This window comes from Prosthecobacter fluviatilis, from assembly GCF_055388355.1.
Genome location: NZ_AP043782.1, coordinates 3,850,588 through 3,906,782, shown reverse-complemented (window position 1 = coordinate 3,906,782; position 56,195 = coordinate 3,850,588). Strand labels below are relative to the sequence as shown.

Below are 56,195 nucleotides of genomic sequence, written 5' to 3'. Positions count from 1 at the left end.
AGGGCGTCGAATTCGGCCTGAATGTGGACGTGCTGCGCAATCTGGCGATCTCCTCCGACCGCCTGGTGCTGAACCAGAACTTCCTCTGGAACAACTTCAGCTTTGACAAGAGCGCCGCCTACGGCAGCCGCCTGCTGCCGGGCTACTCCCCGGTGTACTACCGTGCGCAGCTGCTCTATGAGCACCCCTGCGGCTTTTACGTGGGGCCCACGCTGGAGTGGTCCCCCTTCAGCTATGCCGCCGACCTGGCACGCACCACCTTTGCCGATCCGTATGCGCTGCTGGGCATGAAATTCGGCTACCGAACCAAGAAGGGCTTCTCCTTCTTCTTTGAGGCGCGCAACCTGACCAACGAGATCTACAGCCCCACCGTGAACGTCGTCACCAACGCCACCACTTCCCCCGCTGTCTTTCTCCCTGGCGACGGCCGCAGCTTCTACGGCGGCATCGAGTGGAAGTGGTAAGCGCCTTTCCGAATCGTAGGACTGGTGTGGCGAAAGCCCGCCCGTCTCTCAGCGCGTGGCAAGCACGCCGGCCTGCGAACACCTCCCAGAGTCGGGCGGTTTGGCGGAGCAGCCTTCCGATGATTAAGAAAGCACCATCCGCCAAACACACCCAACCTACGACCAAGCATCCCAACATCCCTCCCAGTCCTCTCTCCCCCCATGAACTCACGCCTCATCCGCAAACTCCACCGCTGGCTCGGCCTCGTCTTCAGCGTCTCCGTCCTGCTCGCCTCCGGCAGCGGCGTGCTGCACAACGTCATGACCCGTACGCAGGCTCCTCCGCCCCAGGCGAAGCCCTCCGGCGGCGGCATGGATGTGGCCGCCATCCGGCTCAGCGTGGCGGAGGCCGTGGGGAAACTGGGTGGCGACAAGCCCGAAGTGCAGGCCGTGAACCTGCGCGGCATCGGCGGCCAGCCCTGGTACCAGATCTACACCACCACCTCCCGCGCGCCGCAGTACGTCAGCGCCGTGGACGGCCGCGTGGACCCTGCCATGGATGAGGCCTACGCCGCCGAGATCGCGACCAAATTCCTCGCCGGAGCCGCCGTGAAAAAGACGGACTTTCTCACCGCCTTCAACACCGAGTACATCAACATCTTCCGCATCCTCCCGGTGTACCGCTTTGATGCCGGCGACGCGCTGGACACCCGCGTGTACGTCTCCACCACCACCGGCAGCGTCACGCGCCACACCGACAGGCAGCGGCAGTTTGAGGCCACCGTGTTCACCAATTTCCACAAGCTCGGCTTCATCCCGGACAAGGACACGCGCGACCTCGTGCTCACCGTGGTGACCTTTGGCATCTTCCTCGTCGCCTGCCTCGGGGTGGCGCTCTTCTTTGCCACCCGGCCAAAGAAACGGTGAATTATAAAACAAGCCCGTTTTTAGCCTTCACCTTTTTCGGGTGATGGGTTAAAAACGGGACTCATAGCCATGAAAAATATCCTGATCCTCGCCACGTTCGCTCTCTGCCTCAGCACCGCACACGCAGACCTAACCCCCTCCCATCAGGCAGCCATCGAAAAGCTGCTCGTCGTCATGAAGGTGCAGAAGCAGTTTGAAAACAACCTCACCCTTGGCTTTGAGACCGGCATGGGCGCGAACTCGGACCAGATCAAGTCCATGCCCCAGGAGCAGCAGCAGAAATTTGCCAGCGGCATGGAAAAGGTGAAGGCCGCCATGATGGAGCAGATGGGCTGGGAAAAGCTCAAGCCCGAGATCATCGCCATCTACGGCAAAAACTTCACCGAAGCCCAGGCGCAGGACATCGTGAAGCTCATGGACACCCCCACCGGCCAGCTCATCTTTGACAAGCAGCTCGTCATGGCCGGAGACATGTTCAAGCTGGCACAGGACAAGATGAAGGTGCTCATGCCGCAGATCATGCAGATCATGCAGGCAGAGATGACCAAATAGCATAGACCCGCCCGGCCCCGCACGTTTACTGCGCCATGATCCCACGCCAGCTCACCGCCCCAGCCGCCAGCCTGCTCCTCCTCTTTGCCAGCACCAGCCTCCTGCGTGCGCAGGCCCCAGCGGCCGAGCTCGTCTCCGTGGCCAAGATCTGGGACCAGGCCCCGCACAGCAGCGCCACGGACATCACGCGCTATCAGAACCTCTTCTACTGCTGCTTCCGCGAGGCTGAGTCCGCCACCAAAGGAGACGGCACCATCCGCCTCCTCGTCTCCGCCAACGGCAAGACCTGGGTGGAGCAGACCACCGTCAGCGAGCCCGGCACCGACCTGCGCGACCCCAAGATCATCGTCACCCCGGACGAAAAACGCCTCTACCTCCTCTGTGAAGGCGTTTCCCCCACGCAGGGCCGCCAGCCCCGCTACGCCACCACCATGGACGGCAAAGTCTGGACCCCGCTGCAAAAGCTGCTCGCCAAAGGCGACTGGCTCTGGCGCGCCACCATCAACCCCGCAGACAAACGCTTTTACGGCGCCAGCTTCAACATCCACCCCAGCTCCGGCGGCCCCGCCCCGGAAAAGGAATTCTCGCTCAAGACCTACACCAGCGTGGACGGCAGCGTCTGGCAGCTCTCCTCCATCATGCAGGTGCCCGGCCAGCCCGGAGAGACCACCCTGCGCTTTCTCAAAGACGGCAGCGCCCTCGCTCTCGTCTCCCGTCAGGGTGCGGACCGCAAAGGCGTCATCGGCAGAGCCCAACCCCCTTACCGCGAATGGACCTGGGCCGCCACCGGCCTGCCCCTCGGCGGACCGAACTTCATCGAGCTCCCTGACGGCAAGCTCATCGCTGGCTCACGCGGCTTTGGCGCCACCCCCGGCCCGCACATGGTGCTCTTTGCCATGACCGCCACCGGCATGACGCCCCTGCTCGAGCTCCCCAGCGGCGGCGACTGCTCCTATCCCGGCCTCTACTGGCACGACGACCTCCTGCACGTGACCTACTACTCCAGCCACGAAGGCAAGGCCGCGATCTACTACGCGCAGGTTAAGGTGAAGTAGCGGAGAGCGGCATCCCAGCCCTAGGCAGGGCTTGCTGTCCTCAGCCAGCCGCCCTTGGTGCCCACGATCTGCAAAAACAGCCGAGCCTCTCCGGCAGGAGAGGGATCATCCTGAGCCCTTACGCGCCGCTGCGCCGGTGGGAACGCCCCAGCTTTTTCATGCACTCCAGTGCGCTGGTGGGCTTCGTTCCCAGACACCTGGGCAAGGCTTTGACTTGGCCGGTCGGGTTTCTCGTAGAGCCTGCAAAAGCGCGGAGAGGAGGAATTCGATGAAGAGCGTGGGCTGCCCTGCCTGTCAGACGCGGCCAGCTTACAGCCAAGCCAGAGACCCAGGCCGCACCAAAGGTGCGGAGGAGTCGGCCCAGGGTGCCCTCGCGCAGCGACAAGCCCTGGGTCTCCACACACACGCCCCTCTTCTCCAGCGCGCCCTCAAGGGGCGCGGGAGAGGCCGTGCCGGAGGAGCAGGCAGGCCTGCCATGCACCAGTCTTCAGACCATGCGGCTTCCATGGCTTCGGGCAGGAGATCATCGGCTCACATGAGTTTCTGAAGCAGGAGCTGGGAGCTCGCCGTCCTCATGCGCCACCAGTTCCTCAGACCCGAGGAAATCGTAGAACAGCCCCCTCGAACATCCGTGACATGAAAAACCCGATGGAGCACCAGGCTCTATGGAAAAGGCGTCCTTCGCCTTGCATGCCTGGATGAACTGAGAGCAGGACGGGGGCTCAGGCCTTGCCCGCTCCGGCTCTGAGCTTGCGCACCAGCGCCACCAGCCCAAAGCAGATGAGCACCCACGCAAAGGACACCGCTCCCACGGGCAGGTGAGTCACCTCGGTGGCACCGAGCAAAAAGGCGGCCGCCATCCATGCCAGGATGAAGAGCGCGGCGGGGTGTGTCTGGTTTCCCAGCAAGCGCCTGCCATAAACTGCCAGCACGAAGGGCGTGATGCCCACCAGAAGTAAAAACAGCCCTGTCATCATGGCCCGATGCTGAGGCCTGCTGGCGGCGGAGTCCAGCGCCAAATCCGCACGGGCAGGGAATGAAGGCACGGCAGCCCTCAGCGCCTCTCCAGACCCCACACCAGGGCACGTCCCGAGCCCTTGCGCCGCACCAGGCCGATGTCTTCATCCAGCCGCCGTGTCCACTCCGGGCAGGCGCGCTCGTAGGGCAGGCCGAGTTTATCCCGCAGCTCCACCCAGGTGGCGCCAGCACGGCTGCGCCGCAGATGCTGCTGGATGGCGGCTTTGAATTCGGGGTAGGTCATGGCAGGTGGGGGTGGAAGATAAGGGGGCGGCTCAATTTTCGTCGAGGTAAATGTAAGCCCCTGGGTAGAGCGGGTAGTAGCGCTCCGGGTAGTACACTTCCTCATGGCCATCTTTGCCACCGCCATGGAAGCCGTCTCCACGGAACGGAATCTCTTCATCCGAAATGACCAGCCCGTGACGGCCGATGAGCGACCCGCCCCAGACCAGCCGCACGGAGGAAAGCCTGCCCTCCTTGCTGAAGCTGCAGGCTGCATATCCGGGCATTCCCCAAAGGGTGCCACCGACCGCCGGAGGGAGATCCGATTCCGAGAGCTCCACTCCGCCGATCTTGCCCTGTCTCGCGGTCAGTTTTGCCGCTGCGGCGCGCAGCTCCGCAATCACCATGGGAGTGAACGTGGAGCGGATGTGCGCACGGCGGCCCATTTTGAAGTAGTCGTCATCCTCCTCGAGGTACGAGGGCAGGCGCAGGAGCCCCCAGCACGCGGCCATGGCGGCGATGCGCAGCGCCCATCGCTTCCAGAAAGGCCCGCCATCCCGGCAGGGCAGCAGCACCCACACTGCGGCCAGCAAAGTCAGGAAGGCCGGAAAGAGCATCGGCGGTATGAGGAAGAGGATAGCCCAGCGCCCGCTGACATAGTCGGTGAACACCGTGAGCAGCGTGAGACCTGCGAGGATGCTTATGCGTCGCTTCATGGTTCCACGCATAAAACTGACCTGCCATGCGGCGGGATGTCGATGGATGCGAAGTCGTGCATGGCGTGTAGGAGATGCTGCGCCAGCGTGCACGGAGTGCAAGGGGGGAAAGCGGCTCTCGCCAAAGGCGGCTCACTCCACCGCCTCTCCCTGCATCACCGCCGGGATCAGCCGCATGCCGGTGTGCCAGGCTTTGAAGTCGAGCTTCTGTGTGGTGCCGTCTGTTTTCAGGATGAGGTCGGTTTTGCCAAAGTCCGTCTTTTCCCCCAGCTCAAAGAGCTCCTCCGGGGAGATGGCCTTTCCACGGTAGGTCATGGTATCGCGGCCCGTGAGGTGTCGTGCTCAAAGACCACTTTGCTCCGGTGGAGGCAGGAGGTGGTGAGGAGGAGCAGCACACGGTCCATGACTCGGGGACTCAGGGGGCACCGAAGGCGCTGACCGACAGGCAGGAGTGCCTGTCGTACTACACCAGATCCGCGCGCGTGAACGCGGCGACCACGGGGTAGCCTTTTTCCTCGATGGCGGCACGGCCGCCTTCGGAGCGGTCCACCAGGATCAGGGCAAAGGCCACCTTGCCGCCTTCGGCTTCGATGGCTTCGATGGCCTTGAGCGTGGAGCCGCCGGTGGTGATGACGTCATCGACGACGACCACGGGCTGCTCGGTGATGAAATTGCCCTCGATGCGCTTGCCGCGGCCGTGGCCCTTGGCCTCCTTGCGCACCACAAAGGCCTGCACCGGCGGCGTGTCGCCAGCGATGCTGGAGCTCATGGCCACTGCGAGGGTGAGCGGGTCCGCGCCCATGGTGAGGCCGCCGAGGGAGCCGATGCTCAGACCGCGCCTGGCTTCCTCTTTGCGCAGCAGGTCATGCAGCACCCGGCCCACCAGCACGGCACCGCGTGCGTCCAGGGTGGTCACGCGGCAGTCCACGTAGAGATCGCTCTCCTGGCCGGAGGCGAGGGTGAATTTGCCTGTCTTGACGGACTTGGCTTTGAGGATCTGGCGGAGTTCTTCGCGGTCTTGCTCGATGGACATGGGGCGATTTAGAATTGAGGACCGTGGAAGACAAGGGGCGACTGTAAGGCGGCGAATGTTTTTCTGCGGGCAGATTTGGTTGAGGTTGCGTTTTCCAAGAATTTTTCGCACATTGCTTTCAATGAAAACACGTATTTGCGGAGGTATTTATCTGTTCTTTTGCCTCGTGATCTCTTGCAGGGCGCAGTCCACCACGGGTGCTCCAGGCGCTGAGGGGATGGCCTTCAAGTCCCGCATCAACCAGGTGAACGGGCTGCTGATCTCCCAGCTCTCCTCGGGCGGAGAGGCCGGGCAGGTCACGCGCATGAGCCTGACCGCGCTGCCTTCGCTGGGAGAGTCCCCCTCCACGCTCAAGTTCAACCAGGAAGTGGGAGACAGCATGGGCAAGGCGCTCAACGAGGTGAGCAAATTCTCCCAGCTCCGCCATGGTGGCTGGCCGCTGGGGCATTCGCTGGAGATCGGCTTTGAGGACAAATACATCGGCAAGGACGGCCCCTCCGCCGCCGTGGCCTGCGCCCTGCTGCTGGAGGCTGCCATCACCGGCAGGAAATGGGACCCTGCCTTTGCTGTGACGGGAGACATGAACGCGGACGGCAGTGTGCAGCCCATCGGCGGTGTGCAGGCCAAGATCCGCGGCGCCACCAAGGGCGCGTGCAAGATCGTGGGCGTGCCGGTGAAGAATGAAAAGTCGGTGGCGGACATCCTGGTGCTGGAAGGGCCCGCCCCACTGGTGGGCATCACCGTCTTTGGCATCAAGACCTTTGACGACGCCATGCTGCTGGCCGGCACGGAGCGGCCGCAGGCGCTGCAAAATGCGCTGACGGACTTTGACAACATGCGCGCGGTGATGATGCGGGATCCGCGCCAGATCCTGCCGCTGCTGCGCACCCCGCATGCCGCCCAGCGGCTGCAGGCGCTGCTGACGGCCGCACCGAACTGCTACTCCGCCAAGTACCTGCTGCTCTACCTGCAGGGTCGTGCGCCGCGCACGCTCTCCATCGGTGGCTCCATCGAGGCCGCGCAGAGCAGCGCCGACTCGCTCGTCTCCTCCATCGACCATGACGTGGACTCCAATGTCTCCAGCCTCAAGGGAGACGAGCTGGGCAGCAGCCTCAACAAGCTTCGCCAGCTCCGCCCCAGCCTGGATGCACGCGTGTGGCCCTACGTGGACGGCATGGTGGCCTACGGCGAGGTCATCCGCGGAGCGCTGCTCAATCCCGTGCGCTCCGGCGCCCGCTACGTGGACCTCGTCAGCAAGGCCAACAAGGCCGCTGCCGCCACCAAGGCCGCGTATGACAAGCTGATCAATGACGCCCAGGTGCGCGAGGAGCTGGGGCTGTAAGCCCGTGGCTTCAGGGCCGGTCCGCCGCGTTCCGTTTTACGGAGGCCCCCCTGCCCTCTTCGCTCACCGCAGCGTCTCAAACCACGCCAGCAGGTCCAGGATCTGCTCCGCCTTCAGCGCATTGAGCAGTCCCTGCGGCATCGGCGAAATCTCCGACACGCTGCGCTCCTTGATCATGGCCTTCGCGATCTCGCTCTTCTCGGGCGCGAGCGGATTGGGCCTCAGCACCACGCGCTCATCGTCCTCGCTCTCCAGGCTGCCGGTGATCGTTTTGCCATCGCTGGTCTTCACCGTCACGTAGCGGAATTTTTCGTCGATGAACTTGGAAGGGTTCAAGATGTGGTCCAGCAGGTCGCGGCGGTTGAAGCGTGCGGACACCTGCACCAGGTCCGGGCCGAAGACGCCTGCGGGCAGTGCGGGGTCATTGCTCACCTTGTGGCAGAACACGCACTGCGCACGGATGAGCGCATCCTTCGCGCTCTCGCGGCTGCGCGTCTTGGCATCCATCTTCGCCAGCAGCGGCGTCAGGTCCTCCAGCGTCCAGTTCTTGAAGGAGTGTCCGGGCAGCGCATGCGCGGAAAGCACCGCAGGCTTCGCCGGCGAGATCACCGCCGCGAGCTGCGTGGCCTCCTCCGGCTTCAGCGCGGCGGCCAGCTCGCTGCGCGTGTCGCTGATCGCTTTGAAGAAGGTGGAGGCCCCGTTCATTTTCTCCGCCTTGTTCAGCGCCTCAAACGCGATCTTCCGCTGCTCCAGCGTCCAGCCGTCTTTGAGATAGCGCAGCATGAAGGGGTAGTAGAGCAGGTCTTCGGAGGTGGTAGCCGCTTGGAGGAGAGGCATCGTTTTCTCGATGACCTTCGGAGAGTGAAGGTAAACAAGCAGGCGGCAGAGTTCGCGGTTGAGAAAAACGTCATCACGCGGATACACCGCCCATTCCATGAGCTTCTGATGATGCGCTTCATCCGGTGCGCCGTGCCGCGCGATGGCAACAGCGATGACACGCAGCGCATCCAGCGTGGGCGAAGGCGCGGCTTTCATCACCGCATCGAGAATGGAGGGCAGATCGTTTTTATCTCCTGTCCGTGCGAGAGCCAAAAGGGCATGCATGCTCTTCCCAGCCAAGGCACGCTCTCTCCAAAGGACAGGATCGGACCTTTCCAGGTCCAGACGTGCGGCGTTGGTCACAAAACGATCAGGTGACTCCATGCAGCGAAAAGTAAAGGAGAGGTCTGGTGTCCATCCCCCATCCACGTTTCTTTCGCGTATGGCGTCCGCATATTGCTCAGGGCCGGAAGAGTGGCGGAAAATGCGGTCGCGCATTCCTACAAGAGATGGTTTCGTGCCAGCCCAGTACACACGATACAGCCCGCTCTGCGTGCCACGCCCTCCGGTGATGAACCACATCGCGCCATCGGGTCCGATGCAGCCGTCTGTGACGTTGAGGGGCCTTCCGGAGATGAAAGTCTCCTGCTCGGCGGCGTAGGTGGCCACGCCCTGTTTCAAATGCACCGCGATGATCCGCCCATAGCTCCAGTCGAGAATGTAGAGCGCCTCACGATACTTCTGCGGAAAGTCAGATCCATACCCAAAATAAATCCCCGTGGGCGAAGACAGACCAATGTCGATCACACTCGGCAGCGTGTCCGCATACCACGCAGGATAACGTCCTGTGCCGCGTCGCCATCCATAATCACCTCCGGGAACAATCTGCAGCACCCGCGTCGGCATGTACCACGGCGTGCCCACGTCACGCTCCATGTCCGCATCGAAGGTGAAGAGATCGCCGCGTGAATTGAAAGCGATGTCGAGCGGGTTGCGCAAACCTCCGGCTATCAGCGTGATCTTGCTGCCGTCCGGCTTCACGCGCAGGATGTGGCCGGCGGGGAGCTCCACGTTGCCGTCGAACATGCTGCCGTCCCACGGGTTCGGGATGAGCTGATCAGGCGCGTAGTTTCGCAGCGGTGAGTCGGGGTCGAGGTTCTTCGGCAGCAGCACGTTGTTGCCATGGGCCACGTAGATGTCGCCATCCGGGCCGAGCTTGATGTGATTGCGGCCATGACCCACGCCGCCTTCGGTGCGAATGAGTTCCTGGCGTTTTTCAAAGGTGCCATCTCCATCCGCGTCGGTCAGGCGGAAGAGTGCCTTGGTGTTGTTGGCATTTGCGAAGAGCGAGCCGTGCGCATACAGCAGGCCGCGACACTCCAGCAGCTCGTCGTCGATCACTTCCATTTTCTGATCGCCGCTGCCGCTCAGCGTCAGGCGCAGCAGACCCTTCTTCTCTTTGCCCAGCGTGATGCGTCCCTGCGGATCGAAGGCCATCGAAACCCATGAGTCTTCCCCCGGCTGTGCGGAGCGGATCAGCTCCGCCTTGAAACCCGGCGGCAGTGTCAGCGTGGCGGGATCGGTGGCCTGATTCTGCGCGCCCGGTTTGGCGAGCTGCCAGGAGTTGTAGGCATCAAAGGTCTTCTTCAAGTCGAAGGGGTTCTTCGTGGCATCCGCATCCGTGGCACCGGCCACCACCGCGTTTTGCCAGGAGTCATCGCTCACGATCCAGCGCACCGCCGCGAGATCGCCATTGAGCTCCAGCAGCGCGGCGGCCTTGGCCCTGCCCGGCACGCGCAGGCCCAGCTCGTGCGCCTTCCCATCGCTGAGCTGCTGGGTGAGGTCCGTGCCGGTGGCCGTCTCGGCGGCTTTCAGAGCGGCGATGGTTTTGCCATCGAGCACGATCTCCACAGCGGCATCGCTCGCAGTCAGCAGCACGGCCTTGAGCAGCTTGCCCTCGTGCTTCACCGCGTGGGTAAAGGTCGTGCCGCCCTCAGGTGCCGCCAGCCACTGCGGCACCGGCGGGCGGTTGGCCATCTGGGCATGGCATGTGACGGCGAGCAGCAGAAAGAGAAAGCAGCGTGACATGCGCAAAGAACGCACGCCGCGGCGGCAGCCTGTCTGCTGGAGATCAAAACGGCCCGCCACCCACGGTGAAGGTCACGTTCTGGATCCCCGCTTTGTTCAGCGAATTGAGCAGATCCATGATGCGCTCATAGCTCGCCTGTTCTTCGGCCTGGATCGTCACCAGCACCTGCTGCTTCTGCCTTGCGGAAGACTCAGAGGCCCGGCGCAGCGTGCGCGTGAGCAGCGGCAGGTCTTTGTCTTTGGCGGTGTCAAAAAACTCCTCGTTCATCGTCACGCTGCCGTCTTCGAAGATGCCCAGGGTGATCTCCTCGGCGGGAAACGCCACGCTCTGCGCAGCGTCGCCCGGATTGGGCAGCCGGCTGCGAAGCTCGCGCTCCACCTTCACACTGCCCGTCATCACCATGAAGAACAGCATGATGACGAAGACCACATCGATCATGGGAGCGATCTGAAAACCCATCGTGGCATCGTCGGAGTGAATGCGATTTTTCATGGCGTGTGAGGGCATGACGTTTGTCACCGGGGAATCTTGGGGTGGGCCGCTAGGATGAAGGAACAAGCTTTTTAGGGGGGCTTGGCGGGGTGTTTTTGGGGTAAATCACCATGCTCTCACCCATTGAAAGGCAATGCAGTGCGTGGCCTGCTAAAGCTTTCTTAAGAACGTAGGCTTGACATTCTTTTGAAAATGAGTCTTCTAGTCTCACCGTGAAAAGCAAAATCTATATACTCGACGACCATCCCATCGTTATCGAAGGGCTTAAGAAACTGATCGACCAGCAGGAAGACATGCAGGTCATTGGCAGCGCAGAAGATGCAAACACCGCGCTGCAGCAAATCGCCAAACTCAAACCCGACGTTGTCGTTCTCGACATCACCCTGAAGGACCGCAGCGGTGTGGACCTCATCAAAAAGCTGCGCGCCAGCCATCCGACCATGCAGATCCTCGTGTACTCCATGCACGACGAAAACGTGTACGCGGAGCGCTGCCTGCGTGCCGGAGCCATGGGCTACGTGATGAAGGGCGAGCCGAGCACCCGCGTGCTGCAGGGCCTGCGTCAGGTGGCTGCAGGTTCCTTCTTCTTCAGCGCCTCGCTGCTTGGCAGCATCGTCTCCGGCGGCGGCCCTCGTGGCGGCTCCCGTGGCGAGCCCGCCCGCATGCTCAGCGACCGCCAGCTCGAAATCTTCGAGATGGTGGGCCGTGGCTTCGACTCCCACAGCATCGCCGAAAAGCTGGCCCTCAGCGCCAAGACCGTGGACGCCCACAAGGCGAACATCCGTCAGAAGCTCGGCCTTGCCTCCGCTCGTGAACTGCTCATGGAAGCTGTCCGCTGGGTCGAGAAATAGGATTTTTCACAACAACAATCTTGCCAACGGGCGATGTGCAAACACCGCCCGTTTTTTTATACTCTGACGTAGGATGGGTGTGGCGACAGCCCGCCCGTCCCTCAGCGTGTGGCAACGCATTGCAGCCTGCGAACGCTCCCAGAGTCGGGCGGTTTGGCGAAGCAGCGTCTGGGTGATGGAGAAATCATCATCCGCCAAACACACCCAGCCTACTTTCAGAAAACACGCTCAGTCCTTCGCCACCGCATCGCGGTCCGCCCGCGCCATGACTCTCAGCCGCTCCTTCATCGTCGCCAGTGCGTCCGGCTGCTGCGCGGCCACATCCTTGGTTTCATTCGGATCAGCGAGGATGTCATAGAGCTCGCATTTCTCTTTCCCCGCAGAGTCATGCACCACGAGCTTCCAAGGGTCGCAGCGCAGGGCGCGTGACTTAAAATTCGGCCCGGCGGTGTAGAACGTGCGTGGCGGTGGTGGCGCGCCCTCGGCCAGCTGCGGCCAGAGGTTCACGCCGTCCCACTTCAGGTCCTTCTCCTGCTTGAAGCCCGCCAGGGCGCAGAAGGTGGGCATCCAGTCGATGATCTGCACCGGCGCATCATGCGTGCCGGGTTTGAGTGTGCCGGGCCAGTTCAGCAGGCAGGGCACGCGTGTGCCGCCTTCATAGACGCTCCCCTTTTCATTGCGCAGGGGGAGGTTGTTTCCCGGCAGCGGGCCGGTGGCATAGCCATCCGGCGGGTAGGCCTGGCCGTTGTTTTCGGCGGTGCTGCCGCCGTTGTCGCTGGTAAAGACGAGCAGCGTGCTGCCGCGCTGGCCGTTCTTTTCCAGTGCTTGCACGATCCGGCCCACCGCCGCATCCATGTGCATGATGCACGCGGCATACTCACGCGCCACCGCTCCGGTGATGCCCGCGGGCACCTTGGCCAGCCACTCCGCCGGCTCCTTCACCGGCAGATGCACCGCCGTCAGCGGCACGTAGAGGAAAAACGGCGCGTCCTGCTTCCGCACCGCCAGCCAGGCGCAGGCTTCGTCCGCGATCAGGTCCGTCACATGACCGGGCTCCTGGAGCAGCTTTTCATCGCGGTGCCACGTCTCGGTGAATTCGCCCTTCTTGTAATGGTGATCCCACGGCCCCACGCCGCCGCCCAGCGAGCCGTAGCTGTGGTCAAAGCCAAAATGATTCGGCCCCCACGCGGGCTTGGAGCCGAGGTGCCACTTGCCCGTGAGGCAGGTTTCATAGCCTGCAGACTTCAGCGCGTGCGGCAGCGTCACCGTATCCCACGGCAGCGCCCGTTCGCTCTGCGGCGTGGTCACGCCAAAGCGGCTCCAGCAGCGGCCCGTCATCAGTCCCGTGCGTGTGGGGCTGCACACCGGGGCGGAGTAGTGGTGCGTCAGCTCCAGGCCCTCCTTGGCCAGCCTGTCCAGCACCGGCGTGGGTGCATTGCCACCATGAAAGGCCACATCCGCCCAGCCAAGATCGTCGGCCATGATGAAGACGATGTTCGGCTTGGCAGCAGCGGCGGCCTGCAGCAGCGGGCAGCAGGTCAGAAGCAGGAGAAAAAAGCGGTGCATCCAGCGCCAAACGATGCAGTGCCCGCGCATCTAGCATGAACGGTTGCGTGCCCGGAAGCGCTGAGGCATAAGGAGCCGCATGGGCCGCGCCAAAGATTCCGCCAGTTTGTCAAAGCGCACCGTGCAGTGGCTGGTTTACGCGCTGTTCCGGTGCATCGAGTGCATGCTGTGGGTGCTGCCCATCACCGCCGTGTGGTATGTGGGCCGTGCGCTGGGGGCGGTGACGTATTGCCTGGCCGGAAAGTACCGCCGTCTGGCGCAGCACAATCTGCACATCGCCTTTGGCCGCGAGAAGAGCTGCGCCGAGCTGCGCCGCCTGTCTTACGAGCACTTCAAGAGCCTCTTTGCCAACATGCTCTGCGGCTTCAAGCTGCCGCTCATGACCGAGGCGGAGATCTGCAAACGTGTGCGCTCCGAGGGCACCCAGCGCGCCCAGGACGCCTTTGACGACAACGAACGCCCGCTCATGAACCTGGTGCTGCACGCCAGCTGCTGGGAGATCCTCACCCAGGTGCCGGCTATGTTTGTGCGCGGGCACAAGGCAGGCGCAATCTACCAGCCGCTGCGTAATCCCTGGCTCAACGCCCTGGTGCTGCGCCGCCGCAAAAAGCTGGGCTACGAGCTCTTTGACCGGCAGGCCGGATTCACCGGACCCATGAAGTTCATGCGCGAGGGCGGGCAGATTGGCGTGCTGGTGGACCAGCATGCGGGAGACCACGGCCTGTGGTGCCCTTTCTTTGACCGCCTGGCCTCCACCACCACCATCGCCGCCCTCATGGCCAAGCGCACCGGGGCCATGGTGCTGCCCATGATGGTGTACAACGACGGTCCCGCACGCTGGCGGCTCGTCTGCGCACCGGAGGTGAAAGCCGCCGACGGCAAGACCGACGCCGACAGCCTGACGCTGGCCATCAATGCCGCCGTGGAGGGCCTCATCCGCGCGCAGCCGGAGGCCTGGTTCTGGGTGCACAACCGCTGGAAGACGCCCAAGCCGCACTTTCTCCTCGCCGACAGCCGTCGTGGCGTGGCCTTCCCCGCTGGCTACGACATGGACCGCCTCCAGCCCTTTGAGCTGCTCATCCGCAGCCCCAACTGGCTCGGCGATGCCTGCATGGCCTTCCCCATGGTGCGTGCCATCAAGCGCGGCCGGCCGGACCTCAAGATCACCGTGCTCGGCCCGGACAAGCTGGAGGAGCTCTGGCTCTCCATGCCCGAGGTCTCCCGCTACATCGGCAAGCCCGCGAAAGAAGGGCTCTTTGCCGTGGCAAAGCGCATCAAGGCCACCGGCGTGAAGTTTGACGCCGCTGTCTTTTGCACCAACTCCACCCGCAGCACGCTGGAGATCTGGCTTGCCGGCATCCCGCGCCGCGTGGGGGTGAAAGGCTCGCTGCGCTCCAAGCTGCTCAATCAGATCATCAAGGGCGGCCCGGCCAAAGGCAGCAAGGAGCACCATGCGCACCGCTACCTGCGCATCGCCCAAGGCATCGGCGCAGACATCAGCCAGCCCGGCCTGTGGGACGCCGGTGCGCCGCCCGCCTCCGCAGACGGTACCCTCCGCGTGGGCGTGTGCGCCGGGGCCGAGTACGGCCCTGCCAAACGCTGGCCGCTCGAGCGCTTTGCCGCCGTGGTGAACCAGATCTCCGCGCAGCACCCGCAGTTCCGCTGGGAGCTCTTTGGCGCGCCGGGAGAGAAGGAGATGGGCGAAAAGCTCTCCGCCATGCTCCAGGCTCCGCATGAAAACCTCGTGGGAAAAACGCGCCTCTCCGAGCTCATCGCCCGCCTGCGCCAGTGCCAGCTCCTGCTCACCAATGACACCGGCACCATGCATCTGGCCGCAGCGCTCGGCATCCCCACCGTCAGCATCTTCGGCTCCACCTGCCCCATCGAGACCGGCCCTCTTGGCGAGCGCCACACCGTCATCCAGCACAAGGTCCCATGCAGCCCCTGCTTTGAGCGCGAGTGCCCCTTTGGCCACTACAACTGCATGACGAAGGTCTCGCAGGAGGAGGTGGCGCAGGCCGTGCTGAAGGCGTGCGGGTTGGCTTGAAATACGACGGGCACTCCGGCCCGTCGATCAGTGCTGCGCCAACACGCGCAACTTGCAGCTGGCTTTTCGTGTCGCTCTCCGGCAGGCATGATGCATGCGACGCTCGGTTTGCAGGAGTTGGGTGAGCCTGGGAGATTGTGGGGGCGCTCGCCGACAGGCAGCAACTGTGTTACGACGCAAGTGTGAAGTTGGGTTGGGTGAGGAGTTTGTTGAGCACGCAGAGGATTTTGCGCATGAGAGCTGTGATGGCGACCTTCGCAGGTTTGCCGCGTTGACGTAGACGTTTGTAGTGTTCTTTGAGGATGGGGTTGTGGCTCAGGGAGCAGATGGCCGTCATGTAGAGCACGCGCCTGACTCTCCAGCGACCACCCTGGATGTGGCGCTGGCCCTTCATCGGACCGCTGTCATAGGGATGCGGTGCAAGGCCTGCCAGAGCGCAGATGCGAGCGTCGCTGTGCAGGCCGAGTTCCGGCATCAAGGCCAGCAAGGTGGCGCTGGTGACCGTGCCGACCCCGGGCAGCTGCTGCATGCGCTGAGACCGCTCCCGCAGTTCCGCTGAGTTCACCAGGACGGCCATGTTCTTTTCCAGTGCCTTGATCTGCTGCTCCATGAAGTCCATGAGCTGCCTGGCCTGAGTTTTGAGCGCATCATTTTGCAGCTGCTGGTGCTGGACCTGCTGGGTGGCATGCACGGCGACAAGCTGTTCGCGGCGGCTGACAAGGCTTTGCAGCTCCAGCATCTGTTCCGAAGGCAGCACGTCAGGCTGCGGTGAGAGCCCCTGGCCAAAGAGAACCAGCAGCTGCGCATCCAATGCGTCAGTCTTGGCCAGGCGACCATTGGCCCGTGCGTAGTGGCGCACCTTGGCGGGATTGACACGGCTGACTTTCACGGCGGCTTTGAGCAGAGTGATCCACAGCGCATGCTCGCAGGCACCGCTGGCCTCTACGATGACGTGGGCGTTGGCAGGGAGGCTGTGCAGCAGCCGCTGGTGGCCTGCTGGAGTGTTAGGCACCTGCTTGAGCCGGGATAGTCCGGCGAGATCGAGATGCTTGGCGCTGACATCAACGCCGACGTAGACAACGGACGGGGGATGGACATCATTCATGACGATGGATGGGATGGATGGTTATGAGGACTCTTCCTTGCCAATGCGAGCTTCTCCACGGGACCAAGGTCAAGCGGAGGCTCTTTCAACTGTTCGAGTTACCGTCTGTTCTGGCGTCCCGGGTGCTTTGCTGTCCGACGGCCTCCAAGGGCCTTGAGTGCCCGCAGGCTCCCCGGAACGCTCTGCGGCAGGTTGGTGTAAAGGGCCAGCCTGCCGCAGCATCCAGACTGCGGCCAGCTTAGCCGCAATCACGATTGCAGAACAACCCCATCATACAAGGAGTGCCCGTCGTACTTCAGAAGAGCAACTGCCTCAGCGTTCCGCCACCGGGTCCTTGCCCACAAAGATGCCCAGCACCGCACCGCCGATGACCCAAGTGATCAGGTGATCCGCGATGTTCACCACCGTGTCACGCACGGGATTTTCAAACCAGATCCACATCGGCATGTCCGCCGCCAGTCCGGCAAACAAGCCCGCCGCCGCCACAAACGCGATGCGCGCCGGATAAAACAGCGCCGTCTGGGACAGCAGCGCCGCGATCAAAAAGGAGCACACCAGGCTGCGGATGAAGCTCAGAGTCAGGTTCATCCCCATGCTCACATCCGCCCTGCCCGGACGCACGATGGCATACACATAGGGGCCGTCCTTGACCGCCTGCCGCTGCTTGGCCTCAAAGGCTTTCTTCTCCTCGGCGGTGGCGATCTTTGGCGCCTCGCCCATGTCTGGCAGCAGGTAGATGCCATGGCCGGAGGTCGCGTTGGCCTTGATCACTTCCGCCACCTTGGACTCATCCCGGAAGGCACGGAATCCGTTTTGATGCCAGCCGAGGGCTGTCCACGAAACCGCCTCCCAGGCGAAAACGGCGATGGCGGCGAGAACTGCTCCGAGAATGATTTTGCCCATGGAGATTTTAATAGTGGCTCAATCTGGAAGGGCAAGCAGGCAATCGGCCAAAACCTCCGGCAGTGGCAGCCTCAGCACACCGGCGTCAGCAGTGCCGCGCCGCTGAAATGCGCCGCCAGATTTTCCACCACCAGCCGGGCCATCTCGGCGCGCGTCTCATGCGTGCCGCTGCCCAGGTGTGGCAGGAGCACCGCGTTTTCGCACTGCATCAGAGCCTCAGGCACCTGAGGCTCGTTTTCAAAGACGTCCAGCCCGGCGCCGCGGATCGTGCCGTTTTGCAGCGCCGTGATCAGCGCCGCCTCGTCCACCACCGACCCGCGCGCGATGTTGATCAGCGTCCCCTTCGCGCCCAGCGCCGCCAGCACCTCGGCATTGATGAGGTGCTTCGTCGCCGCGCCACCCGGGCAGGCCACCACCAGGAAATCTGCCGCCTGTGCCAGCGCGACCAGCGAGTCTGCATACTCCCAGCCCACCTCCTGCCGCGTGCGGCCGTGGTAGTAGATCTGCATCCCGTGTGCCTCCAGCCGGCGCGCGATCGCCTTGCCGATGCGCCCCAGGCCCACGATGCCCGCCCGCTTGCCATGCAGCGCATGCGCCAGCGGAAAGGCCCCCTTCAGCCAGGAGCCGGCATGCAGGAAACGATTCGCCGCGACCAGCCTGCGGCTAGTCATCAGCACCAGCGCGCTGGCCGTGTCCGCCACATCCTCCGTCAGCACGTCCGGCGTGTTCGTCACGCGGATGCCGTGCGCCTTGCACCAGTCCACCGGCACGCCGTCATAGCCCACGCCAAACACGCTCATGATTTCCAGCTTGGGCAGCTGCTCCAGCAGCGCCACCGGGGCCACGCTGCCGCCGGCCATCACGATGGCGCGGATCTCCGGCCCCACCTGCGCCAGCAGCCCCGCCTTGTCCTGCGCATGAAAGTAGTCATGGCACACATGCGCCGCCAGCAGCGGCTGCATGAGGAAGTCTGGCAGAGGGGCGAGAATGAGAGCGGGGGTCTTGTCCATGAGGCGGGAGGTTTAAACGCGGAAGAATGCGAATATCCGAGAATTTTCACGAATAACACAGGCCTGGAATATTCGCCGTCAGAAATCCGGCTCCCACCTTCACGCGTGCGGCTTCTTCCACTCCTGCGGCGGCACCAGACGCACACCCTCTGGCCAGTCGGCCCCCTGCAGGATCCAGTCGTGTATGATCTGCTCGTATTCCCGCTCCAGCCGCTCGGGGGTGGGTGGCATGGCCACGGGGCTCTCGTGCCCCAGCAGCAGTACGCGGTAGAGCAGGCTCTTGTGCGGGGAGCCCGGCACGATCACCGGCCCGCTGCGCCCGCCCTTCATCGCCGCCGCCTTCGTCTCCAGGTTCAGCCCGCCGGTCAGGTAGCGCGGCTGGTGGCACTCCAGGCAGCTCGTCTCCAGGATGGGTTTCACCTGGTGCTCAAAGCTCACTTTCTCGCGGTTCCGGCGCGCGAGATCCAGCACTCCGCAGGCAGGGAGCATGAGCGCGAGCGTCACTGTGGGGAAAAGAAAGCGTTTCATGGGAGGATGACTGAGTTTGGGGTTTTCGCATCACACGCAGATGCTTCAGCCTTCGCGGTTCCGCATCATATCCGCCACCTGGGCAAAGAACAGGCCGATGGTCTGCCCCTCGGCGGCAGGCACCGCCACCTCCTGCATCGCCTCCGTCATGAGCTTCATCCAGCGGTCGCGCTCCGCCTCGCCGATGGGGAAAGGCATGTGCCGGCCGCGCAGGCGCGGGTGCCCGCGCTCCTCGATGTAGGTCTGCGGCCCGCCAAAGCGGTACACGATGAAGTCCGCCAGCCGCTTCTCCGCATTCTCCCAGTCGTCCGGCGGGTACATCACGCCGATGAGGTCATCCACACGTACACGCCGGTAAAATGCCGTCACCATGTCGCGCAGCTTCGTTTCGCCCACACGGGCGCAGAGGGTCGAGAGTTCATCCATGCAGGCAGAGTAGAGACAGCCGAAAAAAGCGAAAGAGAACAAAAAAGCGCAGGCTGGAAAATCAGCCGCCTCTTTTGTCTGCCATCGGGTCATTCTTGCGTGCCCGCCTTTTTCCGGCTCTTTCCTCCTTCCCGGCCGCCCATTCCGAGCTTTTCAGGAATTCTGCCGAAAGTTTCGCCTCTCATGACACGGATCATTGACTCACCGTCCCACCCCCGTTCGTATCAGTTCCATGAAAACCGCCCTCGCCCTCCTCACCACCTTTCTCATGGCCTCCCTCGCCCCGCACGCCACAGCCGCAGATGCCCCCAAAACTGAAACCGCCGTCATCGGTGGCGGCTGCTTCTGGTGCGTGGAGGCGCAGTACCTCCTCGTCAAAGGCGTCAAAAACGTCGTCAGCGGCTATGCCGGCGGCAAAACGGAAAATCCGACCTATGAAGACGTCTGCACCGGAGACACCGGCCACGCCGAAGTCATCAAGATCGAGTTTGACCCCGCCGTCGTCACCTACAAGGAGATCATCGACCTCTTCTGGGACGCGCACGACCCCACCAGCGTGACCAAGGAGGACGGCGTCTATCACGGCAAGTTCCTGCCCAAGGGCACCGCCTACCAGGGCAACGACTACGGCACCCAGTACCGCTCCGCCATCTACTACACCACCGAGGAGCAGCACAAGATCGCCGAGGCCTCCAAGGCTGAGGTGCAGAAGAAGTGGAAGGACCCCATCGCCACCGAGATCGCCCCGCTGAAGAAGTTTTACCCCGCCGAGGACTACCACCAGAACTTCAAGGCTCTCAATCCGAACCAGGGCTACGTGCGCGCCGTCGTCACCCCCAAGACCGAGAAGTTCAAGCACAAGCTCGAGGAGAAGGGCAAGATCAAGCCCGAGGCGAAGTAACCGCGCCCCGCACCGCATTTCCGCGAAGCCCAGGCCGTGAGGTCTGGGCTTTTTTCGTCGCAGCCCGGGTGGCGTGTTTGAACGGGGCTAGGAAACCTGCGCTCAAAGCCTAGGCTTCGGATTTATCTTGCCACCGGTCTGTTATTCGGGAGAGATCGGGACAACTACTGCCCATGAGGTTTAATCTTCTGTTTTGGATCATCCTTGCCTGCGGGTTCCTCGGCGGCGTCTTTCTGGGGGTCCGCTGGCAGGCACGCCAGCCGCAGGACATCCGGCCGGAATTTCGCTCGCTCGCAAGGCTGGTCGTCACCTGGGACCAGGGTGCAAAGGACGGGGGCCAGGCGGTCAGTGCGGACTTTTACGGCACCTGCATCGAAACGCTGGAGTCGGCGGAAATGAAAAGACGTGCGCTGGAACGTGTGCGCATCCTGAACCGCGACCTGAAGGAACAGGACGTGGATATTCGCGCGGCGAGGAAGCCGGGCTCGGGAATCATCAGCGTCCTCGCCACGGGAGATGAGGCGAAATACACCCGTGTCTTTCTCGACGCCCTGCTGGATGAATACCTCTCCTCCCTGCAGTCTGTGCGAGAGGCAAGGCAGGGCCGGGTGCTGCAGGTCAGCCTGGAGGAAGTGGTCGCCCTGCAAAAAAGCATGGAGGAGGCGGTTGTCGGGCGTGCCCGCGCCCGGGCTGCCGTGCCTGCAGCCGAGGGGCCGGCCGAACTCGAACGGCTCACCGCCAGGCTCATCAAGCTCCGCGACGAGCGCGACGATCTGCGTGCCCAGAGCCGGAAGAGCGCTGCGGCGGAGCCCGAGCTGCGCACCACGCAGGCGCTCAAAGCCGTGGAGCAGGAAATCTCCAGCCAGGAAGAGCATGCCAAACGACTCGGCACGGCACTGCAGGAGCTTCAGGGTTTTGAGGAGTTGCGCACTGCGGTGGTGAAACGCTATGAGACCAAGCTTGCCGAAGTCGAAGCCCTGCAGAAGCAGTTTGCCCTGGAGACGGGCCCGGTGGCCATCCAGGAACGCGCCACCGCCGCAAGCATGACCCTCTTCAGCCCCACGCTCCCGGTTTTCGCCGGCGGCTTCTTCGGGGGTGCCCTGGGCGGCGTGGCCGGGCTCATCGCCGCATGCATCGCCTCCTGGCGCCCTTCTAAAACCGCCCCCCTTGAATCATGAGCATCGTCCGCATCATACTCCGTATCGTCATCGTTTTGGCCTTCATGCTGGTGGGGGCCTACCTGGGGTTCCGGCGGCAGATCAAGTTTGCCCTGGACAGGCCGTCGGTGTTTTGTTCGCTGGCCAAGGTCGTGGCGGGCGGGAATCTCAGCAGTGGCGGCCCGCAATGGAAGGAGGTGCAGCAGGACTTTTACGGCACCATCAGGGAGACCTTGGAAAGCGCCGAGATGAAGCGCCGCGCCATGGAACGCGTGCGGGCCCTGAACCCCGACGTGGCGGAGTGCGACGTCGGCACCCGCGCTGTGCAGACCCCGGGCAGCGCCATCATCACGATCATGGCCACCGGCGCGGAGCCCAAGTACACGCGCCTCTTTCTCGATGCCCTGCTCGATGAGTTCATCGCCTTCCGGCAGTCCATCCGCGAGCAGTCGCAGGGCAAGGTGCTGCAGCAGTTTTTGCAGGAGGTGGTGACCAAGCAGAAGGCCATGGAAGACACCCTGGCCAGGCTCGAGAAAGCGCGTGCGAAGGTGGACACGCTCAGCGTGAAGTCGGACATCGAGCGGCTCGTGGCACGCCTCAGCGCCCTGCGCAACCAGCGCGACGACCTCCGCCTCAAGATCAAGGCTTTGAAGGATGGCGACGCCGGCCGTGCAGGGTGGCAGACCGAGCTCTCGACCACCGAGGCAGGCATCGGCGAGATCGAAAAAGACCTCGCACGCTGGGAGCCTGACCTCGCCGAACTGCGCACCCTCCAGCAGCAGGCCGAAACCAGCAAGCTCGCCTACGAAAAGCTCTTCAGCGTGGTTGAGAACATCCAGGCCATTTTCAACACCAGCGCCGACTACGTCGCCGTCCAGGAGCGTGCCACGCCTGCCTTTGAGCAAGTGGAAGACTGGGTCATGCCCGCCGCTGCCGTGGCCCTTGCAGGCGGCCTGCTGTTTGGCTTCACCGGGCTGCTGCTCAGCCTCATCCTCGTGCGCGCTCCCAGGCCATCCCGGATCCCGGAGGCCATCTGATCCGGTCAATCAATCAATCCATCCATTGAGCAAATCAATTCGCACCGGCCCGTTGTTTCACGCAGGGTGGCTGCAGTCCGTTTCCTGCCATGAGCAACAATCATCAACGCTGGCTCCTCGAACAGCTCCCGCAGTGGGAGCGTGAAGGTCTTCTCACCCCCGATGCGGCGCGCACCCTGCGCGACCGCCATGCCGTGGACGACTCCCAGCCCGGCGCGGCGCAGATCGTCATGGGCGCGCTCGGGGCCCTGCTCATCGGCAGCGGCCTCATTGCAATCATCGGGTTCAACTGGGACGACTTCACACGCCCGGTGCGGCTCATGTTTGCCTTTGGGCCGCTGCTGCTCGCGCAGCTCTTCAGCTTCCGGGCTTTGCAGCGTGGTGAGGCCACCGCGCCCTGGGTGCGGGAGACGGCGGGGCTGCTCCAGGCGCTGGCCACGGGCGCGTGCATCGCGCTCGTCTCGCAGATCTACAATCTCGGCGGCGAGTGGCCGGACTTCCTCTTCTGGTGGCTGCTGCTCAGCCTGCCGCTCGTCTGGGTGCTGCGCTCCGGCTCGGTGGCCATCTTTTACCTCATCGGCATCGCGGTGTGGAGCGTGAACCAGGTGGAGCATGGCAGGCCGTGGTATGACAGTCCCCTGCTCTACCCGCTGCTGCTGCTGGGCCTGCTGCCCTGGTGGCCCGGCTGGAAAAACCCTGGCACCCTTTCCCTCTCCGTGCGCTGGGTCATGACGCTCAGCGCCATCTTCGGCCTGTGCAGCGCGGAGGTTTTTGCCTGCGACCGCAGCCAGGAGCATTACGGCTACTACGAGGACTCCTTCTTCTGGCTCTGGACGCTCACCGCAGCGGCGCTGACCCTCCTGCCGCTCAGTCAAAACTGCCTCGACGAGCCCACCCGCCGCAAGCCGCAGGTGCTGCTGGGCGGTCTCTGGCTGCTGGGCTATGGCGTGGCCGCGACTTTCCGGGATGCCAGCGGTGACATCCTGCGGGGTGTGCCCTATGCCCTGCGTCTGCCCTGGTGCTGGGGCCTGCTGACCGTGCTGGCCGTGTTTGTCGTTCTGGCCTTCCTGCGCCGGCGCTGGGCGGTGCTGGCCATCGCTTCGATTTCCCTGCTGCCCCTGCTCATGATCCCGCTCCATCGTCCTGATGTCCGGTCAGACGGCACGCTGCTCTCCTGGCTGGCGCTGCTGCATCTGGCGGCCATCGGCATCACGCTCATCGTGCTGGAGTTTGCCGGGAAAAAAGGCGCGCCGCGTCTCGGCGCCACGTTGCTCTCCGTGCTCATCATCGCCCGCATGGCGGACAGCGACCTCTCACTGCTGACCAAAGGAGTGGCCTTCATCGGCGTCGGCATCGCCTTCCTGGGCTTCAACATCCTCATGGGCCGCCTGCTCAAACAGAAAGCCTCCACGTCTCTCCCCGCATGAAAACGCTTCCCCTCATCCTCTTTGCCATCGCTGCGCTGGCGCAGTGGGCGGCGCCTCTGTCCCAGATCTGGACGCACGAGCAGGTGCTGGCCAAAGGCACGCTCATCAGGCTCATGTGCCAGGCGCCCGATCCCTACGATCCTCTGCGCGGGCGCTACCTGGCCGTGCGCCCGGATTTGCAGGAGGTCACCGTGCCTGCGGGTGTCAAAGTGGAGAAAGGCATGCAGGTGTATGTGCAGCTCACCAGCGGGGCAGATGGTCTGGCCACCCTCTCCGGCCTCTCTCTGACGCCGCCTGCCAGCGGTGACTTCATCCGCGTCAAAGCCCGCTATGTGTATAACGACAAAGTGTCCTTCGACTGGCCCTTTGATCGCTTTTACATCAACGAAAAGCTCGCCCCTGAAGCCGACAAATGGTTCTCCGAAAACATCCGCACCGCCAAAGGCATCACCGCCGAGGTGCGCGTGTACAACGGCCGCGCCGTGCTCGCAGACCTGAGCCTCGACGGCAAGCCCTTCCGCGAGATCCTCAAGGAACGGGTGAAGTAGTATGATGGTCACTCCTGACGTCGATCAGCGCTCCCGCTGCCTCCCCTGCATTCGCATACCCAGCTCCACGCGTTTTCCCCGCCACCACATCGTCACTTGCATCCCGCCGCCGCGTGCTTCATTCGCGGCGCTTGCAACCGCTCCACCTCATCGACGCCATCGGTCCCTTCTTTCGTGGGCATGACGTGCGTACGATCAACTGGTCCAAGATCCCCTGGCACCATCTGCCCAAGGCAGCCGGGCCTGAGGCGGATGCCTGGTGGGCGCAGGTGCGAGCGGATCTCACCCGCTTTGCCGAGCAGGCTGCGGCCTGGGGCTTCAACGCCGTCTCGCTCGATGATGTGACGCATCTGGCGGACCACGCCTGGCTGGAGCCCGAGCTGCGCGCGCGCATCGCCTACTGCCGCGAGGAGTTTGCGCGCTGCTTTGAGATCTTCACTTCATGCGGTCTGCAGGTGCATCTGACCATGGACGTCATGACCTACACACCCGAGCTGCGGCGGCGCATGGCGGAGTCCGGACGCGAGGTGAATGACTACCTGGCCGAGCTGCTCGATGGATTCTTTGTCAGCTTTCCGCAGGTGGCGGGCATCATTCTCCGCATTGGTGAATCGGATGGCAAAGGCGTGCACGATGAGTTTCGCAGCCAGCTTGTGATCCAGAAGCCCGCGCAGGCACGCCAGCTCCTTTGTGATCTGCTGCCCGTGTGCGAGAAGCACGCACGCCGCCTCATCTTCCGCACCTGGACGGTGGGGGCCTACCGCATCGGCGATCTCATGTGGCACCGCCGCACCTTCACCAGTGTGTTTGAGGGGCTCACCAGTCCGGCGCTGGTCATCTCGATGAAATACGGCGAGTCCGATTTCTTCCGCTACCTGCCGCTGAACTCCAACTTTTTCCGCACCGATGTGGCCAAGATCGTGGAGCTGCAGACGCGGCGCGAGTATGAGGGCTGCGGCGAGTATCCGAGCTTCACCGGCTGGGAGTATGAGCGCTACGCGCGCGAGCTGAAACACGCGAAGAACGTGATCGGCTGCATGGTGTGGTGCCAGACTGGCGGCTGGGTGCCTTTCCGCCGCATCGCACTCATCGACCCCGAGGCCATCTGGACGGACCTCAATACCTTCGTCACGATCCGCGTCATGAAGGACGGCATGCCGGTGGAGGATGCCGTGCGCGCCTTTGCCAAAGAGCGTGCGCTGGGAGATGCCGAGGCGTTGATCGAACTCCTGCGCTACTCCGACGAGGTCATCCGCGAGCTGCTTTACACCGAGGAATTCGCGCAGCAAAAGCTCTTCTTCCGCCGCGTGCGCATCCCGCCGCTGCTTCAGGTGTACTGGGGGAACATCTTCATCAATCACAGCGTCAAAAAGCTGCTGCGCTACTTTGTGCAGGAACCAGAGGCGGCGCTGCGCAGTGCCGCACGCTGCATGGACCGCCTGGAGCAAATGATCGCCCTAGCCCCGCGTGCGGGCGTGCCTGTGGCTGATCTGGAATACATGCGCGACACCTTCCGCCTGCTGGCGCTGGCGCGGGAGTACACCTTCACGGAGTTCACCCCCGAGATGGAGACGCGCCTGCGCGAGGCCAAGCGCGCCTACAAGGCCAAGTACCCCAAGCGCGGCCTGCGCGCCCGCTACCGCATCAAGACCGACTTCAAGCCCTTCTGGGTCAAGCGCCGCTATCTCGGCTGGGCCGTGGAGCTGCTCATGCGCCGCCGAAGAGGCTACCGTCTCATCGACCGCCTGCTCATCCTGCACGTGCTGTCCATGATCTACCGCATCATCGCCGTGCGGAAGCCGCACTGGATTCCCGGGTTCGCGAAGGAGAGCGCGATGGGCGTGGATGTGGTGTTTCGGTAAAAGTAGCCTTGTTGCTGTGCAACAAGGACAGCTTGCCTTCGTCCCACACCTCGCCGTAGTTCCTCATGCTTTGTTCTTGCGGAGCCTTTCCTTGTTCCGCAGGAACAAGGCTACTTTAAATCTTCGGCTCCCACCCCTTGCGGTACCCACCATCCCTGCCCCACAGCTTCAGCGCCTCCGCGTTGTCCAGCACCTTGCCGGTTTTGGGATCGCATTTCACCACGGTGTTCGTTCGGTAGGCCATGTTGCCGAGGTGGCACATCATGGTGCTTTTTTGGCCTTCGTCGATGGGGCTGTTCAGCTTGGCATTGCCACGGATGGCCTCGATGAAGTTGCCCATGTGCGCGGGGTCGCCGCCACCGGCTCCTTTGCCTTTGCTGATCTCGGCGCCCTTGGGGTCGTAGATGGTCCAGGAATCGCGCGCGATGCCCATGGTGCCGTTGTCGCCGTAGAAGATCACCTCCGCCAGCGGCTTCTCCGCAGCGCGCGGGTGGCTGCTGCTCTGCACCCATTCGCAGCCGGCGTGGCCGAAATCATACACCGCCGTGCCGGTGTCCGGCGTCTCCTGGGCGTCCTGGTAGAAGTAGCGGCCGCCGTTGTAGGTGGTGCGCAGGGGGTAGTCGCCCTTGAGGCCCCAGCGCAGGATGTCCAGGGTGTGGATGCCGTTGTTGCCCAGCTCGCCATTGCCCCAGTGCCAGAACCAGTGCCAGTCGTAGTGGGCCAGCTTTTTGAAATCGTGCTTCACATCATCCGGCACGGGGCCCTGCCACAGGTCGTAGTCGATGTCCGGAGAGGCGGGCTTCTCATTGGTGGCCACGGATTTGCGGGTGTTGTAATAGAAGCCACGGCCAAAGCGCACAGGCCCGATGGCGCCGCCGTGCAGGGCCTCGATGGCCTCCTTCATCCAGGTGCGGCGCTGATTGCCCATCTGCACCAGGCGGTCATATTTCTTGGAGGCCGCCACGATCATCTCCGCCTCCTGCGCGTTCTGGCTGCCGGGCTTTTCCACATAGACGTGCTTTCCGGCCTGCATGCACAGCAGCGCGGCGGGGGTGTGCCAGAAATTTGGCGTAGCGATGAAGACGGCGTCCAGCGTCTTGTCGTCCAAGATGGTGAGGAAGTCCTTCACGCCCACGCAGGAGACCTTCTGCGTGTCGTTCACCACCTTGAGACCCGCTTCGAGGCGCTTGGGGTCCACCTCGGCGAGGTAGGCGATCTCCACGTTCGGCAGCTTGAGCAGGGCCTGCACGTGCTGCATGCCACGCCCCAGCGCCACCACGGCCACCTTCACCTTTTTGCCGGCGGCATCCGCTGCGTAGAGTTTTGGAAGAGCAGAGGCTGCGGCAAGCACGGACGTTTGATGGAAAAAAGTGCGGCGGTTCATGATGGTGAGACCAAATCGGTGCCGGGGGGCGGGGTCTTGCGGGCAATCGAATCGTCCTCTTCCTCATCCGCCCCCTTCCGGGAGCTGGAGTAGGAGGAAGAGGAGGAGCAGGATTGCCAAAACGCGCTTTTTGCGCCAAGAATCCCCTTCACATGACTTTCGCCGACCTTCACCGCATCTATCACCAGCCCTTTTTCGACCTCCTCAAGCAGGCCCGCGCCGTGCATGACGAGCACTGGACCGGCAACGAGGTGCAGCTCTGCACCCTGCTGAGCATCAAGACCGGCGGCTGCAGCGAAGACTGCGGCTACTGCGCCCAGAGCGCCCGTTACACCACCGGCGTGCAGGCGGAAAAGCTCATGCCCAAGGAGCAGATCATGGAGCGTGCCCTGGCCGCCCGCGCCAGCGGCTCCACCCGCTTCTGCATGGGTGCCGCCTGGAAGGGCGTGCGCAAGGGCACCCAGAAATTTGACCAGGTGCTCGACATCGTGCGCGACGTGTCCAAGCTCGGCATGGAAGTCTGCGTCACCCTCGGCCAGCTGGGTGCGGAAGAAGCCACCGATCTCAAGGAAGCCGGTGTCACCGCCTACAACCACAACGTGGACACCTCCCCGGAGCACTACCCGAACATCGTCAGCACCCACACCTTTGAGGACCGCCTGAGCACCATCCGCCACGCGCAGGATGCCGGCATGTCCGTCTGCTGCGGCGGCATTCTCGGCCTCGGCGAGACCATCGAAGACCGCCTGAAAATGCTGGAAGTCATCTCCAACTTCAATCCCCAGCCCGAGAGCATCCCGATCAACGCCCTCATGCCCATCAAAGGCACGCCGATGGGCGACAACGAAGTCGTCGATTCCTTCGCCTTCATCCGCATGATCGCCGTCACCCGCATCGCCGTGCCGAAGGCCAAGGTGCGCCTCAGCGCTGGCCGCACCAATCTGAGCCGCGAAGCCCAGGCCCTCGCCTACTTCGCCGGTGCCAACTCCATCTTCTACGGCGACAAACTCCTCACCGCCGCCAACCCCCGCGCCAACGAGGACATGAAACTCCTCCGCGACCTCGGCCTCGCCCCCCAGGCCCCCAATCCTGAAATGGAAGCCCCCGAAGCCACCGAAGGCCGCCCGCTGATGCCCTGCTGCACCGAGGAGCACGCGTGTGAGATGGAAAAGGCGAACGGGTGCTGCTGACATAAGTCGAATTTCGTTGTGACGAGCCTTCGAATGAAAAAATCATCTCGAAGGCTTAGTTCAGCGGTTATTGCGGCACTCTTTGTCCCACAAGCACAAACCGATGAATGAAGCCCAGGAACCAGTCTCCCCAGAATTTTTCCAGTTGGTGGATCGTTTTATTGGCCTGGCCAATGAACTGACAAAAGATCACGCCACTTCGCGTGTTAGTTCGGTCATCCTCTATGCTGCGGCACGATACAACGCCCATTGCATGTGCGCTCTCGATCCTGAGGCTGAGCAAAACCGAACATCCGCTGCGGACTACTTCGTGGGGCAGTATCGAATAATGCTCGACGAGAACATCGATGAACTCCTCCGCGCTCCCAAGTGAGTCATCGCCTCTCTTTGTTTCGACTTCTTTTTGTTCAAGAAGCCGCTGCCGCCATGGTTTTCTGCTGAAGCTCCGCAAAAAGTTCGTCTTCACGAGGCGACCAAAACAATTCCAGATGTTGGAGTTCTGAAAACTTCTCCAACAGTTTGCCAAGCCGATTGATGGCTGCTGTATCAGCTGAAATGGAGAAGCTTGCGCATCCTGCATCTGGCTCGTCCCCATGATTGTTGAAGGTGAACTGAATGGCACAGCGACCAACACCGCCAATTGTATAAGCACGAATGACCAGATGCCGGTACATTCGGTCTTCTTTTCGAGGGCTGCCATATTTAAACTCCACCTCATCACCGATGTGCTTTGGAAAGTCCTGAAGACTCGCAGCAAATTGCTTCAGGCATGGAACGCCGGTGTAGAAATCGAGCCCACCCGAAAATCGACCATTTTCTGCGCTAAGATTGAGCTGCACATGATACGGCTCCTCGTAGGGGAAGCGCTGGATGCGGATGGAACTCATAACAGATAAAGAACAGCTCACACCGCCGCCTTCAGCAACCGCGCCAGATACATCCCCGCCGTCTTCCCCACCTCCACCACCTCCGCGTGGTGCAGCGTCTGCGCTCTCAAGCCAGCAGCCCAGTTTGTGAGCATCGAAATGCCCGCCACTTCCATGCCTAAAGCACGCGCTTGAATGGCCTCCGGCACAGTGGACATGCCGACGGCATCCGCACCCAGTGTGCGCAGCATGCGGATCTCCGCCGGGGTTTCGTACTGCGGGCCGAGCAGCGCGGCATAGATGCCTGCATGCAGCTTCAGGCCGATCTCCACACTGGCGGCGTGGAACTTCTCGCACCACGTGCGCGAATAAACTTCGCTCATGTCATGGAAGTGTGGGCCGCCGAGCAGCGGGGTGGTTCCTTGGAGATTGATGTGGTCGGTGATCAGCATCAGGCCACCCACATGGAAGTTTTCATGGATCGCGCCCGCTGCATTCGTGAGCACGATGCGCCTCACACCGATCTCATGCATGAAGCGGATGCCCGCCGTGACCTCATGCGCGGTGAGCCCTTCATACAAATGCCTGCGGCCCTGTGCCAGCAGGATGGGTTTGCCATGATGATGGACCAAGACAAAACGCCCTGCATGCCCTGGCACCGTGGAGGCGCTGAGGCCGGGCACCTCCGCATAGGGCACTTCACATTCGATGCCAAAACCCTCCGCCACGCCGCCGAGGCCGGAGCCGAGTACGATGGCGGTTTCAGGACGGGCGTTTTGTAAAGCAGTGAGTGACATGGGCGTGAGCAAAGTGGTCCGTATAGTCTCTGTGCGGAGATCGTCGTCATGAGACGCTCGTCTGACCGCACAGGGGACTGTGCGGACCACTATCTGGCGGCAATGCGTGCCTTCAACTCCTGATACAACCTCTCCACCCGCGGCATCTCAATTCCCGCCGCCTTCGCCTGGCGCACCGGCTCGCCCCAGATCGCCTCCAGCTCCACCTCGCTGCCGGAGAGGAAATCAATGAGGCTGCTGGGCTTGTAGGCGGACATGGTGCGCGTCCGCTCGATCATGTCATCGATCAGCGACAGCGGGATCTCATGCCCGAGCCGTCCTGCTGTCTCGATGATCTCACGCATCAGATCGCGCACACGTTTTTCCAAAATCGGATCGGCCAGGATGGCAGCGGTGTCCTTGTTTCCTGCGGCGATGGACAGGCCGTTGAACGGAATATTCCACACCAGCTTCTTCCACCGCGCCGCGATCAAACTCGGCTCCACCTTGCACTGAATGCCGCAGCGCTGAAGCTCCGCTGCCAGCACCTCCGTGCGTACCTGCGGCGCACCGCTGTGCTCGCCGAGCGCGATCTGCCCCTGCGCGATGTGGTGGATCTCTCCGGGGGCCGTGCGGTTGATGCACACAAAGCACAGCCCGCCCAGCACATGCGCGGAGCCAAAGTGCCGCGCCAGAAAGTCATCGCTGCCCAGGCCGTTTTGCAGCGTGAGGATCATCGTCTTGGAGTGCAGCAGCGGCGGCAGCAAAGAGAGCAGCGCCTCATTCGCCGTCGCCTTCATGGCGATGATCACCAGGTCACACTCCCCGATCTCCGCCGTGCTGCGGTGGCAGAGCACCTGAGGCAGATCGAAGTCGCCATGCAGGCTGCGGATTTTGAGCCCATGCTGCTTCACATGCTCATAGTCCGAGCGCATGAGGAAATGCACCTCATGCCCATGCTGCGCCAGCCGCCCGCCATAGTAGCAGCCGACGGCGCCTGAGCCGACGATGGCGATCCGGGGGTGGTCGAGATTCATATTTCCAGTGTGTCCGGCATTCGTGATTCTTCAAATCTTCACAGGTCAGAAGTAGAGCGGGCAATCCTGCCCGCGTCGGACGCGTTCTCACACGGGCAGGATTGCCCGTGCTACTTCACCATCAAATAATGCCGCGTCTTGCCGTGCCGCTGCTTGTTCGTCAGCGGCGGCAGGTCGAGGTGGAAGAAATGTCTCAGCGTTTTGGTGTGGTGCTTCAGGGTCTGTTTCGCCGCCTCCTTCAGCTCCTTCCATCTCCGCCACGGATGATCCGGCGCATGCGTGATGTGCCTTAGCAAACTCAGCCATTCCACATACGCGCGGGAGATGTCCCCTTCCGCGATGCCGGCTTTGAGATCCTGCGCGCCGGGCTGCTCGGGATGCAGCAGGGCATCCAGCAGCTCCGCCGCGCCTTCGCCGTAGTCTTCCGGCAGGCCGTTGTCGAGATAGCCCTGATGATTGACGAAACCATAGGTGCCACGGCACACCGCCGCGAGACGCTCGGAGCCGCAGGTGAGAGGCAGGTCAAACTTGGAACCGCTGCGCAGGTTCGCCATGTGGTGCACCAGCTCATCGGCGTGGTAGCTCTCATCCTCCAGCGCGGCCACGATGGCCAGGCCCTCGCCATGCTGGAAAAAGCTGAAGATCTCCCCGCGCCGCGTGGGCACGCCGTCGGCATCGATGAGCCCGAGCGAGCGCCAGGAGTGGATGGGCGATCCGCCACGCGGCTGGCGGTCGGTCGTGGTGGTCTCGGCGGTGTTCACGCCGGTTTCATTCTTCACCACGATGCTGCGCTCCTGTGGCATGAAAAGCAGACGGCCATGCGCGTCTTCATAAGCCATCACCTCGACGGGCGAGAGGTCAAAGCACGCGAAGACGAGATTCTCCTTCATCACCGTGCCGATAAATTCCGGGGCCACATCCTGGATGGCCTCCTCCACGCTGGCGAGGATGTGCCGGGCCAGTTCTCCCGCATGCAGCACGGTGATCTCCTCCAGCGGCACGGTCTCCGCGTTGCGCGGCAGCTTGAGCAGCCGACGGATGGACTTGGTGGGCTTCACCTGATCTTCCACCGGCGTGCCGAGGCTGATCTCCACGCCATAGATCACATCCTTCTCGCGGCGGATTTTCCCCACGCGCCCGATGCCATGTGCAAACCTGGCGGCAAAGGCGGGCACGCCCAGCACGGCATGCACACGGCTCAGCGGCACGCGCTGCAGCGCATGCTTGTGTTTGCGCTCCCACTCACCTTGGGAGTTGAGCACCTGCTTCTCCGTGGCTTCGAGTCCGAAGAGCGCCTTCGCATTCTCCTGCTGCTGCGGCACCACATCCGGCTCCAGCTCCTCCAGCCCGAGCAGCGGCGGTACCTTGGCAAAGAGCCTGCCCGCAAAGCGTGTGGCCGCATCAAAGGGGTTCTCCTTCTGCAGCGCGGCGTGCTTCATCACGCGCAGAAAAATCGGCCAGGCCAGCAGCTCGCTGCGGTGCAAGCGCGCGGGGCGTGCGTCAAAGATGGAAGGGCTGTCGCGGCTGGTGATGACGTGGCCCTTGTCATCCAGCCCGCGTCTTCCGGCGCGGCCGTACATCTGCAGCAGCTCATCGGGTGTCAGCTTGTGCTCGCTTTTGCCATCATGAAAGGTGGTGCCCGCCACATGCACGCTGCGCACCGAGAAATTGATGCCTGCCGCCAGTCCCATCGTTGCCACGATCACGCGGAGCTGCCCCGCCTTGGCCAGCGGCTCGATCACCCCTGCACGTGCGCCATACGAAAGGCCGCTGTGGTGGAAGGCGATGCGCTTCTCGATCAGCGTGGCCAGGTCCTTGCCGCACACGGCGCGCTGCTCGGGTGTGAGCTCCATCGGATCTCCCAGCGGCAGATCCGCCGCCAGACGGCGTGCGATCGACTCCGCCTCCTTGCGCCGGGGCGCAAAGATCAGCAGCGGCGCGAGGTCTCCCATCATCACCGCTGCGGCAAAGCGCGGCCAGTAGTTGTGAAACTGCTTCTGCCGCTGCGGCAGCGTTTCCATGGGCACCTCCTCCAGCGGCACGGGGCGCTCGCGCGTCATCACCACCTCGGCCTTGCGGCCCAGACTCGTTAGCCACGTCGCCACGTCCTCCGGATTCGCCACCGAGCCGCTCAGCAGCAGCAGGCGTGTGTCCAGCGGCGCCAGCGCGACGGTGGCCTCGTAGTTGGCACCGCGCGAGTGGTCTGAGATCATCTGGTATTCATCGATGACGAGCAGAGCAGGCCCCTCGCCGCGCACCAGCCGTTCCAGCTGCGTCTCCAGCGTGGCCACCACCACCGGTGCGTCCACATTCTCCGCGATGTCTCCTGTGGCGATGCCCACATTCCACTTCGCCTCCTTCCACTCCGCATACTTGTCATTCGCCAGCGCGCGTGTGGGCACGGTGTAAATGGCCTGCCCTTGCAGATGACGTCCCTGATGCAGCAGCTCAAAGATGTACGTCTTGCCCGCCCCGGTCGGTGCGCTCACCACCACATCGCTGCCGGTGCGAAGCAGGTTCACGGCCTGATGCTGCCAGGGATCGGGAAGCTTGAGCTGGTTGAGGGATGGTAGCACGACTCCTGCCTGTAGAGCGGCGTCGCACAGCCTGCAATGTTCGCGGTTGAAAACACTGCTTTTAAATTGATGCGAGCAGCTTGCGCAGATTCATCCGCGCCCGTTCCTCGAACCGTTCGCAAGCCCAGGTGCTGAGGTACAAGGGGCGGCGGTTCAGAAAGCTCCGCAAAATTTCCGCGCGCTTCTCCGCATACATCGCCGCAGGCACCCAGGCATACTCTCTCCGGATCTGCCGCTCATACTCCAGCACACGCTCCATCGGCTGTGCAAAGATGGCCAGATCGATGTCGATGATCCACGCATCATCGGGTCCGCCTCCTGGCTGGTGGGATTTCGTCAGCAGGATGAGACGCACCACTTCGCGCGTCATCTCGCCTTCTCCCAGGGCTTCCACTGCCATCTGTGCGCTCAGCGCCTCGTTTTCGCCGCTCTGGGGATCGTACACCGCGTCATGAAACCAAAGCGCCATCTCGATGGGGTCAGGATGTGAGATCAAGCCCGACATCCTGGCCTCATCAAGAATGAGCAGGCATTCCTGCAGGTGCTGGAGCGTGTGGTAGGCGCGCTGCGGCTCCGAGTAGGCGGAGAGGAGCTTTTCATGCCAGGCCAGGGCATCGCCAGTCATGCCGCACCGCTGCCAGAGAGACTGCCAGCTTTTCAAATCGGTTCTGCAGCCGTCCATACGCCGCTACGGATGGAATGGGCACCGCGATGCGTCAAAGCGAACCTGCGCAAGCACGACTTATTCACAGCAATCATCTCGTGCCAGCGCTTGAATCCAGATCACAGCGCGGTATCGCTGAGTGCACCCATGGATTGCCGCCAAAATGAAATCGTTTCCAGCCTGATGGCCTCGTATCACGAGGTGGGCGGGATCAACCACGTCGATTGCGGCAATCTGCCCTCGAAACGCGCCATCGCGGTGCTTTGCGAAGATCTCCTGCACCTGCTCTTTCCCGGGTTTTTCTCGGATGAGGCCGTGACCTCCCAGGAGCTGGAGCTGATGACGAATGAGCTCGTCTCCAGCATCCGCGAACGTCTGAATGTCGAGGTGCGCCGCAGCCTGCGGCTGAATGGCAGCCATGAAAACCGCGATGCCGAGGCCGCCGACATCGTGTGCAGCTTTCTCATGCGCCTCGCGGAGGTGCGCGCCCTGCTGAAAATGGACGTGGAGGCCGCCTATGCGGGCGACCCCGCCGCGCGCGGTTTTGAGGAGATCATCCTCGCCTATCCGGGGCTGGAGGCCATCGCCATCCAGCGCACGGCGCATGTGCTTTATCAGAAAAACGTCCCCGTCATCCCGCGCATGATGACGGAGTGGGCGCACAGCCGCACCGGCATCGACATCCATCCCGGCGCGGAGATCGGCACGCACTTTTTCATCGACCACGGCACAGGCGTGGTCATCGGCGAGACCGCCACGCTCGGCAATCACGTGAAGCTCTACCAAGGCGTCGGCCTGGTGGCGCGTTCGCTGGCCGCCGGGCAGGCGCTGCGCGGCAAAAAACGCCACCCCACGCTGGAAGACCACGTCACTGTCTATGCCAATGCCACGATTGTCGGTGGCGACACGATCATTGGTGAGCGCAGCACCATCGGCGCCAACGTATTCATCCTCGAGTCCGTCGCACCCGACATGCTCTACGCCCTCGGCGATCAGGAGCACAAGGTGCAGGTCAAAAAGAAGAAGTGAGCATGTTCGACCTCTCCCAGCTCAGTTTTGATTTCTCCGCGCTGCCGCACTGGGTGCCCTTCCGCACCGTGAAAGATCTCACACCCGCGCCAGAGCCAAAATCCAATGCGGAAGAGCCTCTTCTGGATGGTCGTGATGCAGAGCTGGAGGAGCAGACGCGTGCCATGCTGCTGGCGCTGGGCATGCCCGGCGGGGCCAAGCTCGTCACCGTCACCTGGAATGCCCGCCTGCGCAGTACAGCAGGCTACGCGCGCTATCCGGGATGGGAAATCGAGCTCAATCCGCTCCTGCGTGACTTTGAAGGCCAGGTGGAGCGCACCCTAAAGCATGAGCTGGCGCATCTGATCGCCTACCACCGCAGCGGCCGCCGCCGCATCGAGCCCCATGGCCGTGAGTGGCGCCAGGCCTGTGCGGACCTCGGCATCCCCGGAGAAAAGGCCCACCACCGCCTGCCGCTGCCGCGCAATGAGGTCGAGCGCAAGCTCACCTACGCCTGCCCCGTCTGCAAAACGACAGTGCAGCGTGTGCGCAAGTTCCGCCGCCCCACCGCCTGCCTGAAATGCTGCCGGCTGCATGCGGGCGGGCAGTACGACGGCCGTTTCCGGCTTGTGCTGCTGAGCGGGAATTAGTTGTCAGGCGGCGCTTCTTTCCGCCAAGCTCGGGCTTCCGAACTGCGTTTATGCTTGACCTAAGTGCCACCACCCGCTGGTTTAGCGCCACTCTCACCCTTTCCGTCATGAAAACCGCCTCGCGTTTCTTCTCCCTTGCTTCCATCTGCCTGCTCGCTGCCTCCGGCGCCAGTGCGCAGCTCGCGGAAGAGTTCCATGTCTGGACGAACACGGCTGGCAAGCAGGTCGAGGCGACCCTCGTCTCGGTCGATCCCGTGGCCAAGACGGTGAAGATCAAAACCAAGGACGGGCGTGAGTTTGATGTGGCCATCGCCAACCTCAGCCCCGCCGATTTCACCTATGCCAAAGCGCGCTATGCCGCCATGCAGGCCGCCCCGCCTGCCGCCGCCATGGCGCCTGCGGCACCGGCAGGAACCCCTCCGGCCACGCCACCTGCCGCTCCTCCGGCTGCCGCCGCCAAGGCCACCGCCGCGAAGAAGCCCGCCCCTCCGAGGCCGGCGATCACGGTGGTTCCGGTGTCCAAATTCAAGGCCCCTTCGGCCAACGACTATCTCAGTGGCATCGCCAAAGTGCGCCCCCGCCTCATTCACAACGCGGCGGGCTGGGCAGCGCTGAAGGGGCAGCTGGCCGCTGATCCCGTGCTGGCAAAAATGATGGAGTCCATGAAGGCTTCCGGGGAGGACCTGCTGCTGGACCCTGAGCTGACACGCATCAATGGCGACACCGGCGGTGAAGGCCCCAAGGCCGTCTATCGCATCGGCCTGCTCGGAGCCCTGCACTACTGCGACGGAGATCTGAAATGGCAGGACAAAGGCACCAAGGAACTCCTGGCACTGGCAGACAAAGTCTCCTTCCGCGACTGGCACCCCGAACTCATCGACAATGTCACGGACATGGTGGTGGCCACAGTCCTGGGCTACGACTGGTTCCGCGCCGGACTGAATGCAGAGCAGGCCGCGACCGTGCGCACCTGCCTGGCAGAAAAGGGCATCGGGGCGCTCATCGCCCATCTGGAGGGGGAGGAGATCCCTGAAAGCGCCAAAGGCACCTCGGGCGGCCAGTCCGGTACCAAGGCGAAAGCACCGCCTGCCAAGGCTCCTGCCAAACCCCAGGCAAAGCCTGATACGGGCAAGCTCCTGCCCGACAGCAAGCAGATGGCTGCCGCCACGGCTCTCCTGCTCTCCGCCATCTGCCTTGTGGATGAAGAGCCCGGCGTCGCCAAAAAAGCGGCGGACGCCGCCGCCAAAGTCTTTGGCAAAGGCATCGTGCGCTTCGCTCCTGCCGGTGTCTGGCCCGAGGGCCTGCAGGCCGGTGAGACTGTCATGGACTATGTGGCCATGCTCTCCCAGTCGCTCAAATCCGCCGCAGGCAAGGACCTCAACATCAGCCTGCTGGAAGGCATCCCGCAGTTTGCCGTGGCCCGCATGCACCTGATGGGCCCCACCGGGCAGATCTTTAACTTCGGAGACACCAAGGGGGCCGTCTCACTGCGTCCGTGGGTCACCACCTGGCTGTGCGGCATCGCTGGAAACCCGGGCATCCGCGCTGTGGCAGCCGCCGGCAAGCAGCCGGTCACTTCCGCCTACTTCGGCCAGGTGGGCAACTTCATCTACTACAATCCCCACGCTGCCGGAGACGGCACGGCGGACTCGATGGACTACGCCCAGCCCGGTGGCTTTGTGGCCACCTCCCGTTCCGGCTGGGAAAAGGCGGACTACTTCGTCGCCGTGAAAGGCGGGGACAATGAAGACACAACCGCGCAGCTGGACATCGGCAGCTTTGTGCTGGATGCCGGCGGTGAGCGCTGGGGCATCGAACTCGGTGCCGAGCAGGACAAAGCGCCCGGCTTTGAAGTCAAGCCAGGCGCGGACCGCACCAAGCGCTTTGCCCTCTACATCGAAAACACGCTGGGGCAGAACACGCTGTCAATCGATGGCAACCAGCAGGATCAGGATGCCAAGGCGTCCGTGCTTCTGGGGTATTCGACTCCGGAGCGCGGCACCGCTGTGGTGGACATGACCAAGGCCTACTCAAAGCCTGCCAAGGATGTGCACCGCGGCATCATGGTGGTGCGCGGCACCAAGCCCTACGTCGTGCTGCAGGATGACCTGGTCATGAAAAACACCGGCAGCATCACCTGGAGCATGCACACCAAGGCCGAGATCAGCGCCAGCGGCACGAGCGCCAAGCTGACGCAGGGTGGCAAGACGCTGGTGGCCACGATTGTTTCGCCGGCCAACGCCACCTTCAGCTCCGCAGAGCCGCCTGAGGCCGCCACCGAGCAGTCACGTGATCTGGTGCGTGAAAAGGTGCATGTGCTCAAGGCGTCTGTGGACGGAGCCAAAGGCCCGCAAAGCCTGTGCATCACCTTTGCGCTGGATGAGGCTGCCACCCACACTGCCACACCCGTCGCCACCTGGGGCGCGCCGAAGAAGTGATCACGCCCGCGGGTGCGCGGCCTCATAGACCTCCTTCATCCGCTGCGTGGAGACGTGCGTGTAAATCTGGGTGGTGGAGAGGCTTGCATGCCCCAGCAGCTCCTGCACGCTGCGCAGGTCCGCGCCGTTGTTGAGCAGGTGCGTGGCAAAGCTGTGGCGCAGCTTGTGGGGCGTCAGGTGCACCGGCAGGCCGGAGGCGCGCCAGTATTTCATGATCACATCATCCACAGCCTGGGCCGTGATGCGCGTGCGCAGCTTGCTCAGAAACAGCGGCCCGTCATGCACCCCGGCCTTGGCGCGGTAGCGCTGCACCGCCTCCAGCGCCTTGGATCCCACGGGGCAGATGCGCTCTTTCCTGCCTTTGCCAAACACGCGCACGGTTTCCGTGTAGGTGTCGATGTCCGCCACATTCAGCGCCACCAGCTCGCTCAGACGCATGCCTGTGCTGTAAAAGAGCTCCAGGATGGCCGTGTCGCGCTCCGGCGCCCACACCGCGTCACGCTTGGACTTCTCCAGCGTCAGCGGCAGCGCCAGCATGGCCTCCACCTGCGCCACGGTCAGCACCACCGGCAGCTTCTTTTCACGCTTCGGCAGCTGCACCTCCAGCAGCGGGTTGGTCTTCCAGCCACGGCGTCGTGTCAGCCATTTGAAGAAGCTGCGCAGCGCCGCAAACTGCAGACGGATCGTTGCCCGCCCGCGCTCCTGCTTCATCAGGTCAAACAGGAAGGCGCGGAAGTCATCCGCCGTCAGCTCGCTCCAGCCTTTGAAAGGCGTGCGCCATTCGCGGAACTGCCGCAGGGCCAGCTCGTAGTTTGCCAGCGTGCGCTCCGAGGAGCGGCGCTCCACCTCCATGAACTCCAGAAACGCAGTGGCGAGCGGGTCCTCCATGGCGTTCAGCCTTCGGTCCGTTTCGCACGGCACACGTTGCAGATTTCATCGCCGGAATCCAGCACGCGGAAGTCCAGCTGCGCATCATCCAGCTCCGTCTTTTTGCACACCGAGCACTGGTGGAAAAAGGTGCCCTCGGAAACCTTTGCCGCCTCAAACCGGCTGCGGCGCGAGGCCACCTGCGACATGCGCGCGCGTTCGCTGACGAAACCCGGGCCGAAGGCCACGAAAAAGTTCAGGTGTGCCAGCAGCACCGGAAACAGCAGCCCGGGATTTCCCATGACGAGAAAGGCCGTCATCCCCGCGCTCAGGGCCGCCACCCATTTCATTTTCACCGGCAGGATGAAGTAGATGTAGATCTCCTCATTTGGAAACAGCGCCGCAAAGGCAAACAGCAGCGTTTGGTAGAGAAACATCCCCGGCGCAGGCCAGTGAAACACCAGCGTCCCCACCGTCACGGCGGTCATCCAGCCGAAGATGTACAGATTCACCCGGAAGGCCCCCCACTCCGACTCCAGTCCGCGGCCGATCCACATGATGAACATCGTGCCGATCAGCGCCCAGATGAGCGAAAAATTTCCCGGGATGAACACATGCGTGAACAGGCGCCAGACCTCCCCGTGCATGACCAGCACCGGATTCAGCTCCAGAAACTGCAGGTAGGCCGCCGCGCCCTCCGGCGACATCACCATGACCATGAAGAGCACCAGCAGCTGAAACATGGCGATGATCTGCACCAGGCCGGGGATGGCGAAGCGGCCGAATTTGGACTCGAGTTTGGAAATGAAGGGCATGTTTGGGGTTTCGTAGTCCGGTTTCAGCCCGGAGCCAAGAGAAGAACGAGCGCCACGCACAGCGCGGCTGCCCAATCGCGCACGCCGAGACGGTCTCCATCTCCTGTAAAGCGCAGCAGCTTGAAGAGCGCCCCCGTGGGGCAGCCATAGCGGCAGTAGGCCAGCGGTGTGAAGAGGGAGAACAGCAGGCCGCCGAGGGCGATGCCGATGCTGGCCCACCCCGCCACGCGAAACACATACGCATCAAAGGGCTCCAGTGCGTTCAGGTTTACCGGCAGCGCGAAGGCCACGCTGAACAGCACGAGCGTCAGCAGCAGGAAGGGGATCTTGGAAAGCAGTGCATCGGCCTTCTTTGACGGAGACCACTGCCACGGCAGCCGCCGCACCGCCAGCTGCTGCAGCGCCCCATGCGGGCAGATGTGGTGGCAGTAGAGCTGCTTGCCCGTAAACACCGGCCCCAGCAGCGCCACCGCCGCCAGCAGCACCAGCCCCTGCGCCGTACGCCACGGCGTGCCATGCGCGGCCCATCCGGCCAGCAGCCCCTGGGAGAGCATCTCTCCGGCGATGAACCCGCCATACACCACCAGCAGCGCATGGTGCAGGTGGCGGCACCACGCCCGGCCACGCAGCGGTGTGAAGGCCATCACAAACGCCGCCAGCAGCACCAGCGCATGCCCGCTGTCCTGCCAGCGCCAGCGCTCGCCCATCTGCTGCCACCAGCTGCGGCGGGCCTCCTTTTCCTTCAGCAGGTTCTCCGCACGCACCCGCACGCCCTCGGCGATGCCGTAGCTCGTCTGTGTCGCGCCGGACACGCCCTCCACACCCGCCGCATTGAAGTCGATGTGAGCGATCTGCTCCGTCGTCATGCCATCAAAGGTTTTCAAAAACGCCGGATCGCCCGTCACGTAGCCCACATACTGCTCCGTGTCATAGCTGCGCCGCAGGGCTATCCCGCGCAGCGTGCCGCCGCTGGCGTCCATCAGCATGAAGGTGTCGCTCGGCCCCTTGTAGCCCACCGTGCCGTCAGAGGCTGGCGCGGTGCGCACTGCCAGCGCGATGATTGTGCCCTTTTCATCCAGCACCTCCTGAGAGCCCGGGTGAGCCTTCGACTCACGCAGCTTCGCCGCCTTGGACTCCAGCTTTTGCACCTCCTCCAGCGTGATCCCATCGGGAAAGCGCAGAGATGTCGTGGCGCTCTTGCCCATCCGCCGCAGCACGCCTTCGGCGATCGCGCTGCTCGTCAGCGTCGCGCCCGTCACAGCCTGTGGCTGCAGGCTGGCCAGCTCCGCCGCCTTTTTTCCGGCGAACTGCTTGAAAAACGCACGCTCCCTCACCACCTCCGCCACGTGGTCCGTCGTGTCCCCGCTCCCCAGGATGCGCAGCCCCAGCACCTTGCCGCGTGAATCCAGCGCGATGAGCGTGTTCGTCGGCCCTGAGTAACCGATGATGTCATCTCCCTCCGGAGAAGTCTGCATCACATGCCCGAGGGTGATGCCCGATTCATCCTTCACCGCCTGCATGCCGTTTTGGGAGACCAAAGCCGCCGCCGCCGGAAAGAAATCGCGCACCCGCTCCACCGTCAGCACCACCGCCCCTGCCGGCGGGTTTCCGCGCTGTATCGCCAGCACTGCCAGCACCAGCAGCCCCACGCGCCAGAGGCGCAGGGCGGTGGATTTCCAGCGGTTGGATTTGGGCATTCGTGAACATCATGGAAGCTCAGGACAAATCAACCCACCGCAGCATTCACCTCTTCGCCACACCCTTCACTTCCCCAGCTCCACCACCCACGCCTGCCCGCAGCGCCCGCCCAGGATCAGGTCTGCGGCCAGATTGTACCAGCCCGCCGCGCCATCGATCACCACCGCATCCGAACTCACCACCACCACGTCGCGTGCAGCGATGAGAGTGCTGTCGGGATTGAACACCGCCTCCACCGTCCACGGCCAGCCATGCTGCTCCCCCAGCTCACGGATGCGTCCTGCCAGCCGCCCGCTGTTGGAGACGGGCTTGTCCAGCAGCCAGTGCACGGAGGCCGTGTGCAGCTCCGCCAGGCGCTCCCCCACGAGGGCCAGTGCCGCGTCCGTCTCTACCACAGCATGGTAGGAACCGTGGACGCTGGACATGTCACGCAGGCAGCCGTCACGGCCGCGCAGCAGCACGCCCCCGCTCAGCGCCGCCTCCAGGCTCACCAGCAGGTTGAAGCCGTCCACCATCACCGCACGCCCCCGCAGCGCCTCTGCTGGCAGGTGCTGCCTCGCCCGTGCCACGCGTGCCGCATCGCCGCAGGCGGCACGGCATGCGGCCAGGCGCTGGCGCTCCCGCAGCTCGTGGCGGTCTCCCACCAGCTTCACTGCCGAGTTTCGCGCATACCCCCGGCTCAGCAGCCACGAGAGCTCCGCCACCGCCACCCGCAGCGCCGGCACCGCTTGCGCACCAAACAGCTCTTCGTCCGCCGGGTGCCTGCCACGATGTCTTTCCGCGCTGCTCATGATAGGGCCATCCATACCAGAGGCGGCTGTTTGAGACCAGTCCTCATTGCCGCGTCAGCACCAGATGCGTCGCCCACTCCGTCGCCGCATGCCGGGTGCATGAGTAGCCCAGCTCCACCAGATTGATCCCCTCAAACAACCGCTCGCCCGAGCCAAGCACGATGGGTGAGATGGCGATGTGCAGTTCATCGATCAGCCGTTCCTGAAGATACTGCCGGATGGTATCCGCCCCGCCGCCGATGCGCACATCCCTGCCGCCTGCGGCCTCGCGCGCTCGCTCCAGTGCCGCGTGAATCCCGTCCGTCACAAAATGAAACGTCGTGCCGCCCTCCATCACCAGCGGAGCGCGCGGATGGTGCGTCAGCACAAACACCGGCATGTGGTACACCGGATTGTCTCCCCACCAGCCTTTCCAGCTCTCATCCGGCCATGGCCCCCGCACCGGCCCGAACATGTTCCGGCCCATGATCCACGCGCCGACATTGTCAAAACCCCGCGCTGCAAAGTCCTCGTCGATCCCGGTCTCTCCGTCCGCCTTTCCAAACAGCTTCGACTGAAACGTCCGCGTCGGGAAAGCCCACGCATGCAGTCTCGTCCCGCCGATCCCCAGCGGATTCTCCAGGCTCTGCTCCGGCCCTGCGCCAAAGCCGTCGATGGAGAGTGTGTAGCTTTCGACGCGGAGTTTGCTCATGGTTTTTTTTATCCCCTCCATCGCTGCTTAAAAAGATAAAAAGACATTCAATGGAAACAGAGGGTGTACTGGATCGAGCGCGGTCCGGGTAGAAGAGACATGTCGGTGAGATTGAGTATCATTGGCATCAAGCCTGCCAGTCAGGATTTGGTTGAACGGCCATCAGCCTGTGGGAGACTCAGGCTTCTGAGGTAGAGACTTGAGTCGAATGAAGCGCTTCCAATGCATGCTGGGTTTTCTGCTGCTGCTTGCCTACGCAGGCACGGCCACAGCGTTTATGCCGGCGTTGGTTGCGGTGCTGGCCGTGCTGGATGGCAGCCATCGCGTCATGGTCTGCCGCACGGAGCAGGGCACGCAGGTGCGTCTGCACCACCGTGAAGATGACTATACCCCGGAGGTGTGCGACCACGCAGGGGTGCTGGGGCGGCTGGCCGTCAGCCTCTGCCGTCCGGCCTCGGAGGGAGACCACAGCCTGGCCACGAGCCAGGTGCCAGGCACCCTGACCAGCCCGGATGATGAGGCCAAGCGCTTCTGCAAGGACAGGCAGCTCTGCAGCCAGGAGCCGGTACGTTTTGACGGTCGGCAGGCGCGGGCGGTCCAGCAGATCGTGTTCGAGACCGCACTGCGCGCTGGCTGCGGCAGCCGCGAAGAGGTGCTGCGCGAGATCGCGACCATACGCCTGCGGGTTTGACATCTGTGGCAGCAAAGCTGCACACCTCCGGCGTATGCTTCAGGGACGTCTCCTCAGATCAAAACGCCCCCTGCGCGCATGCCGTCAGTCATCCTTCTGGTCTCGTATCACTGGCAGCCCGGCTGCCCCCTGCCTTCCCACGCTCACCCATGAACAAATCTCTCTGCTTCTTTCTCCTCCTGGCCGGCACCGCGCTGGCAGACACCTCCCGCTGGTCCGGTACCAGCTCCATCACCTTCGACGGCACCTCCACGCTCCATGACTGGGGCGGCAAGGTGGAGGCGAAGCCTTTTGTCACCACCGTCACCACGGATGCGGCGGGAAACCCCGTGAAAGTGGAGGCCACAGTGACTGTCGAGGTGGCCAAGATGGACACCGCCGAGGCGAAGCGCGACGAAAACATGCGCAAGGCCATGCAGGCTGCTGCCCATCCTCTCATCACCGGCGTCATTGACGCCCCCTTCTCCGCCATCCGTCAGGGAGATGCGGCGCCCGCCACCCTGCCGCTCAAGCTCACCATGCTGGGAAAGACACAGACCCTCACCGGCAGGATCAGCCGCTGGAAACAGCAGGGAGACAAAGCCAGCTTTGATCTCGACTTCGACCTCTCGCTCAAAAAGAGCGACATCAAGGTCCCTTCCGTGCTTTTCGTCATCCGGGTGGGCGACACGATCAAGGTGCATGCCGCTGTCTCCCTGAAACGCAATCCCTCCTGATCCATGCCCGCCTTCATTCATCACATCGCCACGGAGACGCCGGAGTTCATCTACAGCAATGAGTTCACACGCCGGCGCATGCAGGGCTGGGTGTCCGAGCCGCGCGCCAAGCGGCTCGTCGAGATGATCTACGACCGCACCGGAATCGAGACGCGCTACAGCGCCTGCGCCGACTTCATGCAGGAAGACGGGGAGCTCTTCCGCACGCAGCCGGATGGCTCGATGAACGCGCCGACCACCGGCCAGCGCAATGCGCTGTATGCCAGAGCCTCGCGTGAGCTGGCGGTCAGGCTGGCGCGCAAGACGCTGGCGGAGTGCCCGCACTTTGCCAAGGAGGAGATCACGCACATCGTGTTTGCCTCCTGCACCGGCTTCGCCAACCCGGGGCCGGACTACCACATCATCCGCGACGTGGGGCTGAACGAAAACGTGGAGCGCTACACCGTCGGCTTCATGGGCTGCTACGCCGCCTTCCCGGCGCTGCGCATGGCGGCGCAGTTTTGCGAGGCCAATCCGCAGGCCGTGGTGCTGGTGATGTGCCTGGAGCTCTGCTCGCTGCACCTGCAGGTGAGCGACAGGCCGGAGAGCATCGTGGCCAATGCGCTGTTTGCAGACGGGGCGGCCGCGGCCATCGTCAGCGCACGCGAGCCGGCGCATGACCGGCCCTTTTACCGCATGGCGGGATTTCATTCGGCGCTCGTGCCCTCCAGCGAGGCGCACATGGCCTGGGACATCGGCGACCACGGTTTCAACATGGTTCTCTCTGCGTATGTGCCCGACCTCATCGGCAGCAACATCCGCGAAATGCTCGGTGGCATCCTCGACAAGCGCGGCCTCACGCCGGAGGACATCGACGAGTGGGCGGTGCACCCGGGCGGGCGCGCCATCCTTGAGCAGATCGAGCAGCAGCTCGCCCTGCCTGCCACGGCGTTGGAGATGTCCCGCGGCGTGCTGCGCGATTACGGGAACATGAGCAGCCCCACCGTGATGTTTGTGCTCAAAGGGTTTCTTGAGGAGGCGGAGACAGACCGCGCCACGACCTGCGCCATCGCCTTTGGCCCGGGCCTCACGGTGGAGACGGCGGTGCTGGAACGCTGCGGTGTGGCTATCCCGCCTGCGGAAGCCGTGCAGCCCGCCATCGTGCCCCAGACCGCCGTGTTATGAAAGCCACCGACTACGACGTCATCATTGTCGGCGGCGGGCCTGTGGGCCTGCTGCTGGCCAGCCTGCTCAGGCAGCAGGGGCGGCGCATTCGCGTGCTGGAGCGGCGCACCGAGCCCATCGCGCATTCAGCGGCCATCGGCATCACACCGCCTTCGCTTCACATTTTGGAAAAGCTGGGCCTGGCCTCGGAGTTCATCAGCAGCGGAGTGAAGGTGCGCGACTGCTTTGTGCACGGCCAGCGCGGGCAGCTTGGCTGCGTCTCATTCCGCGAGATCCCTGACGAGCACCGCTTCATACTCTCGCTGCCGCAGGTCAGCACCATCGCCCTTTTGCAGAATCATCTCGGGCAGGAGCACATCAAGACCGGTTGCGAGGTCAGCCAGGTGCGGCAGACAGCGGACCACTGCGAGGTGCTGGCCGGCGGGCGCAGGCTCACGGCGCGCTTTGTGGTGGCGTGTGATGGCAGCCGCAGCTCCGTGCGCAGCATCATCGGCATGCGTGCTCCAGGGCGCTCCTATGACTGCCACTTCGTCATGGGAGACTTTGTGGACCGCAGCAGCTTCGGAGACGAGGCGCACCTCTACTTCACTGCGGCGGGCTCGGTGGAGTCCTTTCCCCTGCCCGGCGGCCAGCGCCGCTGGGTGGTGCAGACAGACACACGCATGGACCGCCCGCCTCCCGGCCTCGTCAGCCTGCTGACCAGGCAGCGCACCGGCATCGACGTGCCGGTGGCGGACCAGGTCAATGAGAGCGTCTTCACGCCGCGCAAGTTCAACTGCGACCGCTACTACGACGGGCGCATCATCTTCTGCGGAGACGCTGCGCATGGCATGAGCCCCGTGGGCGGCCAGGGCATGAACACCGGCTTTGCCGACGCGGAGTTCCTCGCTGAAATCCTGACGCGCAGCGATCCGCTCAAGCTGCTGCCCGCCTACAACCGCTACCGCCGCAAGGCCGTGAAAACAGCCATCTTCCGCGCCGAGTGGGGCATGTGGCTGGGCACCTGGCGTGGGCATGCACGCTCCTTGCTGCGGGACTTCGTTTTGAAATACCTGCTCTGCCAGGGGCCTGTCTCCAAACACATGGGGTCCTTTTACGCCATGCTCACCATCCCTTTCAACACCCTCAAACGCGTCCCTGCCGCCAGCCTGCAGCCGCGCCCGCTCTGACTCATGACCACCACCACGCCCGAATACATCCCCACCATCGACGGCGCCGCCGCCCACTACGACGACCTGGACCAGTTTTACCGCGAGATCTGGGGTGAGCACATCCACCACGGCGTCTGGCTCACTGGCCGCGAAACCGACACGGAAGCTGCGGAAAATCTCATCCAGATCGTCGCCGATCTCGGCCACCACAGCCCGGGGCAGGAGGTGTGCGACATCGGCTGCGGCTACGGCACCACGGCGCGGATCCTGGCCCAGCGCCACGGGGTGAACATCACCGGCATGACCATCTCCGCCGTGCAGCTCGCCTATGCCCAGGCCAACAACTCCGTGCCCGGCAAGACTCATTTCATGCTGCGCGACTGGTATGACAACCAGCTGCCGGACAACCACTTCGACATCGTGCAGACGGTCGAAAGTCTGGAGCACATGCCCGACCTTCCCGGCTTTTTCCGTGAGTGCTACCGTGTCATGAAACCCGGCGGCCGGCTGGTCGCCACCGCGTGGATGTCCTGTGAGAATCCCGATGCCTTTGCCCGGCGCCATTTCATCGACGCCATCACCCGTGAGACGCAGATCGCCGGAGTCAGGCCGGAGAGCGAGTTTCGCGCCGCCACGGAGGGGGCCGGTTTTGTGAACTACCAGTGCAAGGACTACGCCCGGCAGGTCAAGCGCACCTGGCCGCTCTGCGCCCTGCGCACCGTGAAAGGTCTGCTGACGAAATCGCACTACCGCCGTTTCCTGTTCAGCTCCCGTAATCCGAACCGTATTTTCGCCCTGACTTTGTTCCGCATCTGGCTCGCCTATGAGCTGGGCATCCAGCGTTACGGCGTCTTCAGCGCCGAAAAGCGTTGAACCACACCCAGAACTGACTAAAACAGCCTTCATGCCCGTGAGCGAAGAACGAAAACAAGACATCACCAAATCCCTCAAGCGTTGCAGCGAGGAGACCTTGGCCGCCGCGTTGCGCTTTGAAGAAACCAAGAATCTCGACGAGCTCGACGCCATCATCCTCGGCGTGCTCGCGCGGGATGCCGCCAATCCCCGGCCGGACGGCATGGCCTCCGTCACCGATGACATGAAGCTCGTCGAGGACATCGGCATGGATTCCTTTGGCATGATCGAAGTGGTGATGACGGCGGAGGAAGTGCTCGGCCTCACCATCGCCACCGAAGAGCTCGGCAGCATCGTCACCTTGGGGGACCTGAAGAAATTTCTCCGCACCAAATTCGGCGCCAGCAATCCTTCATGAAGCGCGTCGTCGTCACCGGCCTGGGTTTCATTTCCAGCATTGGCAACAACCGGGCCGAAGTGACCCAAAGCCTGCGCGAGGCGCGCTCGGGCATCGAGTTTGTGCCGGAGCTGGCCGCCGCCAATGACCGCGTGAAGCTGGCAGGCACGGTGAAGGGCTTTGATTTCCCCTCCCCTGATTCGCTGGACTGGACCTACCCGGCCCATGTGCAGCTCAACCGTGCGCAGCTGCGCACCATGGTGCCGCATGCCGTGTTTGCCACGGCTGCCATGCAGGAGGCCATTGCAGACGCCGGACTGGCGCCGGAGCAGGTCTCCGATCCGCTCACGGGCCTGTACTGCGCCTCGGCAGGCTCCCCTTGGATGACTTATCTGGCGATGGATTCGGTGATCAAGCGCGGCCCGGCCCGCACTTCCGCCCCCATGGTCATCACCGGCATGCCAAACTCGCTGCACCTCAATCTGACAGCGCGTTTTGCCATCAAGGGGGCCACCCTGGCTTTCAACAGCGCCTGCGCCTCCTCCTCCCACGCTCTCGGGCATGCCTGCGACATGATCCGCCTGGGCCGGCAGAAGAGGATGTTCGTCGTCGGTGCGGAGGATGCCCAGCAGATTCACACCATCCTGCCCTTTGCCTCACTGCGCGCCCTGAGCCCGCAGACAGATCCCGCGCTGGCTCCCCGTCCCTTTGATGCGGGCCGCGATGGCTTCATCATCACCGGCGGCGGTGTGGTGCTCGTGCTCGAAGAGGCGGAATCTGCCGCCGAGCGTGGCGCCAAAGTGTACGCCGAGGTCAAAGGCTGGGGCCAGAGTTCGGACGGCTACGACGTCGTGGCCCCGGACCCCTCCGGCAGCGGCCTCGCCCGCGCGATGACGAACGCCCTGCAGGAGTCCGGCCTCGCTCCTGAGGCGGTTGACTACATCAACGCCCACGCCACGGCCACCCAGGCAGGAGACGTCGCAGAGCTCAGCGCTCTGAAAACCGTCTTCACCGGAGAGGCGCGGCCCAAGGTCAGCAGCACCAAGGCGCTCACGGGCCACGGCCTCTGCCTCGCAGGAGCGCTGGAGGCAGGCATCAGCTGCCTGGCGCTGAAGGAGGGCTTCATGCCCATCTCCGCCAAGATCCAGCAGCTCGACCCCGCCTGCGAAGGCGTCTCCATTCTCACCAGTCCGACTGATCAGGCCCCGCGTGTGGCCATGAGCAACTCCAGCGGCTTTGGCGGCTCGAACGTGGCGCTGATTTTTTCGGCTACCTGATCCAGCGCCAACGGGCAAACTGGAGGTAGAGCACGGGCAGCAGCACCAGCGTCAGCACGGTGCCGAAAAGCAGGCCGAAAATGTGCACCGCCGTCAGCGGCCGCCACAGCTCGCCTCCCGTCACGGCCAGCGGGATCAGCCCGCACACCGTGGCAAACACCGTGGCCAGCACGGCGCGCAGGCGCACCAGCGCGGCGCGCATGAGCGCTGTCTCCAGCTCGACGCCACCGGCCCTTTCCTCCTCGATGAAATCTGAAAGCACAATGATGTGGCTGACGATGACGCCCGCCAGACTGACGATGCCGATGAGCGCCATGAAGCCAAACGACGCATGCGTGGCCGCCATGCCCGCAAACGCGCCGGTCAGTCCCAGCGGCACCGTGAGCATGACCACGAGGGACTTCATCACTGAGCGGAACTGCACCATCATCGCCAGCGCGATGAGGGCCAGCGAGATCTTCAGCACGCGCTCCATCTCGCGCTGGCTGGTCGTCAGCTCGCGCTCCTCGCCACCGAAGGCGATGCCGGAGGCCGGGAAGGAGGTGCGTGCCTTGTTCAGAATGCCCGAGGCCAGCATGCCGAAGGGAGCCAGCGCCTTCACCGTCACCGTGCGCTGCTGATCGATGCGGGTGATCACGTCCGAGTCATCATGCACCTTGTAGGCTCCGGCAACGGTCAGCGCCTGGCGCACCTGCGCAGTCTTGGCCGGGATGTCCCCGCCGCTGATCTCGATCTGGATCGGCGTTTCCAGCGCAGGCCCCTGCTCGATCTGTTTCACGAGGCAGAGCGCGTCTTGGATCTCGCGGTCAAAGACCTCGCGCAGATGCACGATGAGTGCGGGCACATCCTCCGCATGGCGTGTGTTTACCAGCACCTGCGCCACGTTGGCGGCGGGCTGGCGTGGCAGCACGTTGTAGTAAAACATCGGCGTGCCCCCGCCGCTGACGACGACGGCGCTCTGCACGGCCTCCTCCTTTTGCAGCCTGTCGCTGATCTGCGCGTTGACCTTCTGCGTCTGCTCGATGCTGCTTCCCTCCGGCAGGCGGAGATCGATCAGGAACTGGTTGCGCTCTGCCACCGGGAAGAACTGCTTGCCGAAAAACGGGATGAGCGCCGTGCTGCAGCCCAGCAGACCGTACGCGGCGATGATGGTGAACAGCGGCCGGCGCAGCGCATGCTGCAGCGTGCTTTTGTAAAACGGGATGAGCCGGTGCAGCGGGTGCGAGCCGCTGGCGGCATCAAAGCCCTTCTGCCCGCGCAGTAGGTAGTAGCCCAGCAGCGGGATGAACGTCATGGAAACGATGCGCGAGGACACCAGCGCCAGCGTGATGACCACGGGCAGCGAGATGATGAAGGCGCCCATGTCTCCCGGCAGCAGCGCCAGCGGCAGGAAGGCCACGATGTTGATGAGGGTGCCGAAGAAGATCGCGCGCCGCAGCTTGAAAGGGCCGAGCCAGGCCGCGATGCCACGCGGCTGCCCGTCTGCAAGCTCGCGGTTGATGCCGTCTGAGGCCACCACCGGATCATCCACCAGCATGCCCAGGGAGATGATCAGCGCCGCGATGGAAATCTGCTGCAGCGGCACTCCCAGCGCCGCCATGCCGCCGAGCGTCATCGCGATGGTGAGCGGGATGGCCACGGCGACAACCAGCGCCGTGCGCCAGTCCATGAGCAGCAGCGCCACCAGCACCACCACCAGCACCGCCTCGATGAAACAGCGCAAAAATTCACCGATGCGGTGCGCCGTGGCCGCAGGCTGGTCGGAGACAGTGATGACCTTCACGCCCTCCGGCAGCCTGAGGCTCCCGGTCCTGGCCAGCACCGCTTCTTTAAAGTCGTGGATGTTGTTTCCCGCCTTCATTTCCACGGCCACCAGCACGCTTGCCCAGGGCTTCAGCGGCCCGTCCTCCGCACGGTGCAGGGTGCGCACGCTGTAGCTGGCCGCCACCATGTCCTCAAACGAGGCGATCTGCTCCGGCGCATGGCCAAACTGCCGGATGCGCCCTGTGTTGGAGACGGACCTGAGCTCTTTCTCGATCACATCAGCCGCCGGGCCTGCCTCAGCGCCCAGCACCGCGAACAGCAGCGTGGCTGGAAGCTGGTAGTCTGTTTCGAGGCGTGGTGCTTCGCAGCCCTCGGGCAGCGTGATCGCCTGCAGGATCTCACGCGTTTTCCGCCACTGCTCCCCGATGACCTCTTTGCGGTCTGCCTGCAGCCGGATGACGATGGTGGAGATGCTGTCCCGCGACTGCGACTGCAGCTTTTCCAGCGTGGGCAGGCGCGCGAGCGCGGCCTCCAGCGGTGCCGTCACCTCCTGCTCCATCTGCGCTGCGTCGAGCAGCGGGTGCACCGTCACGAGCACGGCGTCATGCGTGGGAAAGGTGGGGTCTTCCTGCTGTGGCAGGCTTTGAAAAGCCAGCCAGCCCCAGACCAGAACTGCAAACATCGTCAGCCAGCCGAGGAGCCGGTGTTCGACGAAAAACCGTGTGATGCCGCCTTTTGAAGCAGCAGATGAAGGAGGTAAATCCATGGAGGCTATGACAGCTCTCAGTTTTCGCCGCGACCCGGCTGCTTCGCAATGACGCACGTTGCGGGATTGCATGACTGCATTCATGCTGCGGCGCATGATCCGGCCCCACACGCCGCCAGAAACGCCCGCTGACAAGCCCGCACGCAGCGGAGACGCGGGTGGTGCATGGGCGTCTCCCTGGGAGCTGGATCTGGAGTGGCTGGACGCCCCGCCTGGCAAAAAGCGCCGGCAGAGCGAGGAGCCAAGACCTCCGGCAAGGCAGGAGCCCCAGGCAGTCCCCAAACCCTCGGTGCAGAAGCCGCCGCCGGCAGCCCTGGAGGAAAGGCCCGCCCTGCCACGCCAGGCGCCCCCTTCCCGGCTCGTGTCCAGGCCGCGGACCACACCGGCGGCCGAGCGTGAGGTCTCATGGTCCACGCTGGCCATCCTGAGCATGGGCCTGCTCATGCTGGTCTTCATCGCATGGCTCTATGTGGACGACCAGGCTCCGGGGCTGGACCAAGACCTGCTTTTGAACCGGCCTGTCGATCAGGCGGTGATGATCCAGACCCCTGGCAAGCTGCGCAAGTTCCTCAACGCGCTGGTGCCCTTTGAAAGCTCGCAGCTGCGTGGCAGGCCGCCGTGGCTGTGGGACACGCCGACGCTCGCACGCGTCGTGCAGTCCAACGGCATCGCCCTGGACAATCTGCGGGATCTGCTGGAGGACGCCGACTGGCACCCCGCCCATGCGGCATGGCATGCTGCAGACCCATGCGCAGATCCGCGCTGGCATCAGGTGCTCGTGCTCAAGCAGGCAGAGGCGGCATACCTTTCCCGCCGCATGCAGGAGGAGGCGGCGTTTACTGCAGCGATCGATCTCGCGGAACTTGGCTGGCGCCTGGAGCAGCTCTGGGCCTGGCCGTCCTGCTATCAGCAGTCCCTGGAGGCGCAGAAGCTAGCCGCGCAGACCTTGGCGGACCTGCTGCGTCAGACCCGGCTGCCGGAGGCCACGCTGCGGCAGTTTCAGCGCCAGTTCAGCGTCTGCCAGCCCACCACGGAAATGCTGCAGGGGGCGATGAATGCCTTTTACGTGCACGAGAAAAAGCTCATCCTCGGCCCGAAGAGCGGGGAGAATCTCGACACCATGCCCGGTGGCGTGCAGTTGCAGCGCCCCGGTCGGTTGTTCTTCAAGCCATATGAGACCCTGCAGCATTTTGCCATGGCCTTCCGGCAGATCAAAAATGAAGCGGAGACACCCCTGGTCCTCACCGCCGATGTGCGGCTGAAGGACGACACTGCCGCCGAGGCCCCCTACCAGCCGAATTCCGCCGGGCTCGCCTATTACCACCAGCGCATGAAGTTCTACACCCCGATGCCCGCGGCGCTGGGGATGGCGCGCACGCGCGGGAATCTGATCATCTCCTTGTTCGCGGTGCGGCGCTGCATGGCCGAGAAGAAAACGCCTCCGGCCACCCTCGAACAGCTGCGCACTTTCAATTTCCTGCTCGATGTGCCTGTGGACCCCTACACCGGCGCCCCGCTCCAGTACAATCTCGCGCGCGGTCTGATCTGGTCCGTTGGCAATGATCTCAAATCCGCCAATGGCTCGCCCACGGAGCCGCCGATGAATGACCCGGCGGAGCCGACGGTGGAGCTGGGGATGGCGGTGGCAGGGGTTGCCAGGTAGGGGCAGGTCTGCGGTGCCCGGCACATCGGGCGCGCAGCCGGGCTACTTTTTCCACCGCATGCAGCGGAAGGGGTGATCATCGATCATGTTTGCCTGCACGCCTGCGAGGCGGCTGGCATGGAAAAACTGGACGCCCACGTAGTGATAGATGGGGATGAGGACGGCCTCGTCGGTGACGAGGAGTTTTTCCGCCTGCTGAAAGAGCGTGTTGCGCTGGTTCAGGTCAGCTTCACGCGCGGCGGCGGCGATGAGTCCGTCATACCCTGCGTTTGCCCAGCCGGTGCGGTTGTTGCCATTGCCTGCGAGGAACATTTCGAGAAACGTCCCCGGGTCGTTGTAGTCGCCCACCCAGCTGCTGCGGCAGAGGTGGTAGTTTTTCTCCTTCATGGAGGAGAGGTAGATTTTCCACTCCTGCTTGGCCAGATCCACGCTGACGCCCAGATGCTCCCGCCACATGGCCTGAAGTTCGACGGCGATGTTGCGCTCCACCGGCTTGGGAAAGTAGAGGTACTCCACACGCGGGAAGCCTTTGCCTCCGGGGTAGCCCGCCTCGGCGAGGAGCCTGCGTGCTTTCTCGGGGTCAAACTCCGGCCCGGGAGGCGGCTGGTAGTTCTGCCCCGCGCCGGGCGGGGTCAGGCTGTACGCATTGCGCTCGCCGAGCTGCGTGATTTTTTCGGTCACACGTTTTCGATCTATCGCCAGTGAGAAGGCCAGCCGGATCTTGGGATTGTCAAACGGGGCGCGGGTGACGTTGAAGCGCGTGAAGTAGCTGCCCAGGAAGGGGCCGGTGTGGAAGTAAGGCTCCTGCTTGAGCTTGGCTGTCAGCGAGGTCGGCACCATGCCCTTGTCCATGATGAGGTCCGCCTGGCCGGTGAGGAAGTAGTTGATCGCTGTGTTGGGCTCCGAGATGGGCAGGATGTCGATGCTCTTCATCCCCACATTGGCGGCGTCCCAGTAGCGTTCGTTGAGATGAAGCGAGATGCGGTCGTCCAGCAGCCAGTCTTGCAGCGTGTAGGCTCCGTTGCCCACCAGTGTGCCCGGCTTGATCCATGCCGTGCCATGTTTTTCGATGATGTGCCGCGGCACCGGATAGAATGCGGTGAAGGCGCAGAGGTCGATGAAGTAGGGCGTGGGATTTTCCAGCTCCACGCGCAGGGTGCGGTCATCCAGAGCCACCACGCCCACCTGCGTGAAATCCCTGAGCGTGCCCTCGTGGTGCGACCGGGCGTTTTTGATGACGTAGAGCTGGCTGGCGTAGTCCGCGCCAAAGTCCGGCGAGAGCACGCGTTTCCAGGAATAGACAAAATCCTGCGCGCCCAGCGGCGTGCCGTCGCTCCACACCGTGTTCGGGCGCAGGTGAAAGGTGTAGGTCTTGCGGTCCGGCGTCACCTCCCAGCGCTCCGCCATGCCCGGCTGCGGCTTGCCGGCTTCATCGATGCGGCAGAGCCCCTCAAACAGGGCCGAGGCGATGCGCATGCCCACCTGATCCGTCACCACATGCGGGTCGATGCTCTCCGGCTCCGCGCCATTGATGAAGACCAGGTCCGCACGCGGCCGCGAACGCCCGCAGGCGGCGAGAGAAAGCAGAAGAGCGGCGGCGAGGGCGAGGCGGATCACCGGAAAAGCTAGCACACGGTTGCGGCTGCACGCAGCATAATCCTTGCATCCTGCTGCAATGAACCGCCCGCGCACAGCGTTCCCAACGACCGACTTTTTCCCAACCCCATGCGCATTCTCTGCCTTCTCTCCCTCCTGGCCGTCTCCGCCCGCGCGGAACTGAAACTCCCCGCCATCATCGGCGACAACATGGTGCTGCAGCAGAAGCAGGCCAATCCGGTCTGGGGCTGGGACGCTCCGGGCACCGAGGTGACGGTGACCTTTGCCGGACAGACCAAGACCGCCAAAGCCGGCGCGGACGGCAAATGGACTGTGAAGCTGGATGCCGTGCCGGCGAATGCGAAGCCCGCGACGATCAGCATCAAGGGCAGCAGCAGCAAGGAGCTGAAAAACGTGCTCGTGGGCGAGGTGTGGATCTGCTCCGGCCAGTCCAATATGGGGTTCAACCTCAGCAGCACCTGGGATGCGGACCTGGACATCGCCCAGGCGAAGGACGCCCAGCTCCGCCTCATCTCCGTGCCGCAGGTGGGCACGCAGGAGATCCAGAATGACTTCAAAGGCCAGTGGGAGGAATGCACGCCCACCAGCGCAGCGCAGTTCACCGCCGTGGG

53 protein-coding genes (2 of these 53 only partly in view) are annotated in these 56,195 nt (G+C 63.5%); 27 read left to right on the top strand and 26 right to left on the bottom strand.

Annotated features, from left to right (window positions below; translation table 11 throughout):
* The 4 genes from ACZ5WW_RS15205 to ACZ5WW_RS15190 form a co-directional block, all read left to right on the top strand.
* Nucleotides 1-464, top strand: the end of a protein-coding gene (locus ACZ5WW_RS15205; RefSeq protein WP_377171696.1) for a TonB-dependent receptor family protein. Its footprint begins 1,657 nt before the window's first position; the window shows 464 of its 2,121 coding nt (coding positions 1,658-2,121); its start codon lies off the left edge, out of view; its stop codon occupies nt 462-464.
* Nucleotides 465-665: 201 nt separating this feature from the next.
* The gene (locus ACZ5WW_RS15200) at nt 666-1,370 is read left to right on the top strand and encodes a hypothetical protein (RefSeq protein WP_377171694.1); all 705 of its coding nucleotides are present in this window, start codon (nt 666-668) and stop codon (nt 1,368-1,370) included.
* A 69-nt stretch (nt 1,371-1,439) separates the two neighbouring features.
* Nucleotides 1,440-1,922 (top strand): DUF2059 domain-containing protein, encoded by a 483-nt coding sequence (locus ACZ5WW_RS15195; protein ID WP_377171692.1) that lies wholly within the window; start codon nt 1,440-1,442, stop codon nt 1,920-1,922.
* A gap of 35 nt (nt 1,923-1,957) precedes the next feature.
* A complete protein-coding gene (locus tag ACZ5WW_RS15190; RefSeq protein ID WP_377171690.1) occupies nt 1,958-2,977 on the top strand; it encodes a sialidase family protein in 1,020 nt (339 codons plus the stop codon).
* Nucleotides 2,978-3,699: 722 nt separating this feature from the next.
* On the opposite strand, the gene ACZ5WW_RS15185 is transcribed toward ACZ5WW_RS15190, so the two are convergent.
* The 5 genes from ACZ5WW_RS15185 to pyrE all read right to left on the bottom strand — a co-directional run bounded on the left by ACZ5WW_RS15185 (nt 3,700) and on the right by pyrE (nt 5,965).
* Nucleotides 3,700-4,023, bottom strand: coding sequence for a hypothetical protein (locus ACZ5WW_RS15185; RefSeq protein WP_377171688.1), 324 nt, complete (start codon nt 4,021-4,023; stop codon nt 3,700-3,702).
* A gap of 8 nt (nt 4,024-4,031) precedes the next feature.
* Nucleotides 4,032-4,238: a hypothetical protein gene (locus ACZ5WW_RS15180; protein WP_377171686.1), complete on the bottom strand. Its 207-nt coding sequence runs from the start codon at nt 4,236-4,238 to the stop codon at nt 4,032-4,034.
* A gap of 31 nt (nt 4,239-4,269) precedes the next feature.
* A complete protein-coding gene (locus ACZ5WW_RS15175; RefSeq protein ID WP_377171684.1) occupies nt 4,270-4,932 on the bottom strand; it encodes a hypothetical protein in 663 nt (220 codons plus the stop codon).
* A gap of 132 nt (nt 4,933-5,064) precedes the next feature.
* Nucleotides 5,065-5,247, bottom strand: coding sequence for a hypothetical protein (locus ACZ5WW_RS15170; RefSeq protein ID WP_377171682.1), 183 nt, complete (start codon nt 5,245-5,247; stop codon nt 5,065-5,067).
* A gap of 148 nt (nt 5,248-5,395) precedes the next feature.
* Entirely contained in the window at nt 5,396-5,965 is a 570-nt protein-coding gene (gene pyrE / locus ACZ5WW_RS15165) for an orotate phosphoribosyltransferase (protein ID WP_377171680.1), read from the bottom strand.
* Nucleotides 5,966-6,086: 121 nt separating this feature from the next.
* Between pyrE and ACZ5WW_RS15160 the strand changes: the two genes are divergently transcribed.
* Nucleotides 6,087-7,307: a S16 family serine protease gene (locus tag ACZ5WW_RS15160; protein WP_377171678.1), complete on the top strand. Its 1,221-nt coding sequence runs from the start codon at nt 6,087-6,089 to the stop codon at nt 7,305-7,307.
* 63 nt (nt 7,308-7,370) lie between these two features.
* On the opposite strand, the gene ACZ5WW_RS15155 is transcribed toward ACZ5WW_RS15160, so the two are convergent.
* A complete protein-coding gene (locus tag ACZ5WW_RS15155) occupies nt 7,371-10,214 on the bottom strand; it encodes a hypothetical protein (RefSeq protein ID WP_377171676.1) in 2,844 nt (947 codons plus the stop codon).
* Between the two features lie 43 nt (nt 10,215-10,257).
* Complete coding sequence (locus ACZ5WW_RS15150) at nt 10,258-10,707, bottom strand: ExbD/TolR family protein (RefSeq protein ID WP_377171674.1); 450 nt, start codon at nt 10,705-10,707, stop codon at nt 10,258-10,260.
* Nucleotides 10,708-10,919: 212 nt separating this feature from the next.
* On the opposite strand from ACZ5WW_RS15150, the gene ACZ5WW_RS15145 reads away from it, so the two are divergent.
* A complete protein-coding gene (locus ACZ5WW_RS15145; protein ID WP_377171672.1) occupies nt 10,920-11,558 on the top strand; it encodes a response regulator in 639 nt (212 codons plus the stop codon).
* A gap of 228 nt (nt 11,559-11,786) precedes the next feature.
* Here ACZ5WW_RS15145 and ACZ5WW_RS15140 read toward each other — a convergent pair whose 3' ends face one another.
* On the bottom strand, nt 11,787-13,124 hold the full coding sequence (locus ACZ5WW_RS15140; RefSeq protein WP_377171670.1) for a sulfatase-like hydrolase/transferase: 1,338 nt from the start codon (nt 13,122-13,124) through the stop codon (nt 11,787-11,789).
* A 79-nt stretch (nt 13,125-13,203) separates the two neighbouring features.
* Between ACZ5WW_RS15140 and waaF the strand changes: the two genes are divergently transcribed.
* Entirely contained in the window at nt 13,204-15,171 is a 1,968-nt protein-coding gene (waaF, locus tag ACZ5WW_RS15135) for a lipopolysaccharide heptosyltransferase II (protein ID WP_377171668.1), read from the top strand.
* A gap of 169 nt (nt 15,172-15,340) precedes the next feature.
* On the opposite strand, the gene ACZ5WW_RS15130 is transcribed toward waaF, so the two are convergent.
* From ACZ5WW_RS15130 to ACZ5WW_RS15110, 5 genes are all read right to left on the bottom strand, one after another.
* Complete coding sequence (locus tag ACZ5WW_RS15130) at nt 15,341-16,276, bottom strand: IS110 family RNA-guided transposase (protein ID WP_377172271.1); 936 nt, start codon at nt 16,274-16,276, stop codon at nt 15,341-15,343.
* Nucleotides 16,277-16,588: 312 nt separating this feature from the next.
* The gene (locus tag ACZ5WW_RS15125; protein ID WP_377171665.1) at nt 16,589-17,179 is read right to left on the bottom strand and encodes a hypothetical protein; all 591 of its coding nucleotides are present in this window, start codon (nt 17,177-17,179) and stop codon (nt 16,589-16,591) included.
* Between the two features lie 71 nt (nt 17,180-17,250).
* The gene (locus ACZ5WW_RS15120; protein WP_377171663.1) at nt 17,251-18,189 is read right to left on the bottom strand and encodes a 2-hydroxyacid dehydrogenase; all 939 of its coding nucleotides are present in this window, start codon (nt 18,187-18,189) and stop codon (nt 17,251-17,253) included.
* Between the two features lie 99 nt (nt 18,190-18,288).
* Complete coding sequence (locus tag ACZ5WW_RS15115) at nt 18,289-18,717, bottom strand: c-type cytochrome domain-containing protein (protein ID WP_377171661.1); 429 nt, start codon at nt 18,715-18,717, stop codon at nt 18,289-18,291.
* Between the two features lie 45 nt (nt 18,718-18,762).
* Nucleotides 18,763-19,143, bottom strand: a complete 381-nt coding sequence (locus ACZ5WW_RS15110; protein ID WP_377171659.1) for a globin domain-containing protein — start codon at nt 19,141-19,143, stop codon at nt 18,763-18,765.
* A gap of 232 nt (nt 19,144-19,375) precedes the next feature.
* Between ACZ5WW_RS15110 and msrA the strand changes: the two genes are divergently transcribed.
* The 6 genes from msrA to ACZ5WW_RS15080 all read left to right on the top strand — a co-directional run bounded on the left by msrA (nt 19,376) and on the right by ACZ5WW_RS15080 (nt 26,075).
* Complete coding sequence (msrA, locus tag ACZ5WW_RS15105) at nt 19,376-20,044, top strand: peptide-methionine (S)-S-oxide reductase MsrA (protein WP_377171657.1); 669 nt, start codon at nt 19,376-19,378, stop codon at nt 20,042-20,044.
* A 173-nt stretch (nt 20,045-20,217) separates the two neighbouring features.
* Nucleotides 20,218-21,222, top strand: a complete 1,005-nt coding sequence (locus tag ACZ5WW_RS15100) for a GumC domain-containing protein (protein ID WP_377171655.1) — start codon at nt 20,218-20,220, stop codon at nt 21,220-21,222.
* Entirely contained in the window at nt 21,219-22,238 is a 1,020-nt protein-coding gene (locus tag ACZ5WW_RS15095) for a GumC domain-containing protein (RefSeq protein ID WP_377171653.1), read from the top strand. The genes ACZ5WW_RS15100 and ACZ5WW_RS15095 overlap by 4 nt, the downstream gene beginning before the upstream one ends.
* 89 nt (nt 22,239-22,327) lie before the next feature.
* Entirely contained in the window at nt 22,328-23,665 is a 1,338-nt protein-coding gene (locus tag ACZ5WW_RS15090; protein ID WP_377171651.1) for a DUF2157 domain-containing protein, read from the top strand.
* Nucleotides 23,662-24,213: a GDYXXLXY domain-containing protein gene (locus ACZ5WW_RS15085; protein ID WP_377171649.1), complete on the top strand. Its 552-nt coding sequence runs from the start codon at nt 23,662-23,664 to the stop codon at nt 24,211-24,213. Before ACZ5WW_RS15090 ends, ACZ5WW_RS15085 begins: the two co-directional genes overlap by 4 nt.
* 131 nt (nt 24,214-24,344) lie before the next feature.
* A complete protein-coding gene (locus ACZ5WW_RS15080; RefSeq protein ID WP_377171647.1) occupies nt 24,345-26,075 on the top strand; it encodes a hypothetical protein in 1,731 nt (576 codons plus the stop codon).
* A gap of 115 nt (nt 26,076-26,190) precedes the next feature.
* Here the strand turns inward: ACZ5WW_RS15080 and ACZ5WW_RS15075 are convergent, their stop codons facing one another.
* Complete coding sequence (locus ACZ5WW_RS15075) at nt 26,191-27,459, bottom strand: Gfo/Idh/MocA family protein (RefSeq protein WP_377171645.1); 1,269 nt, start codon at nt 27,457-27,459, stop codon at nt 26,191-26,193.
* 152 nt (nt 27,460-27,611) lie between these two features.
* On the opposite strand from ACZ5WW_RS15075, the gene bioB reads away from it, so the two are divergent.
* Complete coding sequence (gene bioB / locus ACZ5WW_RS15070; protein ID WP_377171643.1) at nt 27,612-28,649, top strand: biotin synthase BioB; 1,038 nt, start codon at nt 27,612-27,614, stop codon at nt 28,647-28,649.
* Nucleotides 28,650-28,752: 103 nt separating this feature from the next.
* The gene (locus tag ACZ5WW_RS15065; RefSeq protein ID WP_377171641.1) at nt 28,753-29,022 is read left to right on the top strand and encodes a DUF3144 domain-containing protein; all 270 of its coding nucleotides are present in this window, start codon (nt 28,753-28,755) and stop codon (nt 29,020-29,022) included.
* Nucleotides 29,023-29,056: 34 nt separating this feature from the next.
* Here ACZ5WW_RS15065 and ACZ5WW_RS15060 read toward each other — a convergent pair whose 3' ends face one another.
* The 5 genes from ACZ5WW_RS15060 to ACZ5WW_RS15040 all read right to left on the bottom strand — a co-directional run bounded on the left by ACZ5WW_RS15060 (nt 29,057) and on the right by ACZ5WW_RS15040 (nt 34,529).
* Nucleotides 29,057-29,536 (bottom strand): hypothetical protein, encoded by a 480-nt coding sequence (locus ACZ5WW_RS15060; protein ID WP_377171639.1) that lies wholly within the window; start codon nt 29,534-29,536, stop codon nt 29,057-29,059.
* A 17-nt stretch (nt 29,537-29,553) separates the two neighbouring features.
* Nucleotides 29,554-30,312: a purine-nucleoside phosphorylase gene (locus ACZ5WW_RS15055; protein WP_377171637.1), complete on the bottom strand. Its 759-nt coding sequence runs from the start codon at nt 30,310-30,312 to the stop codon at nt 29,554-29,556.
* Between the two features lie 89 nt (nt 30,313-30,401).
* Nucleotides 30,402-31,328, bottom strand: a complete 927-nt coding sequence (locus ACZ5WW_RS15050) for a 2-dehydropantoate 2-reductase (protein ID WP_377171635.1) — start codon at nt 31,326-31,328, stop codon at nt 30,402-30,404.
* Nucleotides 31,329-31,438: 110 nt separating this feature from the next.
* Nucleotides 31,439-33,904: a DEAD/DEAH box helicase gene (locus ACZ5WW_RS15045; RefSeq protein ID WP_377171632.1), complete on the bottom strand. Its 2,466-nt coding sequence runs from the start codon at nt 33,902-33,904 to the stop codon at nt 31,439-31,441.
* Nucleotides 33,905-33,965: 61 nt separating this feature from the next.
* A complete protein-coding gene (locus ACZ5WW_RS15040; RefSeq protein WP_377171630.1) occupies nt 33,966-34,529 on the bottom strand; it encodes an HD domain-containing protein in 564 nt (187 codons plus the stop codon).
* A gap of 186 nt (nt 34,530-34,715) precedes the next feature.
* Here ACZ5WW_RS15040 and epsC point away from each other — a divergent pair, with 186 nt between their 5' ends.
* The 3 genes from epsC (at nt 34,716) to ACZ5WW_RS15025 (ending at nt 38,664) form a co-directional block, all read left to right on the top strand.
* A complete protein-coding gene (epsC, locus tag ACZ5WW_RS15035) occupies nt 34,716-35,597 on the top strand; it encodes a serine O-acetyltransferase EpsC (RefSeq protein WP_377171628.1) in 882 nt (293 codons plus the stop codon).
* Between the two features lie 2 nt (nt 35,598-35,599).
* Nucleotides 35,600-36,226, top strand: a complete 627-nt coding sequence (locus ACZ5WW_RS15030) for a SprT family zinc-dependent metalloprotease (protein ID WP_377171626.1) — start codon at nt 35,600-35,602, stop codon at nt 36,224-36,226.
* A gap of 107 nt (nt 36,227-36,333) precedes the next feature.
* Nucleotides 36,334-38,664, top strand: coding sequence for a heparinase II/III domain-containing protein (locus ACZ5WW_RS15025; RefSeq protein ID WP_377171624.1), 2,331 nt, complete (start codon nt 36,334-36,336; stop codon nt 38,662-38,664).
* On the opposite strand, the gene xerA is transcribed toward ACZ5WW_RS15025, so the two are convergent.
* The 5 genes from xerA to ACZ5WW_RS15000 all read right to left on the bottom strand — a co-directional run bounded on the left by xerA (nt 38,665) and on the right by ACZ5WW_RS15000 (nt 43,526).
* A complete protein-coding gene (gene xerA / locus ACZ5WW_RS15020; RefSeq protein WP_377171622.1) occupies nt 38,665-39,552 on the bottom strand; it encodes a site-specific tyrosine recombinase/integron integrase in 888 nt (295 codons plus the stop codon).
* A 5-nt stretch (nt 39,553-39,557) separates the two neighbouring features.
* Nucleotides 39,558-40,346 carry a hypothetical protein gene (locus tag ACZ5WW_RS15015; RefSeq protein WP_377171620.1) on the bottom strand — a complete coding sequence of 263 codons (789 nt, stop codon included), beginning with the start codon at nt 40,344-40,346 and terminating at the stop codon, nt 39,558-39,560.
* Between the two features lie 23 nt (nt 40,347-40,369).
* Nucleotides 40,370-42,043 (bottom strand): FMN-binding protein, encoded by a 1,674-nt coding sequence (locus tag ACZ5WW_RS15010; protein WP_377171618.1) that lies wholly within the window; start codon nt 42,041-42,043, stop codon nt 40,370-40,372.
* A gap of 66 nt (nt 42,044-42,109) precedes the next feature.
* Nucleotides 42,110-42,835 carry a DUF434 domain-containing protein gene (locus ACZ5WW_RS15005; protein ID WP_377171616.1) on the bottom strand — a complete coding sequence of 242 codons (726 nt, stop codon included), beginning with the start codon at nt 42,833-42,835 and terminating at the stop codon, nt 42,110-42,112.
* 43 nt (nt 42,836-42,878) lie between these two features.
* A complete protein-coding gene (locus ACZ5WW_RS15000; protein ID WP_377171614.1) occupies nt 42,879-43,526 on the bottom strand; it encodes a dihydrofolate reductase family protein in 648 nt (215 codons plus the stop codon).
* A gap of 208 nt (nt 43,527-43,734) precedes the next feature.
* Between ACZ5WW_RS15000 and ACZ5WW_RS14995 the strand changes: the two genes are divergently transcribed.
* The 7 genes from ACZ5WW_RS14995 (at nt 43,735) to ACZ5WW_RS14965 (ending at nt 49,774) form a co-directional block, all read left to right on the top strand.
* The gene (locus ACZ5WW_RS14995; RefSeq protein WP_377171612.1) at nt 43,735-44,217 is read left to right on the top strand and encodes a hypothetical protein; all 483 of its coding nucleotides are present in this window, start codon (nt 43,735-43,737) and stop codon (nt 44,215-44,217) included.
* A 149-nt stretch (nt 44,218-44,366) separates the two neighbouring features.
* Nucleotides 44,367-44,933, top strand: coding sequence for a YceI family protein (locus ACZ5WW_RS14990; RefSeq protein WP_377171610.1), 567 nt, complete (start codon nt 44,367-44,369; stop codon nt 44,931-44,933).
* Nucleotides 44,934-44,936: 3 nt separating this feature from the next.
* A complete protein-coding gene (locus ACZ5WW_RS14985) occupies nt 44,937-46,097 on the top strand; it encodes a type III polyketide synthase (RefSeq protein WP_377171608.1) in 1,161 nt (386 codons plus the stop codon).
* Nucleotides 46,094-47,266, top strand: coding sequence for an FAD-dependent oxidoreductase (locus ACZ5WW_RS14980; RefSeq protein WP_377171606.1), 1,173 nt, complete (start codon nt 46,094-46,096; stop codon nt 47,264-47,266). The genes ACZ5WW_RS14985 and ACZ5WW_RS14980 overlap by 4 nt, the downstream gene beginning before the upstream one ends.
* 3 nt (nt 47,267-47,269) lie before the next feature.
* On the top strand, nt 47,270-48,121 hold the full coding sequence (locus ACZ5WW_RS14975; protein WP_377171605.1) for a methyltransferase domain-containing protein: 852 nt from the start codon (nt 47,270-47,272) through the stop codon (nt 48,119-48,121).
* A 37-nt stretch (nt 48,122-48,158) separates the two neighbouring features.
* Nucleotides 48,159-48,518, top strand: a complete 360-nt coding sequence (locus tag ACZ5WW_RS14970; protein WP_377171603.1) for an acyl carrier protein — start codon at nt 48,159-48,161, stop codon at nt 48,516-48,518.
* Entirely contained in the window at nt 48,515-49,774 is a 1,260-nt protein-coding gene (locus ACZ5WW_RS14965; protein WP_377171601.1) for a beta-ketoacyl-[acyl-carrier-protein] synthase family protein, read from the top strand. The genes ACZ5WW_RS14970 and ACZ5WW_RS14965 overlap by 4 nt, the downstream gene beginning before the upstream one ends.
* Here the strand turns inward: ACZ5WW_RS14965 and ACZ5WW_RS14960 are convergent.
* The gene (locus tag ACZ5WW_RS14960) at nt 49,767-52,304 is read right to left on the bottom strand and encodes an efflux RND transporter permease subunit (RefSeq protein ID WP_377171599.1); all 2,538 of its coding nucleotides are present in this window, start codon (nt 52,302-52,304) and stop codon (nt 49,767-49,769) included. The genes ACZ5WW_RS14965 and ACZ5WW_RS14960 overlap by 8 nt on opposite strands.
* Before the next feature lie 94 nt (nt 52,305-52,398).
* Here ACZ5WW_RS14960 and ACZ5WW_RS14955 point away from each other — a divergent pair, with 94 nt between their 5' ends.
* Nucleotides 52,399-53,967, top strand: a complete 1,569-nt coding sequence (locus ACZ5WW_RS14955; RefSeq protein ID WP_377171597.1) for a hypothetical protein — start codon at nt 52,399-52,401, stop codon at nt 53,965-53,967.
* Between the two features lie 42 nt (nt 53,968-54,009).
* Here the strand turns inward: ACZ5WW_RS14955 and ACZ5WW_RS14950 are convergent, their stop codons facing one another.
* Nucleotides 54,010-55,584, bottom strand: a complete 1,575-nt coding sequence (locus tag ACZ5WW_RS14950; RefSeq protein WP_377171595.1) for a peptide ABC transporter substrate-binding protein — start codon at nt 55,582-55,584, stop codon at nt 54,010-54,012.
* Nucleotides 55,585-55,692: 108 nt separating this feature from the next.
* Here ACZ5WW_RS14950 and ACZ5WW_RS14945 point away from each other — a divergent pair, with 108 nt between their 5' ends.
* Nucleotides 55,693-56,195, top strand: partial view of a sialate O-acetylesterase gene (locus tag ACZ5WW_RS14945; protein ID WP_377171593.1) — the 5' portion only. 1,171 nt of this gene lie beyond the right edge of the window; only the first 503 of its 1,674 coding nucleotides appear in the window; it begins with the start codon at nt 55,693-55,695; its stop codon lies beyond the right edge, outside the window.

Bases quoted from the DNA above. Each gene is read 5' to 3' on its own strand.
- ACZ5WW_RS14975 (WP_377171605.1), top strand. From the start codon at position 47,270: ATGACCACCACCACGCCCGAATACATCCCCACCATCGACGGCGCCGCC.
- ACZ5WW_RS15025 (WP_377171624.1), top strand. From the start codon at position 36,334: ATGAAAACCGCCTCGCGTTTCTTCTCCCTTGCTTCCATCTGCCTGCTC.
- ACZ5WW_RS15040 (WP_377171630.1), bottom strand. From the start codon at position 34,529: ATGACTGGCGATGCCCTGGCCTGGCATGAAAAGCTCCTCTCCGCCTAC.
- waaF (WP_377171668.1), top strand. From the start codon at position 13,204: ATGGGCCGCGCCAAAGATTCCGCCAGTTTGTCAAAGCGCACCGTGCAG.
- ACZ5WW_RS14985 (WP_377171608.1), top strand. From the start codon at position 44,937: ATGCCCGCCTTCATTCATCACATCGCCACGGAGACGCCGGAGTTCATC.
- ACZ5WW_RS15180 (WP_377171686.1), bottom strand. From the start codon at position 4,238: ATGACCTACCCCGAATTCAAAGCCGCCATCCAGCAGCATCTGCGGCGC.
- ACZ5WW_RS15010 (WP_377171618.1), bottom strand. From the start codon at position 42,043: ATGCCCAAATCCAACCGCTGGAAATCCACCGCCCTGCGCCTCTGGCGC.
- ACZ5WW_RS15155 (WP_377171676.1), bottom strand. From the start codon at position 10,214: ATGTCACGCTGCTTTCTCTTTCTGCTGCTCGCCGTCACATGCCATGCC.
- ACZ5WW_RS15160 (WP_377171678.1), top strand. From the start codon at position 6,087: ATGAAAACACGTATTTGCGGAGGTATTTATCTGTTCTTTTGCCTCGTG.
- ACZ5WW_RS14980 (WP_377171606.1), top strand. From the start codon at position 46,094: ATGAAAGCCACCGACTACGACGTCATCATTGTCGGCGGCGGGCCTGTG.
- xerA (WP_377171622.1), bottom strand. From the start codon at position 39,552: ATGGAGGACCCGCTCGCCACTGCGTTTCTGGAGTTCATGGAGGTGGAG.
- ACZ5WW_RS15150 (WP_377171674.1), bottom strand. From the start codon at position 10,707: ATGAAAAATCGCATTCACTCCGACGATGCCACGATGGGTTTTCAGATC.
- bioB (WP_377171643.1), top strand. From the start codon at position 27,612: ATGACTTTCGCCGACCTTCACCGCATCTATCACCAGCCCTTTTTCGAC.
- ACZ5WW_RS15120 (WP_377171663.1), bottom strand. From the start codon at position 18,189: ATGGACAAGACCCCCGCTCTCATTCTCGCCCCTCTGCCAGACTTCCTC.
- ACZ5WW_RS15050 (WP_377171635.1), bottom strand. From the start codon at position 31,328: ATGAATCTCGACCACCCCCGGATCGCCATCGTCGGCTCAGGCGCCGTC.
- ACZ5WW_RS15075 (WP_377171645.1), bottom strand. From the start codon at position 27,459: ATGAACCGCCGCACTTTTTTCCATCAAACGTCCGTGCTTGCCGCAGCC.
- ACZ5WW_RS15190 (WP_377171690.1), top strand. From the start codon at position 1,958: ATGATCCCACGCCAGCTCACCGCCCCAGCCGCCAGCCTGCTCCTCCTC.
- ACZ5WW_RS15125 (WP_377171665.1), bottom strand. From the start codon at position 17,179: ATGGGCAAAATCATTCTCGGAGCAGTTCTCGCCGCCATCGCCGTTTTC.
- ACZ5WW_RS15110 (WP_377171659.1), bottom strand. From the start codon at position 19,143: ATGGATGAACTCTCGACCCTCTGCGCCCGTGTGGGCGAAACGAAGCTG.
- ACZ5WW_RS15140 (WP_377171670.1), bottom strand. From the start codon at position 13,124: ATGCACCGCTTTTTTCTCCTGCTTCTGACCTGCTGCCCGCTGCTGCAG.
- ACZ5WW_RS15005 (WP_377171616.1), bottom strand. From the start codon at position 42,835: ATGAGCAGCGCGGAAAGACATCGTGGCAGGCACCCGGCGGACGAAGAG.
- ACZ5WW_RS15065 (WP_377171641.1), top strand. From the start codon at position 28,753: ATGAATGAAGCCCAGGAACCAGTCTCCCCAGAATTTTTCCAGTTGGTG.
- ACZ5WW_RS14995 (WP_377171612.1), top strand. From the start codon at position 43,735: ATGAAGCGCTTCCAATGCATGCTGGGTTTTCTGCTGCTGCTTGCCTAC.
- ACZ5WW_RS15170 (WP_377171682.1), bottom strand. From the start codon at position 5,247: ATGACCTACCGTGGAAAGGCCATCTCCCCGGAGGAGCTCTTTGAGCTG.
- ACZ5WW_RS15060 (WP_377171639.1), bottom strand. From the start codon at position 29,536: ATGAGTTCCATCCGCATCCAGCGCTTCCCCTACGAGGAGCCGTATCAT.
- pyrE (WP_377171680.1), bottom strand. From the start codon at position 5,965: ATGTCCATCGAGCAAGACCGCGAAGAACTCCGCCAGATCCTCAAAGCC.
- msrA (WP_377171657.1), top strand. From the start codon at position 19,376: ATGAAAACCGCCCTCGCCCTCCTCACCACCTTTCTCATGGCCTCCCTC.
- ACZ5WW_RS14960 (WP_377171599.1), bottom strand. From the start codon at position 52,304: ATGGATTTACCTCCTTCATCTGCTGCTTCAAAAGGCGGCATCACACGG.
- ACZ5WW_RS15030 (WP_377171626.1), top strand. From the start codon at position 35,600: ATGTTCGACCTCTCCCAGCTCAGTTTTGATTTCTCCGCGCTGCCGCAC.
- ACZ5WW_RS15015 (WP_377171620.1), bottom strand. From the start codon at position 40,346: ATGCCCTTCATTTCCAAACTCGAGTCCAAATTCGGCCGCTTCGCCATC.
- ACZ5WW_RS14990 (WP_377171610.1), top strand. From the start codon at position 44,367: ATGAACAAATCTCTCTGCTTCTTTCTCCTCCTGGCCGGCACCGCGCTG.
- ACZ5WW_RS15115 (WP_377171661.1), bottom strand. From the start codon at position 18,717: ATGAAACGCTTTCTTTTCCCCACAGTGACGCTCGCGCTCATGCTCCCT.
- ACZ5WW_RS15055 (WP_377171637.1), bottom strand. From the start codon at position 30,312: ATGTCACTCACTGCTTTACAAAACGCCCGTCCTGAAACCGCCATCGTA.
- ACZ5WW_RS14965 (WP_377171601.1), top strand. From the start codon at position 48,515: ATGAAGCGCGTCGTCGTCACCGGCCTGGGTTTCATTTCCAGCATTGGC.
- ACZ5WW_RS14955 (WP_377171597.1), top strand. From the start codon at position 52,399: ATGATCCGGCCCCACACGCCGCCAGAAACGCCCGCTGACAAGCCCGCA.
- ACZ5WW_RS15095 (WP_377171653.1), top strand. From the start codon at position 21,219: ATGAGCATCGTCCGCATCATACTCCGTATCGTCATCGTTTTGGCCTTC.
- ACZ5WW_RS15130 (WP_377172271.1), bottom strand. From the start codon at position 16,276: ATGAATGATGTCCATCCCCCGTCCGTTGTCTACGTCGGCGTTGATGTC.
- epsC (WP_377171628.1), top strand. From the start codon at position 34,716: ATGGATTGCCGCCAAAATGAAATCGTTTCCAGCCTGATGGCCTCGTAT.
- ACZ5WW_RS15100 (WP_377171655.1), top strand. From the start codon at position 20,218: ATGAGGTTTAATCTTCTGTTTTGGATCATCCTTGCCTGCGGGTTCCTC.
- ACZ5WW_RS15175 (WP_377171684.1), bottom strand. From the start codon at position 4,932: ATGAAGCGACGCATAAGCATCCTCGCAGGTCTCACGCTGCTCACGGTG.
- ACZ5WW_RS15085 (WP_377171649.1), top strand. From the start codon at position 23,662: ATGAAAACGCTTCCCCTCATCCTCTTTGCCATCGCTGCGCTGGCGCAG.
- ACZ5WW_RS15195 (WP_377171692.1), top strand. From the start codon at position 1,440: ATGAAAAATATCCTGATCCTCGCCACGTTCGCTCTCTGCCTCAGCACC.
- ACZ5WW_RS15200 (WP_377171694.1), top strand. From the start codon at position 666: ATGAACTCACGCCTCATCCGCAAACTCCACCGCTGGCTCGGCCTCGTC.
- ACZ5WW_RS15090 (WP_377171651.1), top strand. From the start codon at position 22,328: ATGAGCAACAATCATCAACGCTGGCTCCTCGAACAGCTCCCGCAGTGG.
- ACZ5WW_RS15000 (WP_377171614.1), bottom strand. From the start codon at position 43,526: ATGAGCAAACTCCGCGTCGAAAGCTACACACTCTCCATCGACGGCTTT.